At 38.6% G+C, this 57,671-nt stretch carries 57 protein-coding genes, 1 other RNA gene and 1 pseudogene (2 of these 59 running past the window's edge); 24 read left to right on the top strand and 35 right to left on the bottom strand.

The genetic code is table 11. The features are described 5' to 3' along the window. The 3 genes from ABD000_RS00990 to ABD000_RS00980 form a co-directional block, all read right to left on the bottom strand. A protein-coding gene (locus tag ABD000_RS00990; RefSeq protein WP_343762655.1) for a hypothetical protein crosses the window boundary here: on the bottom strand, positions 1-98 show its 5' portion. It extends 472 nt beyond the left edge of the window; the window shows 98 of its 570 coding nt (coding positions 1-98); it begins with the start codon at positions 96-98; its stop codon lies beyond the left edge, outside the window. A gap of 171 nt (positions 99-269) precedes the next feature. Further along, on the bottom strand, positions 270-1,094 hold the full coding sequence (locus ABD000_RS00985; RefSeq protein ID WP_343762653.1) for a helix-turn-helix domain-containing protein: 825 nt from the start codon (positions 1,092-1,094) through the stop codon (positions 270-272). A 72-nt stretch (positions 1,095-1,166) separates the two neighbouring features. Beyond that, positions 1,167-2,309, bottom strand: a complete 1,143-nt coding sequence (locus ABD000_RS00980; RefSeq protein ID WP_343762651.1) for a carcinine hydrolase/isopenicillin-N N-acyltransferase family protein — start codon at positions 2,307-2,309, stop codon at positions 1,167-1,169. A 411-nt stretch (positions 2,310-2,720) separates the two neighbouring features. On the opposite strand from ABD000_RS00980, the gene ABD000_RS00975 reads away from it, so the two are divergent. Next, complete coding sequence (locus tag ABD000_RS00975) at positions 2,721-2,984, top strand: hypothetical protein (protein WP_343762649.1); 264 nt, start codon at positions 2,721-2,723, stop codon at positions 2,982-2,984. A gap of 23 nt (positions 2,985-3,007) precedes the next feature. Here ABD000_RS00975 and ABD000_RS00970 read toward each other — a convergent pair whose 3' ends face one another. The 6 genes from ABD000_RS00970 to ychF form a co-directional block, all read right to left on the bottom strand. Then, positions 3,008-3,373 (bottom strand): hypothetical protein, encoded by a 366-nt coding sequence (locus ABD000_RS00970; RefSeq protein ID WP_343762647.1) that lies wholly within the window; start codon positions 3,371-3,373, stop codon positions 3,008-3,010. Between the two features lie 116 nt (positions 3,374-3,489). Further along, positions 3,490-4,515, bottom strand: coding sequence for an ATP-binding protein (locus ABD000_RS00965; protein ID WP_343762644.1), 1,026 nt, complete (start codon positions 4,513-4,515; stop codon positions 3,490-3,492). Then, positions 4,512-5,111, bottom strand: coding sequence for a response regulator (locus ABD000_RS00960; RefSeq protein ID WP_343762640.1), 600 nt, complete (start codon positions 5,109-5,111; stop codon positions 4,512-4,514). The genes ABD000_RS00965 and ABD000_RS00960 overlap by 4 nt, the downstream gene beginning before the upstream one ends. 80 nt (positions 5,112-5,191) lie before the next feature. Beyond that, a complete protein-coding gene (locus tag ABD000_RS00955; RefSeq protein WP_343762637.1) occupies positions 5,192-7,834 on the bottom strand; it encodes a DNA gyrase/topoisomerase IV subunit A in 2,643 nt (880 codons plus the stop codon). Positions 7,835-8,193: 359 nt separating this feature from the next. Further along, positions 8,194-10,044, bottom strand: coding sequence for a DNA topoisomerase IV subunit B (locus tag ABD000_RS00950; protein WP_343762634.1), 1,851 nt, complete (start codon positions 10,042-10,044; stop codon positions 8,194-8,196). 621 nt (positions 10,045-10,665) lie between these two features. After that, on the bottom strand, positions 10,666-11,760 hold the full coding sequence (gene ychF, locus ABD000_RS00945) for a redox-regulated ATPase YchF (RefSeq protein WP_343762632.1): 1,095 nt from the start codon (positions 11,758-11,760) through the stop codon (positions 10,666-10,668). A 124-nt stretch (positions 11,761-11,884) separates the two neighbouring features. Between ychF and ABD000_RS00940 the strand changes: the two genes are divergently transcribed. Both ABD000_RS00940 and ABD000_RS00935 read left to right on the top strand, forming a co-directional pair. Then, positions 11,885-12,349, top strand: a complete 465-nt coding sequence (locus ABD000_RS00940) for an RNA methyltransferase (RefSeq protein ID WP_343762630.1) — start codon at positions 11,885-11,887, stop codon at positions 12,347-12,349. Positions 12,350-12,465: 116 nt separating this feature from the next. Further along, complete coding sequence (locus ABD000_RS00935) at positions 12,466-12,960, top strand: hypothetical protein (RefSeq protein WP_343762628.1); 495 nt, start codon at positions 12,466-12,468, stop codon at positions 12,958-12,960. A gap of 56 nt (positions 12,961-13,016) precedes the next feature. Here ABD000_RS00935 and ABD000_RS00930 read toward each other — a convergent pair whose 3' ends face one another. Beyond that, complete coding sequence (locus ABD000_RS00930; RefSeq protein WP_343762625.1) at positions 13,017-14,516, bottom strand: TPM domain-containing protein; 1,500 nt, start codon at positions 14,514-14,516, stop codon at positions 13,017-13,019. Positions 14,517-14,617: 101 nt separating this feature from the next. Beyond that, positions 14,618-14,968 (bottom strand): 4Fe-4S dicluster domain-containing protein, encoded by a 351-nt coding sequence (locus tag ABD000_RS00925; RefSeq protein WP_343762623.1) that lies wholly within the window; start codon positions 14,966-14,968, stop codon positions 14,618-14,620. Between the two features lie 64 nt (positions 14,969-15,032). On the opposite strand from ABD000_RS00925, the gene ABD000_RS00920 reads away from it, so the two are divergent. The 12 genes from ABD000_RS00920 (at position 15,033) to ABD000_RS14020 (ending at position 24,237) form a co-directional block, all read left to right on the top strand. Further along, positions 15,033-16,076, top strand: coding sequence for an acyl-CoA reductase (locus ABD000_RS00920; RefSeq protein ID WP_343762619.1), 1,044 nt, complete (start codon positions 15,033-15,035; stop codon positions 16,074-16,076). 69 nt (positions 16,077-16,145) lie between these two features. Then, positions 16,146-17,210, top strand: a complete 1,065-nt coding sequence (gene serC / locus ABD000_RS00915; RefSeq protein WP_343762617.1) for a 3-phosphoserine/phosphohydroxythreonine transaminase — start codon at positions 16,146-16,148, stop codon at positions 17,208-17,210. A gap of 94 nt (positions 17,211-17,304) precedes the next feature. Beyond that, positions 17,305-18,264, top strand: coding sequence for a D-2-hydroxyacid dehydrogenase (locus tag ABD000_RS00910; protein WP_343762615.1), 960 nt, complete (start codon positions 17,305-17,307; stop codon positions 18,262-18,264). 3 nt (positions 18,265-18,267) lie between these two features. Then, positions 18,268-18,990: a septal ring lytic transglycosylase RlpA family protein gene (locus ABD000_RS00905; protein WP_343762613.1), complete on the top strand. Its 723-nt coding sequence runs from the start codon at positions 18,268-18,270 to the stop codon at positions 18,988-18,990. A gap of 51 nt (positions 18,991-19,041) precedes the next feature. Further along, positions 19,042-19,686: a DUF937 domain-containing protein gene (locus tag ABD000_RS00900; RefSeq protein ID WP_343762611.1), complete on the top strand. Its 645-nt coding sequence runs from the start codon at positions 19,042-19,044 to the stop codon at positions 19,684-19,686. A gap of 521 nt (positions 19,687-20,207) precedes the next feature. Next, a complete protein-coding gene (locus tag ABD000_RS00895; protein ID WP_343762609.1) occupies positions 20,208-20,402 on the top strand; it encodes a hypothetical protein in 195 nt (64 codons plus the stop codon). Between the two features lie 357 nt (positions 20,403-20,759). After that, a complete protein-coding gene (locus ABD000_RS00890; protein WP_343762607.1) occupies positions 20,760-21,191 on the top strand; it encodes a DUF6146 family protein in 432 nt (143 codons plus the stop codon). 99 nt (positions 21,192-21,290) lie between these two features. Beyond that, on the top strand, positions 21,291-21,788 hold the full coding sequence (locus ABD000_RS00885; protein WP_343762604.1) for an SRPBCC family protein: 498 nt from the start codon (positions 21,291-21,293) through the stop codon (positions 21,786-21,788). 12 nt (positions 21,789-21,800) lie between these two features. After that, positions 21,801-22,499 carry an SDR family NAD(P)-dependent oxidoreductase gene (locus tag ABD000_RS00880; protein WP_343762602.1) on the top strand — a complete coding sequence of 233 codons (699 nt, stop codon included), beginning with the start codon at positions 21,801-21,803 and terminating at the stop codon, positions 22,497-22,499. Between the two features lies 1 nt (position 22,500). Next, entirely contained in the window at positions 22,501-23,811 is a 1,311-nt protein-coding gene (locus ABD000_RS00875; RefSeq protein WP_343762600.1) for a cryptochrome/photolyase family protein, read from the top strand. A 63-nt stretch (positions 23,812-23,874) separates the two neighbouring features. Continuing rightward, complete coding sequence (locus tag ABD000_RS00870; protein ID WP_343762598.1) at positions 23,875-24,045, top strand: hypothetical protein; 171 nt, start codon at positions 23,875-23,877, stop codon at positions 24,043-24,045. 9 nt (positions 24,046-24,054) lie between these two features. Beyond that, the gene (locus tag ABD000_RS14020; RefSeq protein WP_425545338.1) at positions 24,055-24,237 is read left to right on the top strand and encodes a SnoaL-like domain-containing protein; all 183 of its coding nucleotides are present in this window, start codon (positions 24,055-24,057) and stop codon (positions 24,235-24,237) included. A 477-nt stretch (positions 24,238-24,714) separates the two neighbouring features. Here the strand turns inward: ABD000_RS14020 and ABD000_RS00865 are convergent, their stop codons facing one another. The 3 genes and pseudogenes from ABD000_RS00865 to ABD000_RS00855 form a co-directional block, all read right to left on the bottom strand. Further along, the gene (locus tag ABD000_RS00865) at positions 24,715-25,770 is read right to left on the bottom strand and encodes an iron-containing alcohol dehydrogenase family protein (protein WP_425545337.1); all 1,056 of its coding nucleotides are present in this window, start codon (positions 25,768-25,770) and stop codon (positions 24,715-24,717) included. A gap of 87 nt (positions 25,771-25,857) precedes the next feature. Then, positions 25,858-26,562 (bottom strand): annotated as a pseudogene (gene kdsB / locus ABD000_RS00860) (3-deoxy-manno-octulosonate cytidylyltransferase); the annotation flags it as partial. 98 nt (positions 26,563-26,660) lie between these two features. Then, the gene (locus ABD000_RS00855) at positions 26,661-28,088 is read right to left on the bottom strand and encodes an ATP-dependent DNA helicase (protein ID WP_343762596.1); all 1,428 of its coding nucleotides are present in this window, start codon (positions 28,086-28,088) and stop codon (positions 26,661-26,663) included. Between the two features lie 119 nt (positions 28,089-28,207). Here ABD000_RS00855 and ABD000_RS00850 point away from each other — a divergent pair, with 119 nt between their 5' ends. The 4 genes from ABD000_RS00850 to ABD000_RS00835 all read left to right on the top strand — a co-directional run bounded on the left by ABD000_RS00850 (position 28,208) and on the right by ABD000_RS00835 (position 30,702). Further along, on the top strand, positions 28,208-28,855 hold the full coding sequence (locus ABD000_RS00850; protein ID WP_343762594.1) for a hypothetical protein: 648 nt from the start codon (positions 28,208-28,210) through the stop codon (positions 28,853-28,855). Further along, positions 28,839-29,660, top strand: a complete 822-nt coding sequence (locus ABD000_RS00845; protein WP_343762591.1) for a DUF3822 family protein — start codon at positions 28,839-28,841, stop codon at positions 29,658-29,660. The genes ABD000_RS00850 and ABD000_RS00845 overlap by 17 nt, the downstream gene beginning before the upstream one ends. Before the next feature lie 4 nt (positions 29,661-29,664). Continuing rightward, positions 29,665-30,222, top strand: coding sequence for a 16S rRNA (guanine(966)-N(2))-methyltransferase RsmD (rsmD, locus tag ABD000_RS00840; RefSeq protein ID WP_343762587.1), 558 nt, complete (start codon positions 29,665-29,667; stop codon positions 30,220-30,222). A 108-nt stretch (positions 30,223-30,330) separates the two neighbouring features. Continuing rightward, positions 30,331-30,702 (top strand): hypothetical protein, encoded by a 372-nt coding sequence (locus ABD000_RS00835; protein WP_343762585.1) that lies wholly within the window; start codon positions 30,331-30,333, stop codon positions 30,700-30,702. Positions 30,703-30,733: 31 nt separating this feature from the next. Here the strand turns inward: ABD000_RS00835 and rnpB are convergent. Then, positions 30,734-31,061, bottom strand: an RNA gene (gene rnpB, locus ABD000_RS00830) — RNase P RNA component class A. A 99-nt stretch (positions 31,062-31,160) separates the two neighbouring features. Here rnpB and ABD000_RS00825 point away from each other — a divergent pair. From ABD000_RS00825 to ABD000_RS00810, 4 genes are all read left to right on the top strand, one after another. Further along, positions 31,161-32,933 (top strand): DNA polymerase III subunit gamma/tau, encoded by a 1,773-nt coding sequence (locus ABD000_RS00825; RefSeq protein ID WP_343762582.1) that lies wholly within the window; start codon positions 31,161-31,163, stop codon positions 32,931-32,933. A gap of 52 nt (positions 32,934-32,985) precedes the next feature. Beyond that, a complete protein-coding gene (locus tag ABD000_RS00820; protein ID WP_343762910.1) occupies positions 32,986-33,567 on the top strand; it encodes a MiaE family protein in 582 nt (193 codons plus the stop codon). Then, the gene (locus ABD000_RS00815) at positions 33,560-35,077 is read left to right on the top strand and encodes a serine hydrolase domain-containing protein (protein WP_343762580.1); all 1,518 of its coding nucleotides are present in this window, start codon (positions 33,560-33,562) and stop codon (positions 35,075-35,077) included. The genes ABD000_RS00820 and ABD000_RS00815 overlap by 8 nt, the downstream gene beginning before the upstream one ends. Before the next feature lie 99 nt (positions 35,078-35,176). Then, on the top strand, positions 35,177-35,668 hold the full coding sequence (locus ABD000_RS00810) for a CIA30 family protein (RefSeq protein WP_343762576.1): 492 nt from the start codon (positions 35,177-35,179) through the stop codon (positions 35,666-35,668). Positions 35,669-35,713: 45 nt separating this feature from the next. Here ABD000_RS00810 and ABD000_RS00805 read toward each other — a convergent pair whose 3' ends face one another. The 17 genes from ABD000_RS00805 to aroC form a co-directional block, all read right to left on the bottom strand. Then, a complete protein-coding gene (locus tag ABD000_RS00805) occupies positions 35,714-36,262 on the bottom strand; it encodes a hypothetical protein (protein WP_343762574.1) in 549 nt (182 codons plus the stop codon). A gap of 29 nt (positions 36,263-36,291) precedes the next feature. After that, the gene (locus ABD000_RS00800) at positions 36,292-36,867 is read right to left on the bottom strand and encodes a porin family protein (RefSeq protein ID WP_343762572.1); all 576 of its coding nucleotides are present in this window, start codon (positions 36,865-36,867) and stop codon (positions 36,292-36,294) included. A gap of 74 nt (positions 36,868-36,941) precedes the next feature. Next, entirely contained in the window at positions 36,942-37,847 is a 906-nt protein-coding gene (locus ABD000_RS00795; RefSeq protein WP_343762570.1) for a Ppx/GppA phosphatase family protein, read from the bottom strand. A 12-nt stretch (positions 37,848-37,859) separates the two neighbouring features. Continuing rightward, positions 37,860-39,950, bottom strand: coding sequence for a polyphosphate kinase 1 (gene ppk1, locus ABD000_RS00790; protein WP_343762568.1), 2,091 nt, complete (start codon positions 39,948-39,950; stop codon positions 37,860-37,862). A gap of 2 nt (positions 39,951-39,952) precedes the next feature. Beyond that, the gene (locus ABD000_RS00785; RefSeq protein ID WP_343762566.1) at positions 39,953-40,438 is read right to left on the bottom strand and encodes a SixA phosphatase family protein; all 486 of its coding nucleotides are present in this window, start codon (positions 40,436-40,438) and stop codon (positions 39,953-39,955) included. A 2-nt stretch (positions 40,439-40,440) separates the two neighbouring features. Then, on the bottom strand, positions 40,441-41,088 hold the full coding sequence (pdxH, locus tag ABD000_RS00780) for a pyridoxamine 5'-phosphate oxidase (protein WP_343762564.1): 648 nt from the start codon (positions 41,086-41,088) through the stop codon (positions 40,441-40,443). Between the two features lie 66 nt (positions 41,089-41,154). Then, on the bottom strand, positions 41,155-42,063 hold the full coding sequence (locus tag ABD000_RS00775; RefSeq protein ID WP_343762562.1) for a ribonuclease Z: 909 nt from the start codon (positions 42,061-42,063) through the stop codon (positions 41,155-41,157). A 64-nt stretch (positions 42,064-42,127) separates the two neighbouring features. Continuing rightward, on the bottom strand, positions 42,128-42,460 hold the full coding sequence (locus ABD000_RS00770; protein ID WP_343762560.1) for a ribonuclease Z: 333 nt from the start codon (positions 42,458-42,460) through the stop codon (positions 42,128-42,130). Next, positions 42,450-43,388, bottom strand: coding sequence for an aspartate carbamoyltransferase catalytic subunit (locus ABD000_RS00765; protein WP_343762552.1), 939 nt, complete (start codon positions 43,386-43,388; stop codon positions 42,450-42,452). Before ABD000_RS00765 ends, ABD000_RS00770 begins: the two co-directional genes overlap by 11 nt. Then, the gene (gene pyrR, locus ABD000_RS00760) at positions 43,381-43,935 is read right to left on the bottom strand and encodes a bifunctional pyr operon transcriptional regulator/uracil phosphoribosyltransferase PyrR (protein ID WP_343762550.1); all 555 of its coding nucleotides are present in this window, start codon (positions 43,933-43,935) and stop codon (positions 43,381-43,383) included. The genes ABD000_RS00765 and pyrR overlap by 8 nt, the downstream gene beginning before the upstream one ends. Before the next feature lie 51 nt (positions 43,936-43,986). Beyond that, entirely contained in the window at positions 43,987-45,171 is a 1,185-nt protein-coding gene (locus ABD000_RS00755; RefSeq protein ID WP_343762548.1) for a peptidase MATCAP family protein, read from the bottom strand. Beyond that, complete coding sequence (locus ABD000_RS00750; protein ID WP_343762545.1) at positions 45,137-45,958, bottom strand: N-formylglutamate amidohydrolase; 822 nt, start codon at positions 45,956-45,958, stop codon at positions 45,137-45,139. The genes ABD000_RS00755 and ABD000_RS00750 overlap by 35 nt, the downstream gene beginning before the upstream one ends. Before the next feature lies 1 nt (position 45,959). Further along, a complete protein-coding gene (gene gshB / locus ABD000_RS00745; RefSeq protein ID WP_343762542.1) occupies positions 45,960-46,991 on the bottom strand; it encodes a glutathione synthase in 1,032 nt (343 codons plus the stop codon). A gap of 64 nt (positions 46,992-47,055) precedes the next feature. Further along, positions 47,056-47,970 (bottom strand): hypothetical protein, encoded by a 915-nt coding sequence (locus ABD000_RS00740; protein ID WP_343762539.1) that lies wholly within the window; start codon positions 47,968-47,970, stop codon positions 47,056-47,058. Between the two features lie 4 nt (positions 47,971-47,974). Continuing rightward, the gene (locus tag ABD000_RS00735; protein ID WP_343762537.1) at positions 47,975-49,183 is read right to left on the bottom strand and encodes a lamin tail domain-containing protein; all 1,209 of its coding nucleotides are present in this window, start codon (positions 49,181-49,183) and stop codon (positions 47,975-47,977) included. An 84-nt stretch (positions 49,184-49,267) separates the two neighbouring features. Further along, positions 49,268-50,569: a dicarboxylate/amino acid:cation symporter gene (locus ABD000_RS00730; RefSeq protein ID WP_343762535.1), complete on the bottom strand. Its 1,302-nt coding sequence runs from the start codon at positions 50,567-50,569 to the stop codon at positions 49,268-49,270. Between the two features lie 47 nt (positions 50,570-50,616). After that, entirely contained in the window at positions 50,617-51,681 is a 1,065-nt protein-coding gene (gene aroC, locus ABD000_RS00725) for a chorismate synthase (protein WP_343762533.1), read from the bottom strand. Positions 51,682-51,823: 142 nt separating this feature from the next. Here aroC and ABD000_RS00720 point away from each other — a divergent pair, with 142 nt between their 5' ends. Then, positions 51,824-52,660 (top strand): hypothetical protein, encoded by an 837-nt coding sequence (locus tag ABD000_RS00720; protein WP_343762531.1) that lies wholly within the window; start codon positions 51,824-51,826, stop codon positions 52,658-52,660. On the opposite strand, the gene ABD000_RS00715 is transcribed toward ABD000_RS00720, so the two are convergent. The 3 genes from ABD000_RS00715 to ABD000_RS00705 form a co-directional block, all read right to left on the bottom strand. Further along, positions 52,657-55,575: an FAD-binding and (Fe-S)-binding domain-containing protein gene (locus tag ABD000_RS00715; protein ID WP_343762528.1), complete on the bottom strand. Its 2,919-nt coding sequence runs from the start codon at positions 55,573-55,575 to the stop codon at positions 52,657-52,659. The two genes, ABD000_RS00720 and ABD000_RS00715, sit on opposite strands and share 4 nt — an antisense overlap. Positions 55,576-55,773: 198 nt before the next feature. Further along, positions 55,774-56,895: an N-acetyl-alpha-D-glucosaminyl L-malate synthase BshA gene (gene bshA, locus ABD000_RS00710; protein ID WP_343762526.1), complete on the bottom strand. Its 1,122-nt coding sequence runs from the start codon at positions 56,893-56,895 to the stop codon at positions 55,774-55,776. Positions 56,896-56,911: 16 nt separating this feature from the next. Further along, positions 56,912-57,671 carry the 3' portion of a serine hydrolase domain-containing protein gene (locus ABD000_RS00705; protein WP_343762524.1) on the bottom strand. The gene runs 2,159 nt beyond the window's last position, so 760 of the gene's 2,919 nt are visible here — the last part of the coding sequence; the start codon falls outside the window, past its right edge; it ends in the stop codon at positions 56,912-56,914.

Here is a 57,671-nt window from a genome sequence, read left to right as displayed (position 1 = left end):
AAACCAATACTAGCCTGTATTGATTTTTCCTTAATGAATTGAGCACTGACAATCTGCGATGTAAATCCAAAACATAGGGCTAGTAAAACTATTCTCATGGGTTATTTTAAAAAGTTGCAAGTTTAAGGAGAATATGAACAATTTAAAACATCTAGTCTCTATTTACGATTAGCTAGATCTTCGGTAATAGGATTACTGGCTTACCCGTACAACCCCGCCTAGCCAATAGGCATACACTGCAGAGCAGGAGCCTTAACTCATCATTTAAACTAAGCGTTCACCTGCTTTTTAATTACCTCAATAGCTTTAAGAATAACTGCCACACTAAATCCTTGTGCGATGATACTGGCCGGACCGGCGACAATACCCAAAAATATGGTGAGCATCATAGCGCCAATGACAATTTGTAACATACCTGTGGCTTTAGGTAAATTGCCTAATCCCATCAGCTTTAACAACGCAATACCAAAGAAGAGAGACATCATTCCCCAGCAAATCAAAAAAATGATTCCGTACGCCTCAACAGGTAAGTACTCAAAATCAAGGTCAATAAGTGCGTATATACAAACCACAGCGTTTATGGCGATAAAAAGAATAGATACATACTTTAACACGTCATTCTTAAAGAGATTCCCTAATAAAATAAAAGAACGCATAAATACCGAAAACACGAGGATGGACGCCACGCCTATGGTTATGGTGAGGGGTTTGGCGTACAGATATTCTTTATTCATAATATAATAGGTATCCTCAATGGCCTCAAAAATGAATAGGATCATACTTAGTACTCCGGCGATCCATCCTATGTGCAATTGCTTGAATAAAAAAGAGACATCTTTACCTTCATCTATGCTAAAAAGCATCGCCTCTTTCACTTTTGTTTCAAAAAGCGAAGCCTGATTCAAATCATCTAAATCTCTATCTAAAGCAGAAAGTATGGTTTTGATCGTATACATTCTTGGCATGGTTTCGCCTGCCTCAATACGCTGAATGGTGCGTACAGAAATGTTGCATTGCTCTACCAGCTCTTCTTGCGTTACTCCTTTGAGTTGTCTTAATTCTAGTATTTTTTGGCCTAATTCGGGTTGTTTCATCATTATCGTATTGATCTTGTATGAAGCGTGAGCAAGATACAAGAAGTTAAACATTTATGTTATGTCTGATTTTTAATTTGCGTTTGATTGTTTCATGGCTGTGAATGACCAAAAATGTTCTTCAAACAACGATAATTGTAGTTGCCCATCAGTATCTCGATGAAAATGAAGACGTATAGGTGCATCCAACGCTACGTAGGCTTGGTCATGATTGACCTCGCATTCAACAGACATGTCATTCTCAAAAGATAAGCGTATACCTTTTTCGGTTTCGTGAATGGTGACATTTCCTGTAGCTTCATTAAAATAGGTGCCCACCAGATCACTCTTATCTACAGCTTCCAAATTTTTCGTATCGCCTAATTGATCGTCTGGCATATAGAAATCTTCATTGATAGCCGCTAAATCCTGAAAAGAGTAGAATTTTTGACCTTTTTCGAGTAGTTTCTGTAATGACGTATGTATGGTTGCTCCCTGTGAATCTTTTGAAGAAAACCATAGTTCACCAGTGGTTAAATTCTGTATATTCGAGTACATGGTTCTGCCATTTTTTTGTTCCGTAGCTTTACACAAGGAGAGCATGGTATTCAAACCTTGATGTTCTTTCTGAACAATCGAAGTTGCCGCCTTATACCTCCAGCAATCTTGATCTGATTTTCCCGCAGCAAGGTCGAAATTGGTAGAGATTAAATACGGCTTCTGAGAAATCAGTACGCCTGACGCACTAATGATCACCATTTTTCCTGAACGATCTGTGACGTGCATTTGCGCATTGGTAAACCCATTGCTAAACCAATATTCCTCAAAAAATGCGATTACCTGATCTACGGAACGCATGGTGCTTAAAAGATGCGTGAGAATAGCTTCATCACCACCTTCAAACGATTTTTTATGAGAAAGATCAACATTCTCCACTGCCGGAATCGCATTAAAATCAAAGGTAAGACCGGCTTCATTCATTCCGCCTTGAAGCTGACTGGTCTGACCGAACATTGGAGACAAATAAGACAAGGTATAATATCCATACGCCCCATGATGGGATTTAGGATAAACATTGATAAACGTAGCCGTCGCGTACGGACCGTCTTCATTATTCGCATTCCATACGTTACCGTATTTATCGATATAGCTTACGGTGGTACAAGCTAAAGCAGAGCATACATGTAGTATACTCAATACTAAAAGAGTTAGTTTTAAAAAAAATGAAGTTTTCATAGGTTCTAGGTTTTTAAGTGAAAAGAAATTGATCGATTGTTTGATGGTACAAACCTAGGATGAAGCAGGCTCAACTCGAAATAATTTGCGGGTCATTCACCTGACATTCACCTGACAAAGCCCTGTTCACGGGACTTGAAGATATGGTGTGGTAATTTTTAAAAAAGTATAAATCTTTTGAAATGGACTTATTTATCGTTCCTTGAAGGAAGTATATAATAGAAGTTATAGCAGTATATCTCTGCGTTGTTGGCAAATTTGTGATATTAAGAGAATCCAGTACGGGTCATTTCGATCCGCCGGCTGGCGGAGAGAAATCTTACTGTCGATAGCACAGATGCTTTTAATTAAGGCTTTGCAATGTATAGCAAGATATTTCTTCTATGGCACTACTATTGTTCACTGATAGGCATGAATAAGAATACTTTTTTGTTCTTTCTGCTTTACTGCTTTGTAATTACATCGTGCGATAGCGATGATGATACATATTGCGTGCGTTGTGAATTTAACTTTATTGAAGATGAGCTGGTAAGACGCTATTGTGATAATGGCGATGGTACCGTTACGGTATTTGATCAATTCATGGGTTCAGAAGCTATAATAGATCTAAATGGGGAATCTTTTGACAGTTTTATCGAAGGAGTTGATGATGAAGGATTTCTTTGTTTTGATTGATTAATTATGCAGTAGTGGGAGAATTACTTTGAAGAATCTGGAGTTTTTACTCCAGAAAGATCCCAATATATTTCAAACTCATTCTTCTCTATCAATTCATAATCATCAAAATCTTTAAACTGCATATGTGTATCAAGCCAAAACCCATAATTATTTTTACTCGGTCCAGCAAAAATTGGGTTTCCATCTAACCCTAAAGCGATTTCTCTCCATGGTAGAAATTTTCCATCTTCTTCTTTAAATTCAATAAGCCATATCTTAACAAGATGCATCTTCGATTCATAGCCTAAATTCGCTCTTGGCACCCAAAATGAGAATAAATCTAATAAATAATCCTTCAAGCCCCTTTTTGGACAATTAGTTGCTTTAGTTGTACTTATGTATTTCATATGGTATACCACATTTATTAGAATAATCTCTATAGAGATTAGTATTATTATAGTTATAAAGCTACTACACAGCAGAAGTGTAACTAATGCATAGTGTTAAGAACTTCTTTTGACGTTTAAGATTTTGCGAATTTTAAAATGAATACATTTTCGCTAAACTCGAATCCCATTCTCTCTTCTTTTATAGGTCCAAATATTGCTTCAAAACTTCCTTCATTTATTTCAAGCATTTGATTTATTCTCCACATACCAATTCCATCTCCGTGGCGATTCATTTTTTTAGCCATTTCTCCAGAAAAACCTTCTTTTATTACATATTCCCGTTCCTCCTCTTTTACGTGAGCACTAATCATTTCAAACTTTAAATCGACGGTTTCTAAATTCTCCGAAGCTGAAATCGAGATTTTTGTTTCGGCTAGCGTATATTTCGTTGCATTTTCTATTAAGTGATATAGTGCAACTTGGACAGTTTCATAATCAAACTTGACTTGAAAATAAAATTCAGCCACATCAACGTAAATATTTCTTCTCGAGAAATCGGAAAAAAATGTATGCAAGGTATTTAAAAGTACATTTCTTAATTTGTGATTTTTCTTATCAAGTTCTATGTTATCATCTCTTTCAATTTTTCTATAAATTGAAAATTCTGATCGCATATGAGTATTGTGCTTTGCTATCCTTAAGAATGTCAATGCAGCTTTATCTAAATCCTTGGAAATCTCTTCTTTTATGAAAACTAATTGTTTACGCCAATTTTGAGCTAAAACCTCTTGCGGTACTAAATCATAAATTTCTTGAATATTATGTGCGTTTATTGATGTTAAGTTGTGTACTAAACGATTGACTTTTTTTTGCTCTTCACTTCTTATTTCACTTATTGGGATTTTTAAGTCAGGCACGGTATACGATAGAGCTTCTATTTTCTGCCGGAAAAGCTTGGTAGTTTTAGTTTTATCACAACATAAAAAACAGCTTGATTTGTTAGTTATTCTTAATCCATGACGTCTTTTATCACCATATTCAGGGCAAACATTTATTTGTCTAGCCTGAAAATCACATTTTGCAAGACATACTTTACAGTTATCTGTAAGATTATCTGCAAGAGTATTTTTTTTATGATCAATAATTTGAAAATGCTTCAATTATGGCTGTATTGCTCAATTAAACTTATAAATTCATATGGTTCGGCATTTTTTGGAAGACTCTCGTCTACTTTTCTGAGTTTTTTATTAAATCTATTACCTGTTGGTTCTGCCGAATATAATATGATTGTTTTCTGTGGGTACTTATCTTTTAATGCGGCTGCAAGTCCTAATCCTTGATCTTCAAACATATTAGTACCAACTCCATTTATATCCACAAAAATAATGGAAGCCTCAACAGCTTTATGGTCATCCAGATCTGTCAAATCTTTAATAGCTTTTGTATTGTTCCAACCAGCTTTTTTTAGGATTGAAACCATCTTAAAATCATTATGTTGATCATCAATAAACAGGATATGACAATCATTTTTCCTATTCTTCCCCTTAGATTTTTCTAATTTTTTACTTACCAAAGTGTTGGAATCAGTAAGGTTATTATTTATGGTTATGTTACTGCCAGTACGCAAAATTTCCAAATCAGAATTTTCTTTATAGGAGGAAGATTTTTTGTTATAAAAAAACGTAATAATCCATCCAAAAATCAAAACGCCTATACCACTAAATATCCATTCGTAATTATTTGTAATTATATCCATACTTATTTACGGTAATTTGAAACACACACAATTATTAATCCTTTTTTATCTATATTATTTAAACATTCATAAGTCAATTCTTAAAACAAACTCCCCTGCTCCCCGTCGCCTTTCAATTTATCATCCAGTTCTTCGGGATCGGTTTTAACGGTAGTGTCATCAATGGTGATTTCTACTTCTTCATTTACATCAATGTCGGTAGTGGGTTTTTCCTCCGGCGCTTCGTACGGGAGGGGTTCCAGTGCATTGATCTGCTTGACTTTTTCAGCGGTAAGCTGGTTTCCTAATGCAGTGATGCCTTTTATGGCAATAAAGTCTTCTACATTGACCTGATCTGGTTCTTTGGCATCTTTTCCGCGGGGTTTGGGGTAGGTCAGTTCCACCACAGGCTTCCAGTCGGTTGCCACCAGTTCTAATTGGGTTTTAGGATGGTCATTGATAAAGGACTCTTCTTTTAATTCATTTTCAATCACAAAACGTTTGACATAATAGCGCTCCTTATTGCCATCCCAATAAATGGCAGAGATCGGCTTTTTAGGAATCCATTTTTCCAATACAATCATGTCTTCATCAAAGCGTGCCGTAATTTCAGGCTTAATGGTTTTTACAATGCCTTTTTGGGTAATGATGAGTAAGCGATCTTCGCCTCTAAATTCTCCCAGCAGTTCTCCTCTACCGTCTACGTTTAGACGCTGTACAGTGTCATCAAACCAGATCTTACGGGGTTTAAGGGTAGAGACCCCTTCTTCTTTCAACTCTACTTTTTTGATGCTGTATTTGGTGACAAGATTTCCTTTTACGGCTCTGCCCTTGATCGCTAGCTCAGAAAAGTCAATGTCGAACTTTAACTTTTTTATGCTGCCCGCTTGACGCAAATACACGGTCACTACCTCTGCCTCCCCATTGGGATTCGCCGAAAAGTAATGTACGGTGGATCCTGCCGTTCCCTGGGTCATATCGTATTCGCGATCGCGGGTCATAGCCGTTACTGCAAAACGTTTCATGTAGGCATTGCCGCGTTTTCCATCGCGGTAAATCAAATTATAGATCGTACGCTTATCTTTTTTCTTAAAGACCGCTACGTGGATGATGTTCTTGCCAATAAAGGTTTTGGCATCGACTTTAGTGACCATCATCTTCCCTTCGGCTGTAAAGCAAATGATATCATCAATATCACTACAGTCGGTCACATATTCATCGCGTCGAAGTGAAGTTCCTATAAAGCCTTCGGCTCTGTTGACGTAGAGTTTAGTGTTGCGCATCACCACTTTAGTGGCTTCAATATCCTCAAACAGGCGGAGTTCTGTTTTACGCCCTTTTCCTTCGCCGTATTCCTTTTTAAGTCGTTTAAAGTAAGCAATGGCAAAATCTGTAAGATGCTCCAGGTCGTGCTTTACCTGAGCGATTTCATCTTCCAGCGCTTCAATCTTTTGCTGAGCTTTGTCTAAGTCAAACTTAGAGATGCGCTTGATGCGTATTTCGGTCAGCCGAGTAATATCCTCAACCGTAACTGCACGTTTAAGGTGTTGGATATGCGGTTTTAGGCCTTCATCAATGGCTTGAATTACACCATCCCAGGTTTCCTGCTCTTCTATATCGTGGTACACGCGTTCTTCAATAAAGATGCGTTCTAACGAAGCAAAGTGCCACTGCTCTTGGAGTTCATTAAGCTTTATCTCAAGCTCTGCTTTAAGTAGCTCTACCGTGTGATCTGTGCTCTGCTTAAGCATTTCACTCACCCCAATAAATATAGGTTTGTTGTCTTCAATGATACACGCAAGCGGAGAAATAGACATTTCGCAATTGGTAAAGGCATACAATGCATCAATGGTTTTATCTGGTGAGACTCCGCCGGGCAAATGAATTAAGATCTCTACCTCTGCCGCCGTATTGTCTTCGATCTTTTTGATCTTGATCTTGCCTTTATCGTTCGCCTTTAAGATGGATTCGATTAAAGAAGAAGTGGTTGTTCCAAACGGAATCTCTGTAATGACCAGAGAATTTTTGTCTTTTTGGGCAATTTTAGCGCGTACCCGTACTTTTCCGCCCCGCAGGCCATCATTGTAGTTGCTCATGTCTGCAATACCTGCCGTGGGGAAATCTGGTACAATAGAAAAGCGCTTGCCTTGCAAATGCTTCACCGAAGCATCAATAAGCTCAATAAAGTTATGCGGCAGAATTTTGGTGCTAAGCCCAACTGCAATCCCTTCTGCTCCCTGCGCGAGTAGCATGGGAAATTTAACCGGTAGGTTTACAGGTTCTTTTCGCCGGCCATCGTAGGATGCCTGCCATTCCGTTACCTTAGGACTATAGACTACGTCCAGCGCAAATTTTGAGAGTCGGGCTTCAATATACCGCGAAGCAGCCGCGCGATCCCCGGTAAGGATGTTTCCCCAGTTTCCCTGCATATCAATCAGCAGATCTTTTTGACCAATTTGCACCATAGCATCGGCAATACTGGCATCCCCATGCGGATGGTATTGCATGGTGTGACCCACGATGTTTGCAACTTTGTTGTAGCGGCCATCATCCAGTTCCCGCATCGAATGCAGGATACGGCGCTGTACCGGCTTAAAGCCATCTTCAATGGCAGGTACGGCACGTTCAAGAATCACGTACGAAGCGTAGTCTAAAAACCAGTCCTTGTACATTCCGGTTACTTTGGTAATGACTTCCTGGGTATTTTCTTCTGCTATAAAATCGTCGTTTTGGTCGTTATTCATGGTTTATTTCAACTTCTGACATCTAATTTGTAATTATTCATTTTTTCCATTGATGAAAAAACGAATCAAAAAAATCTAGGCTTACGAAAGCATCTCTGAATTTATCATTCTATTCCTAAATTTTATGAACTCGTCCGATTTTCAATCGGACTCAAACAGCACAAAATTTTACGAAATATTCATTTCAAATTCTACGACATACTTTCGTAGGCCGTTTTCCAAATCTTCAAAATTTGTAATAGTAGTTAATGCAATTTCTTCTATTTCTATTCTAGATTCCTGCCTCCGCAGGAATGACAATGCGTTTTATTATACCAAGTAGTAATACTCCCTTCCTTTGGGAGGATTGGGGTGGGAAATTACTCCTCAATCAAATCCAGCTCCACCTTTAGATTTTCAATGATAAAACCTTGACGCTGGGGAGTATTTTTACCCATGTAAAAGGTTAATAATTCTTCAATGCTCATTTCTTTATCCAGCATCACCGGGTCTAACCGAATATCCTCCCCGATAAAATACTTAAACTCATCTGGCGAGATTTCACCCAGTCCCTTAAAGCGGGTGATCTCTGGCTTACCGGTAAGTTTTTCGATGGCTTCACGTTTTTCAGTTTCAGAGTAGCAGTAAAAAGTCTCTTTCTTATTTCGCACTCTAAACAAGGGCGTTTGCAGGATATACAAGTGTCCTTCTTTAATTAACTCCGGAAAAAACTGAAGAAAAAACGTGATTAGCAGTAATCTAATGTGCATTCCGTCTACATCAGCATCCGTAGCAATCACAATATTGTTGTACCGAAGATCATCCATGTCATCTTCAATATTCAGCGCTGCCTGAAGCAGGTTAAACTCCTCATTTTCATATACAATCTTCTTGGACATCCCAAAGCTGTTCAAGGGCTTTCCGCGAAGCGAAAATACCGCCTGTGTATTGACATCACGGCTTTTTGTAATGGAACCACTTGCCGAATCTCCCTCTGTGATGAACAGTGTGCTCTCCAGACAACGATCGTTTTTACTATCGGTCAAGTGAATACGGCAGTCCCTGAGCTTTTTGTTGTGCAGGCTTGCCTTTTTGGCGCGATCACGGGCAAGTTTTCTAATGCCGCTGAGTTCCTTGCGCTCTTTTTCGGCTTGCATGATTTTTTTCTGAATCTTTTCGGCGACATCAGGATGCTTATGCAAGAAGTTATCCAGGTTAGTTTTGACAAAGTCATTGATGTAGGTACGCACCGTGGGAAGGTCTCCGCCCATATCGGTAGATCCCAATTTAGTCTTGGTCTGACTTTCAAAAACAGGTTCAATCACCTTAATGCTTATTGCAGAAACGACTGATTTACGTACATCGCTGGCATCGTAGTTCTTCCCAAAATACTCCCGAATCGTTTTTACCAAAGCTTCTCTAAAGGCCGCCTGATGTGTACCTCCCTGGGTGGTGTGCTGCCCATTAACAAAGGAGTGGTACTCTTCAGAATATTGGGTTTTACTGTGGGTCAATGCGACTTCAATATCATCGCCCTTTAAATGAATGATCGGATAAAGCCGATCATCTTCGTTGATATTTTCTGCCAATAAATCTTTCAACCCATTTTCAGAATAGAACTTTTCCCCATTAAATAAAATCGTCAATCCCGGATTGAGATAGACGTAGTTTTTTAGGAGTTTTTCAATGTATTCATTGCGGTACTTAAAGTTTTTAAAGATGGCCTCATCAGGAATAAAGGTGACCTTAGTTCCTTTTCGTCGGCTGGTTTCGCTCAGTTCTTCTTTGTTGGTGAGTTCCCCTTGAGAGAATTCTGCTGCTACTGATTGTCCGTCGCGGGTGGACTCTACCCTAAAATAATCTGAAAGTGCATTTACCGCCTTAGTCCCGACACCGTTAAGCCCGACAGATTTTTTAAATGCCCGGCTGTCGTATTTACCCCCGGTATTCATTTTGGAGACTACATCCACCACTTTTCCCAGCGGAATCCCACGCCCGTAATCACGCACAATGACTTTTGTTCCTTGTACAGAGACTTCTATGGTTTTACCGGCGCCCATGACGTACTCGTCAATAGAGTTGTCCAGCACTTCTTTTAGCAGAATGTAAATGCCGTCATCACCGCTGGATCCATCGCCTAATTTCCCAATATACATCCCAGGTCGCATGCGGATGTGTTCTTTCCAGTCCAGCGAACGTATATTATCTTCGGTATAAGCAGTAGTTGACATAAAATTTGAGGATATGGGCTAATATAAAAGGATGTATAAGATAAAGAAACCCGGTAGACAGAAAGTAATTAACAAAAGGATGTTGATTTCCCCACTGTCTGTTGTCCCTGTGTCGGTAAACCGACATCGCCCCCAAAGGGAAGGGTGAAGTTGAAGTTGAACTCGAACTCGAACTTGAACTTGAAGATGAAGTTAAAGTGCTCCTTCGCTAAGGCTGCGGAGTATGAATATGAAAAACCCTCGCCCCTAACCCTCTCCCGCTGAGAGGTGAAAATCTCAAACCTTCTCAGAATAGCCTCTCTCCCTTGACCGCGTGCCGCCTTAGCTTCTCGGCCTTCGTAGCTGTGTTACTATGGCGAAGGAGGCTAGCGGTGGCGCAGGGAGAGACGGGAGAGTGGGTATTTTTAAATATGAAGTTGAACTCGAACTCGAACTCGAAACTTAAAATGAAGACGAAGATGAAGATTTTTCTACCCCCCTTTGAAAGGATAATACAATATCCACTAAATTAATACATAAAATATAAGAGCTAATGGCTAAGAGCTAAATGCTCACCACTCAAAAACTCACAGATTCACGACAGGCAGATTCCTTCTTCGCCGACTGGCAGATCGAAATTCACTACACGTTGAACAAGAAATGCATTACATCCCCATCCTTCACCACATAATTTTTTCCTTCTACGCGTAGTTTACCGGCTTCGCGTACTTTTGCTTCACTACCGTACGATACAAAATCTTCAAAGGCGATGACTTCTGCTCTAATAAATCCTTTTTCAAAATCAGTGTGAATGACTCCGGCAGCTTGCGGCGCGGTGTCACCAATATCAATGGTCCAGGCACGGACTTCCTTTTTTCCCGCAGTGAAATAGGTTTGTTGGTTGAGCAGATTATACGCCGCACGGATCAGCTTAGCTGATCCGGGTTCCTCAAGACCTATGTCTTGAAGGAACAGCTGCCGCTCCTCATAATCGTCTAATTCGTTGATATCAGCTTCGGTGCCTACCGCGAGCACTAAAACTTCAGCTTTTTCGTCCTTGACCAATTCGCGGACTTTTTCCACATAGGTGTTTCCGGTGGTTGCGGCTCCTTCGTCAACGTTACATACATACATCACGGGCTTATCGGTGATCAATTGAAATTGATTGATAAAATCTTCGCGATCTTCATCGCTAAAGTCCAGTGTACGCACATTTTTACCCGCTTCTAACGCCGTTTTAATTTTAGTGAGCAGATCAACCTCTTTTTGAGCTTCTTTATTGCCGGTACGTGCAGCACGGTTGACTTTCTCCATACGCTTTTCAACCGTTTCAAGATCCTTAAGCTGAAGTTCCATATCAATAGTTTCCTTATCTCGTATAGGATCAATACTTCCATCTACGTGCACGATATTATCGTTATCAAAACAGCGGAGTACATGTAAAATTGCATCAGTTTCACGAATATTGCTTAAGAATTGGTTTCCCAATCCTTCGCCTTTACTGGCTCCTTTTACAAGGCCGGCGATATCTACAATCTCTACTGTTGCAGGGATCACTTTTTCAGGATCTACTAATTCTTCCAGCTTTGAGAGTCGGTGATCGGGTACATTGACCACTCCAATATTTGGTTCAATGGTACAAAACGGAAAGTTTGCACTTTGGGCTTTGGCATTAGACAGGCAGTTAAATAGCGTTGATTTTCCTACGTTGGGTAATCCTACAATTCCGGCTTTCATGAGTGATCGATTTTCAGCGGGCAAAGATACTATTTTCTGCGTGGCATTGTCCTGAAAATTGTGATGAAAATATGATGAACTAAATTTCTTTTCGTATTCAAAAAGTTTGTCTCAATTTTGTGTCATGAAGATTGATACCCTGGAACAAGGCTTTTTTGGCATCGGCATTCAAAACGGAAAAACACCCGAAAATCTCGGTGTACTGTGGCGCTCTGCCCAAAACATGGGAGCCAGCTTTATCTTCACCATTGGTAATCGATACGCCAAACAAGCCAGTGACACACATAAAGCTGTTGGTGCCATGCCCTACTTTCATTACGATAACTTCGAGGATTTCTACGCACATTTGCCAAAAGGTGCGCTCCTTATTGGTGTGGAGCTTACCGATAAAGCCCAACCCTTGGAAAGCTTTCAACATCCACGCAGGTGTGTCTATTTATTAGGTGCCGAAGATCACGGACTCACCAAAGAAGCGATTGAGAAATCTCACCGGCTGGTGAAATTCAATTCTACTTTATCCTTAAATGTTTCGGTTGCCGGAAGCATCGTGATGTACGATCGCGGATTAAAAGGAACCGTGATTTTATAGGTGTTTACGTATCCATTTGTGTTAATAAAAAATCGAATACTGATAATTTTATTGTTTTTATAACAACATGATTGCCTAATACGTTTTACTCTTGTACCATCTAAATATTTTAACACATGAAAAAAACAATGATCACAGCACTTTTTGTACTCGGTGCTATAGGAATAACTTCTGCGCAAGAAATTTCGAAAAATGCCATCGGACTCCGTTTAGGTGATAGTGACGGTTTTGGAACAGAACTATCCTATCAACGTGGCATAGGCGATAACAATCGTCTTGAATTTGGTTTAGGGTGGCGTAGTAATAATAACTTTGATGCTTATCGCATCGTAGGCTTATACCAGTGGGTATTTAATCTGGACAAAGGATTTAACTGGTATGTAGGTGCTGGTGGCGGATTTGGACAAGTAGACTTTGACGACGATTTTGATTTCCCGGGTCGTGACGATGACAGCGATACCTTTGCGTTTGTTGCCGGAGATATTGGACTGGAATACAACTTTGATTTTCCACTTCTGCTCTCACTAGATTTTAGACCAGAGCTGGGTTTTAATGATTACAATGATGATTTAGATCTGGATATCGCGCTGGGTATTCGATACCAGTTTTAACTATAACCTACTGGAAACAAAAAAAAAAGCTGTTGAAATTTCAACAGCTTTTTCTTTTACCAACTAACTCCGGCTCCACCCCCACCAGAGCTACCTCCTCCAAAACTGGAAGAACTGCTTGAGGATGATGAAAAAGAGCTTCTGCTGCCAGAAGAAGATGAGCTTGATTTCACTTTTTGAGGTATCGTAAAGCGTTTCTTATCAGCAAAGTGACAGTTTTTACATTGATAGTGATCAAAGCCATAACCCGATCTATGATAGGTGGCCGTACGAACAACGACAGACTTTTTTCTGCCGTAGGTTTTGTATCCGCAAGAGGTACACTTACTGTATTTTCGGCTGTTGCTTCCGTCATATTTTAAGATCAATACATCACTCTCGTCATCTGTTATCCATACATCATAAAGTATAGATTTAATCTTTTCTTCAACGATTTCAGCTTGATCCAAAAACTTATTTTCTGACCACTGATTTAAAATTCTCATCTTTTGTCCGTTTTTTCTGCTGAATCGTGGGGCGTAGCGATAGCGTTTCAATCTATCCTTAACCAAACGATTAAAGAATATAAACGGTAGAGGGAAAAGAATGATGAAACCCAAAAACTTTAATCCATCCAATCGTTTGTACTTGTCATAAAAGTCATCTTTTGACCGCTCTATATCATACGAAATGGCATAATACACTCCTGCAATCACAAGACTAAGAATCCCATAAATCCACAAAAAATAATACCAAAATCCGTGAGAATGCTCCGTTTGACCTTGTTGGTCTATACCAATAGAATAAATTTCTTCTATAGCCTGTGGATCGGTAAGATAGGTTTCTATCAGATTAACTGACGCAATCAAACCTTCTCCATAATCGCTTCTTTTAAAATTTGGAACGATAGCATTTGACCCTATATTAAAACAGACTAAATCGGTTAAAATAGGTTCCAACCCATACCCTACTTCAAACTCTGTTCTGCGTTGATCCATTACGGTAAGGATCAATAATCCATTATCTGTATCAGCTTGGCCGATTCCCCACTTTTCAAAAAGTTTAACTGCGAAATTTTTAGGAACCTCTTTCCCTATACTTGGTAACACAACAACCGCTATTTGTGCCGAAGTCTTTTGCTCAACAGAATATACCAATTGATTCAATCGATTTACTTCGTCTGCTTGAATATATCCGGCGGGATCACTCACATATCCATTAGCTCCATTTTTCTTAGGATTAGGCACCGTCGCTACGGTATATTTTTTTACGTTTTGATCGTATGTTGGCGTAACAAACGTTTGAGCCTTTGAGCTACTATTTGCTCTCCCTATAGTATCTGCAGCTGTGAGAATTCCATGATTAAAAGGATAAATGCGCAACGCTGAATCTGAAAGCGAAGAATCGGCTAATACAGTTTTTAAAGAATCCAATTGACGATTTCGTTCTTCTGAACTATAATCCTGCGCGGCTGTAGATTCCACGACTGGTATTATCTCAAGACTATCTTGTGCACGACTTGTATATATGGATAAGGTTAGGAGAAGAAGTACATCTATTCTAAGGGTAGCGCGCATGTTTAGTTTATTTGGCGTGCAAAATAGACAAGTTATCAAAGAACCGAAAATAAAAAAACAGTCCCTAAAGACTGTTTGTATAGATCATTTGTTGTGCACTTCTAGTCCTGATGCATAAACGCCTGCTTAGCCAGTAACTCTTCTTCGGTCTCCACAATATCTTCATCGGGAACACAGCAATCTACCGGGCAAACGGCGGCACATTGAGGTTCTTCGTGAAAGCCTTTACACTCAGTACACTTATCTGGTGCGATGTAGTAATACTCATCGCTTATAGGTTCTTGTGTTTCTTCAGCATCTACTTCTTTTCCGCTAGGTAAAACAACTTTACCGCTCAAGTCTGTACCATCTGCATAGCGCCAATCATCTGCACCCTCATAAATGGCCGTGTTAGGACATTCTGGTTCGCATGCGCCGCAGTTAATACATTCATCAGTGATTATAATTGCCATAGCTGTTTCTTTTTTACCTTTGTGACGCAAAAATAAGCCCCGGCTACTTCATATCCAATATTTCATGACGTTACAACAAAGAATTAACGCTTTTGCCCATGTAGGTGATGTGTTTCGTGCTATCGTTCAACAAAAAGAACATCCTGCAAAAGAGGTACTTTTAGCGCAAATAGATCGTGCTACTGCAGCAAATGCCTGGTTTACAAAAGAGAATATCTATTTTTGCTTAGAACAATGGAGTCAGGCACTTACCGCGGATAACTTAACGCAATGGGTAAAGTCGTATTCCTTAAACAATGATTCGCCTCAAAAGGTAGGAATCATCATGGCGGGAAACATTCCGCTAGTGGGTTTTCATGATCTGTTGGCCGTAGTCCTTTCCGGCAATATCGCTCTTGCAAAATTATCCAGCAATGATCAGCGGCTTATCCCTGCTGTGCGTGAAATTTTGATTGGTTTTGATCCCGCTTCCGCGGAAGCGATCCAGATCGTACAACATAAACTTACCGACTTTGATGCAGTCATCGCGACCGGAAGCAACAACACCGCACGCTATTTTGAATACTATTTTAAGGATAAACCCAGCATCATTCGTAAAAACCGAAACGCTGTTGCCGTGCTCACAGGAGAAGAAACAAACGCCGACTTAAAAGCGCTGGGCGAAGATATTTTTAGATACTACGGGCTGGGATGTAGAAATGTCTCTAAAGTCTACGTGCCAACCGGCTATAATTTTAACTCCCTTTTTGAATCCCTCTACGAGTGGAATTCCATCATCAACCATCATAAATACGCAAACAATTACGATTATAACAAAGCGGTGTATCTCATGAGTCAGGCAAAACTACTGGATAATAACTTCTTCTTAATCAAGCAGGATACGGCGCTCTCCTCACCCATTGGTGTATTGTTTTATGAAGAATATGGAGACTTGAATGACGTAAATGAGATTATCACTGCACGACAAGAAGAAATACAATGCGTAGTGAGTAAAGCAGAACTACCCAATGCACTCGCATTTGGAGAAGCCCAGCAGCCTAGGCTTTGGGATTATGCGGACGGTGTAGATACGCTTGCATTTTTATCAACACTGCCCGTGAATAATTAATGATTTCACAACATAAATTGCGCACTAATTTTTACATCTTTGCACAACTAATAATTCTAGCTACGTACCATGGAAAAACATAATTTTAGTGCCGGTCCCTGTATATTGCCTCATGAGGTATTTCTTGAAGCCTCACAATCCATTCTTAACTTTAATGATTCTGGATTATCTATCTTAGAAATATCACACCGAAGCAAGGATTTTGTAGACGTGATGGAAGAAGCGCGAAATCTGGCGCTAGAACTTTTAGGGCTAGAAGGAAAAGGTTACAAAGCACTATTTCTACAGGGCGGAGCGAGTATGGAGTTTTTGATGGTTGCTTACAACTTACTTGAAAAGAAAGCTGCCTACCTCAATACCGGTACGTGGAGTGATAAAGCCATCAAAGAAGCTAAACTATTTGGTGATGTGATAGAAGTCGCTTCTTCAAAAGAAGCGAATTTCTCGTACATCCCTAAGGGATATACTGTACCAGAGGATGTGGATTATTTTCACTGCACCTCAAATAATACCATCTTTGGAACTCAAATGAAGTCGTTCCCGGCTACAGATGTTCCTGTGGTGTGTGATATGAGTAGCGATATTTTTTCACGTCAGATGGATTTCTCTACATTTGATTTGATCTATGCAGGCGCTCAAAAAAATATGGGACCTGCGGGAACTACGCTTGTCGTGGTAAAAGAAGATATTCTGGGCAAAGTAAGCCGAAAAATACCTTCTATGATGGACTACAAGATACACATTGGTAAAGGAAGTATGTTCAATACCCCGGCTGTATTCCCGGTATATGTTTCTATGCTTACCTTAAGATGGCTCAAGGAAAAAGGCGGAATCGAAGCCATTGAGAAAGAAAATGAGAAAAAAGCTACATTGGTATATTCTGAAGTAGATCTTAACCCACTATTCAAAGGATTCGCCGCCAATGAGGATCGTTCTATGATGAATGCAACCTTTACCTTAGAGAACGGTGATTTAAAGGAAACCTTTGATGAGATGTGGAAGGAAGCCGGAATCGTAGGACTCAATGGCCACCGAAGTGTTGGCGGTTACCGTGCCTCTATGTATAACGCACTCTCTATGGAAAGCGTTGGAACCTTGGTGGACGTAATGAGTGAACTGGAGCGAAAAGCCTAGAGGTTTAAGGTTTACCCTTTGACTGCGCTCAGAATAAAGATTTTAAGTATAAAATAAGCCATACAGAATTAAGGTTAAAAAGTAAATTGAAAGGATGAAAGTATTAGCAAACGACGGAGTATCAAAAGCGGGTATTGAAACCCTTGAAAAAGCAGGTTTTGAAGTATTAACCACAACGGTAGCGCAAGAACAACTCGCCGATTACATCAACAAAAAAAATATCGATGTACTTTTAGTGCGTAGTGCGACTAAAGTGCGTAAGGACTTGATCGATCAATGCCCGGATCTTAAAGTAATCGGTCGTGGCGGTGTAGGTATGGATAATATTGATGTGGAATATGCTAAAGAAAAAGGCATTCATGTGATAAATACTCCGGCTGCCTCCTCTTCTTCAGTAGCCGAATTGGTTTTCGCGCATTTGTATGGAGGCGTTCGGTTCTTATACGATGCCAATCGCAACATGCCCTTAGATGGTGAATCAAAGTTTAAGCAGCTCAAAAAAGCCTATGCCGGCGGAGTTGAACTACGGGGTAAAACGTTGGGGATCATAGGTTTTGGACGTATTGGCCGCGAAGTAGCTAAGATTGCCTTAGGCGTTGGGATGAAAGTAATAGCCAGTGACAAGTTTATTGGTGAAGCAAATATTGAACTGGAGTTTTATAATAATCAAAAAGTGGTTGTTCCCATCAAAACAGAACCGGTCGAAGATTTGATTCAGCATGCAGATTTCATCACGCTCCATGTACCCGCCCAAAAAGAATATGTTATTGGTAAAGCTGAATTAGATAAAATGAAACATGGAGCAGCGATCGTGAATGCTGCGCGCGGCGGAGTCATTGATGAAGTCGCTTTAGTGGAAGCGCTGGATAAAGGAAAAATCTCTTTTGCAGCCTTAGATGTATTCGAAAATGAACCTAAACCAGAAGTTCAGCTTCTCATGCATCCAAAAATCTCCTTAACTCCGCACATCGGCGCTGCAACAAATGAAGCTCAGGATCGCATAGGCGTTGAGCTTGCTGATCAAATCATCGCTATTTTACAACCTCAAGCTTAATCCATGCAAAAAACTATTTTGTCTATTATTCTTCTGTTTATAGTGAGCACTACTTTTGCTCAAGTACAAACAGGAAAAACTTCTTTTTACGCCAATAAATTTGAAGGTCGAAAGACCGCTAGCGGCGTAAAATACTACCATAATAAAATGACGGCAGCGCATCGTACCTTGGATTTTGGGACCATGGTTAAAGTCACGAACCTCGCCAACAATAAATCTGTTATCGTTGAAGTAAATGATCGCGGCCCCTTTGTACGAGGCAGAATTATTGATTTATCTAAATCTGCGGCACAAAAGTTAGATTTTATAGGTCAGGGAGTCACAGATGTTGTCGTAGAAGTATTAGATGAAAAAGAAGCAAATACAGTAGCCACGAAACCGGCTATTGTATCCTCGCCTACTGTCGTCACAACAAATTCTACCACCACCGCGGCTGTCGTAGAAGAAAAAGAGTTTTATGAACTTGATGTGGAACGAGTAAACCCCGAAGGCTTCGGAGTTCAAATAGGAAGTTTTCAAGAGTCGGCTAATTTAGTGCGATTGGCCAATAACCTTAATAAAAGCTACAGTAAAAAGGTTCACACGCAAGTAAAGATCATTCAAGGGGTAAAGGTGTATACCTTAGTGGTGGGCGAATTTAAGGACCGCGAAAAGGCAGAAAAGTTTAGAAAGAAATTAGCTAAACGTTATCCGGGCTGTTTTATTATTGATTTTTACAATCTTTAGAATTCGTCAAGAAAAAGCTATATTTATCCTAAATCACTAAACTATACAACAATGTCTTCAATTTTAGATTTACTAAATAGCGACTTGGGGAAGCAAGTAATCAGCGGCGTTAGCGCCCAAACTGGTCAGCCCACAGATAAAACCAACAATGTACTCAATATGGCAATGCCCGTGCTTTTAGGCGCGATGAAACGCAATGCCTCTAGCCCGCAAGGCGCACAAGGATTGATGAATGCGCTTTCTAACAAACACGATGGTAGTATTCTAAACAATTTAGGCGGTTTATTTGCCGGTGGTGTAGATGATGACGTGCAAAAAGACGGCGATAATATTCTGGGACATATTTTAGGCCCTAAGCGACCCGTTATGGAAAATGCTATTGGACAACAAGCTGGTGTAGATTCATCTACAGTGTCACAAATTCTTAAAGTTGCTGCTCCTATTTTAATGGGTATGCTGGGGAAACAAACCAGAGAAGCCGGTGTAAACAATCCTAATGCAATAACAGGCGTTTTAGAGAATTTTTTAGGCGGAAGCAATCCACAAACCGGAAACTCTTCTCTACTCGAATCTATTCTGGATGCAGATGGTGACGGCAGTGTAATTGACGATGTCGCCGGAATGTTATTAGGCGGAAGCAAAAAGAAAAGCGGCGGACTCGGCGGAATGTTGGGTGGAATGCTAGGCGGAAAATAATACCTACATTATCCAAACACCTGTAGAAACATTAGTGGATTTCAAAATTATTTACTTAAAAGCCGTTATCCACGAGTCTATCTTGAACATAGCCAAAGACTCTGATTTACACTCAGAAAATAAAACACTAATAGTAACTTGATGTCATCCTGAGCTTGTCGAAGGATAACCTTAGAAACGTTTTTTTTTAAGAGAGATTTTAGTTTCAAGCTAACAGCGACAGGTACATGCTGGGCATAGCTGAAGTACTCTTACTGACACTTATCCACATTTGTAGCGAAACTAATCGCCAGTCATAGTTTTAGTGTCTCAATACGTACAACGCTTGTGTTTTTTTTATGCTGTTGTACCTAATAGCGGAACGCGCTCAAAACGAATAAAAACAAACGTCAAAACAAACAAAAATATACTATGAAAGGAAAAAAGCCACATTCAAAGAATTATTAAACAAGGAAAAATGTATTACTTTTTTTATTCGTTATGGTTACTTTATTCACACTGAAGACGGCCAAAGTGTAGTAATGAGAAAAGCAGGTACAGAATTTTCAACCGCTGGAGAAAAGTTCCCAAAGGAAATGTCTATTGCTTTTAAGAACAATGAAACCGAAATTGAATTGAAATACGATACGCTTGTCTTATTTGATACTGGCGATTTACAAGATGAGCTTGATTTGATTTCTAATCGAATCAAAACTAATATGAAAGATCTCGTTTAATTTTTAAATAATTTACTCAAACGTGTGAATTCACTTAAACTCGGAATTTAAAAATTTTAGGAAATCCTGAATTGCGAAACTCTCACTCAAATCAGGTGATTTTGAAAACTTGAAGACAAACGATTCGAAATTATTAACTAAAAAAAACTACTACTTACAACACCGTTGTAATTTATTGCTGGGTTCTTGCCTACTTACAAATCCCGAAATGTCGGGACTCGCGTACTTTATTGGTCGGTAAATATTTGCTAAGTTAGTTGCTGAAACACGCAACTAACCATATATAAGTACGATGTTAATTGTGACATTTATCTTAAAGTAAATATAATTCAGGGCAACCTTTTGTATCTTCAAGTTATGGTAAAGAACATTCTTGTAATTCTACTCATCGCACTGGGCATTTATGCGTGTGCGACGCCTAAATCTAATGGCACTACTACTCCTTCTCAGGCCGATATTGAAAATGATACGGTTCGCATTGCAAACGATAGTTTAGAATACGAAATTATCATCATTGAACCCGGTTTTAATCTTTTTCTTAATTCTATTGCCAGACCAGAAGGATATTACTCCCAACAATTTCTAGAAAATCGTAATCGTTTTTTAGTAACAGAATACAATCAGCGCGTTCTTAATCCGCAGCGCTGGAATCCTAACCTATATATGATGCAGATTGACTATGATCCCAGCATAGATTATGGGTATGAGGTAAACTACAAGCTCTATAACTATTTTGTGTTCTTCACCAGGCAGTTTAATCAACGGTTTTCGGTTCCTACCCGTATTTAAACGGAATTAGAATTCCGATTTAAATTTACCTTTTGTTTAACGCTTGTAATTTTTCATTAAACAAGCTTAGCGTTACTTTTCTGCTAGATTTAATTTTACATGAAAATATACCGCTTAAACAAACAACAACGCGTCCCAATTTCGCTTAAAACAGCATGGGAGTTTCTTACCGACCCTGCTAACCTTCAAAAATTGACTCCGCCAGATATGGCGATGACCATCGTTTCTGGAAATGATAAAGCCCTGCATGAAGGTCAGTTGCTTACCTACAAGGTGAAACCTTTGCCCGGTTTCAATACGACCTGGGTTTCTAAAATAACTCAAGTTGATCCATTGGTGTCTTTTACAGATGAACAGGTCAAAGGTCCGTATGCCTTATGGAATCATCAACACTTTATCACTGAAATTGATGGGGGTACGCTCATGCAAGATGTGATCGACTATGCTGTACCACTGGGGTTTTTAGGGCAACTAGCTCATCCACTCGTGGTAAAGCCAAAATTAGAAAAGATATTTGCCTACAGAAAAGAACAGCTCACAAGCCTATTCGGTGAGTACCAACCTGAGGCAATCACGAAACACGATATTTTAAATTAAACGTATCAAACAATGAAAAAGAATATACTCCTTATTGGCGGTAGCTATGGAATTGGTTTTGAAATCGCCCTAGACCTGCACGAACAGCATAATGTATACATTGCCTCAAGAAGCAAAGAAAACTTGGGCAACCTTGATGTAAATCATATTGAATATGATGTCGAAAAGGACGAACTGGACGTAAGTCAGCTGCCAGATCGTATTGATGGATTTGTCTACTGTCCTGGCACAATCAACTTAAAGCCGTTTAAAATGATGAGCCTGGAAACCATAGAACAAGATATGCAGCTCAATTTTTTTAGCATGGTTAAAACAGTAAAGGCCGTATTAGGCCATTTAAAAAATTCTGACCAGGCGAGTTTGGTGTTTTTTAGTACAGTCGCTGTAAAAGTGGGGATGCCATTTCATACCAGTGTAGCCGCTGCAAAGGGAGCAATTGAAGGTTTTGCTAAGGCACTGGCAGCAGAGTATGCGCCCAGCTTCAGGGTCAATGTGATTGCCCCTTCTCTAACGAACACTCCGTTAGCTGACAAGCTTTTAGGTAATGAGCGCAAAAAAGAAAAAATGGATGAGCGCCATCCGTTAAAACGTGTTGGTGAAGCCAATGATATTGCTAACATTGCTTCTTTTTTATTGAGTGACCAAAGCTCTTGGATCACAGGACAGGTATTTGGGGTAGATGGCGGAATGTCCTCGTTAAACGTAAGTTAAGATGAGTAAAGAAGTTTCGGTATTTTGGTTTAGGCGCGATCTTAGGTTAGACGATAATATAGGCTTTCTTGAAGCCCTCAAAAGTGATTATCCGGTGCTACCGATATTTATTTTTGATAAAAATATCTTAGATGAACTTCCGAAAGATGACGCCAGGGTAAGCTTTATTTTTGAAACGCTACAATCCATGCGCGGGGAGCTTCAGGCAGAACACGGGAGTTCTCTAGCCATGTATTACGGTAAGCCAGTAGATATTTTTAAAGAGCTTCGGCAGGACTACGACATCAAAAATGTCTTTACCAATCGTGATTATGAGCCTTATGCCAAAGAGCGAGATACGCAATTAGCTGAATATTTTTCCGAAGAAAACATCACTTTCACCACCTTTAAAGATCAGGTGATCTTTGAAAAAGATGAGATTATAAAGGGAGATGGCTATCCCTACGTAGTGTATACGCCCTACAAAAATAAGTGGAAAGAGCATTTTGACGAAGATAAACTTTCCATTCATTATACTAGCCAGTACATGGATAATCTGTATCTAAACTCTAGGTTACCCAATCTTACCCTGAGCGATATGGGGTTTACCAAATCTGCTATTGAAGTACCTAAATATAAAGTCACTCCTACCCTAATCCAGAACTACGAAGATACCCGAAACTTCCCTGCCAAAGATTATGGTACGTCGCGTTTGGGCCCACATTTACGATTCGGAACGGTAAGCGTTCGAAAAATGGTTAAAAAGGCTATTGCCGAAAAGAATGAGGTTTTTTGGAGCGAACTCATCTGGCGTGAATTCTTTATGCAGATCCTGTATCATTATCCCAAAACAGTTGATAATGCGTTTAAATCGAAGTATGATCGTATTGAATGGCGTAATAATGAAGCAGAGTTTGAGAAGTGGAAAGAAGGAAAAACAGGATATCCCTTGGTAGATGCCGGAATGCGACAATTAAACCAAACGGGCTACATGCACAATCGGGTGCGTATGTTGGTCGCCAGTTTTTTATGCAAGCACCTACTCATCGACTGGCGCTGGGGTGAAGCTTATTTTGCCGAGAAACTCTTGGACTACGAGCAGTCCAGTAATGTGGGGAATTGGCAGTGGGCAGCCGGGAGCGGTGTGGATGCAGCGCCTTATTTCAGGATTTTTAATCCCACTACCCAAATAGACAAGTTTGACAAAGACCGTGAATACATCAAAGAATGGGTAGAAGAGTACGATACTGATGATTATCCGGATAAGATGGTAGATCACAAAGAAGCCAGAGAACGTTGTCTATCTACCTACAAAGAGGCGGTAAGCAATTAACGGTTTTGTAACTCGATCTGATCGCTTTTTTGTATTTTTAGATAAACTTTAAAATCAACCAATATGAACACAAAACAAGTTGCCGACAAGTTAGTACAGTGGTGCCGAGAGGGTGATTACAAAAAATGCTACAATGAACTGTATCATGAAAACGCCGTAAGCAAAGAAGCCAGCTGGGTTCCGAATAATGAAACTCAGGGTAGGGACAGCATTATTAAAGAATACGAAGAATGACAAAATAGTATTGAAGAATATCACGATGGTCACATCAGTGACCCAATGGTTTCTGATGGGTATTTTTCGGTTAATATGAAAATGGATGCAACCTTTAAAGACAAGGGACGCCAAAAAATGGATGAGCTTTGCCTCTATAAAGTAGAAAATGGTAAAATTACCGAGACAAATTATTTTTACAATCAAGAATAATCTCTCCTTGATGAGTGTGGCTTAAGCGCGACTTACGGCTACAGAATCATGAACCCATCCATAAAGCAATAGCAAACGGGCAACCTTCGCTATTGCTTTATTTTTTAATCTTCTCTCATTTGATCCTTAATTATAAAAAGCAGGGACCACCGGAATTAATACCATTCGAAGTTACAGTCCGGTGAAAAACAGCTAAGAAGTAGACCCAGAAGGCATCTTTATCAAAGAATGGTCCCGGATGTACGAGAAATTTCGAAAGGATTTATCCATGAACCTTGGCTCATGATGCCAATTGAATAAAAGATGCACAACATTACACTGAGAGTAAACTACCCCGCTCCTATCCTGGACGCCGATCAAGCAGGAAAAAGAGCAGGCGAATTATTATATGCGATTAAAAAGAATCCTGACGTCAAAAAATAAGGGAAGCGAATTTTACAGAAACATACGTTGCCTGATCGAGAGAATATGGAGTGATCACATCTTCCGATACATCCGCTCCAAGACCTCTGCATTAATTTGATTCCGCCAGTTTTTTCCTAAGGCATTTTCCCAAAGCGGATCTAAACTCATGGCTACCTGGATCATAGTATTAATATCTTTATCTGATAAGCCTTTGCATAATCCCTGGGGTAAAACAATGTTGTGCTTCTCTTTCATTTCTTTAAAGAGTTTAACCCCTGTAGGATAGTATTCTTCTAAATGATCAAATACGATACAATTCCCAATCCCATGTTTGGTGCCTAACACATAAGATAATCCATAACTCATTGCGTGAGCAATACCCACTTGTGAATAGGCAATACTCATTCCACCATGCCAAGAGGCCATCATAAGCATTTCGCGCTTTTTAGAGTCAGACAGATTATTTAAAAATACCTCATGACACAACTCCAGGGCTTTTTCACCATAGCTTTGACTAAATGCATTGAGAAAATGGCCGTTTAAGGATTCAATGCAGTGGATATAACAATCCATAGCCGTATAAAACCACTGATGCTTAGGCACACCTTGGGTTAAATCTGGATCCAGGATCACCTGATCAAAGGGAGTAAAATCTGAATTAATCCCAAGCTTTCTGGTTGGGCCGGTCAATACTGTAGTTCGTGAAATTTCTGATCCAGTACCTGATATCGTTGGAATTCCAACGTGGTATACTGATGGTATTTTAACTAAATCCCATCCTTGATAGTCTTCGGCTTTACCGGGATTCTTCAGCATGATGGACACGGCCTTGGTAAGGTCTAAAATGGTTCCGCCTCCTATGCCAATAATCCCTCCAGGCATTAAGGTGTAGGACGATTTAAGTCGTTGGACAATCTCATCCACCTGGCTTGTCTTTGGTTCTTCTTTAGCAGAAACAAAAATAATTTCGTCATTCCCCTTTAGTTTTATTCTGCAAGTAAGATCTGTACTGTTTTCAAACACATCATCTATCAGGTAGATAAATGCTGCCCCTGTAATACGCTTTTGTTCAACAATTTCTGAAAGTTGATTGAAGGATCCTTTACCATAAACAACGCGAGGAACCATTGGGAAGTTTTTGTATTTTTCCTGCTTATCATATTCTGAAACCGTGGGATCTTCATCTACGGTACCTGAAGGCTTTTTATTAAGTAGTATCGCATTAGCTTCAGCCAGATCATCAGGAGTATCAATCTCGACTCCTTCTACATTAGAAACGACCATCTTGATATTTTTACCATACTCCAGGTAGCGAATACACTCTATTTTTTCTGAAGCTTCAATGCTTCTCATAGGTAAGCGATAAAAATCCATTAAGGCTTCTTTCCTAAAGGCGTAAATTCCTTTATGTTTAAAATAGGTGGCATCTGTTTTTTGATCACGCGGGTACGGAATGGGAGACCTAGAAAAATATAAGGCAAAATCGTCTCTATCTGTAATCACTTTTACCGTGTTGGCATTAGTGATCTCTTCAAAGTTTGTAATGGGTGTCATAAGAGATGCCAGATCGATCCTTTCGGCATCTTCGGCGTAGAATACCGAAAGTACTTTTTCTAGACTTTCTTTATCTGTAAAAGGCTCATCTCCCTGAACATTTACGACGATATCTACATCCATACCCTCAACAGCTTCTGCTATTCGATCGCTTCCGCAGTCATGCTCCTTCTCACTCATGATGGCTTTACCACCGGCATTTGTGATTTCAGTAAAGATGATGTCGCTATCGGTTACTACGTAGACTTCATCAAATAATTGTGTGGCAATAGTAGCTTCATACGTTCGTAAGATGACGGTTTTACCTCCTAAATCCTGCATGAGTTTGCCCGGAAATCGAGTAGCCGCATATCGCGCAGGGATCATCGCGATCACGTTCAGCTTTTGGTCAGTCAAGTGAATGGCTTTTTGAGTTCAATTTCAAAAATACTGTTTTTTACCCTACTATTAAAAAAAAGTTAAACTTAAACTTCTTCAAACATGTCGTCTTTAAAACCAATGAGATAGAGTTTATCCTTGGCTCTGGTGATTGCTGTGTATAACCAGCGAAGATAATCTTTGTCCATCCCATTAGGTAGATAGGGCTGCTCTACAAACACCTTACTCCACTGCCCTCCCTGCGATTTATGACAGGTAACAGCATAGCTAAACTTAACTTGCAGTGCATTGAAATAAGGGCTTTTTTTAACGCCCATGTATTTTTTGTAGTTAGACTTCTCATCAGCGTAGTCTTTTTGGACCTCTAGGTATAACGCATTTGACTCCTCATAGGTTAAGGATGGCGAATTGGAGGTGAGTGTATCCAAAAGTATAGTTGTATCAAATGACGCCATCTTGGGATAATCCACCATCCTAACACTCACCTTTGCGAACCTAAATCCGTAAAGTTCTTTAAATGAATAGATTTGCAAGATTTCAATAAGGTCACCATTAGCAATAAAACCTGCGTCTGAGGTTGGCTTAACCCAAAAATAATTATTTTTCACCACCATCAAATAATCACCTACAGCGACCTCTTCTTCTTTGAATAATATTCTGGATCGTATTTGAACATTGTATTGATTGGCCCGTTTGTTAGAACGCACGATGAATGTGGTCTCTTCGTGACCTTCGGTTCGATAGGCATCTTCAATAGCATCCATAATATCCTGCCCCGTGCTTAATCGTTCCAGATCCTTTTTTCCGGTTAAGGAAAAATGAAATGCATCGTATAATTCATCTTCAATGTATTCTCTAATTCTGGTCGCATTTCTCAAAATATCACTTTGCAAGCTTTGGCGCACCACCTCATTTAATTCTACGTGAACTATCTCTTTATGATATTGAAGTCTAAGAAGTTTTTCATCCAATGCTGGGCTCAACTGCATTTTTACAGGCGGCAATTGCGCGGTGTCACCTATTAAAATGAGTTTGCAGCCTTTACCACTGTAGACGTATTGCACAAGATCGTCTAATAAGGAACCATTTTCAAATAGCTTGCTGTCTCCGCCTACATCTGAAATCATAGAGGCTTCATCAACTAAAAAAATAGTATCCCGCTGTTTGTTCTGCTTCAATGAAAAAGTAACTCCGGTTCCCCTTTCATTTTTGGGTAAATAGATCTTTCTATGAATGGTTGAAGCTTCTTGATTTGAGTAGTTAGTTATCACCTTAGCGGCTCTTCCCGTTGGAGCTGTAAGGCTAAATTTTTTCTTTGCTTTCCACAAACTATTTACCAACGTTCCAATCAAGGTTGTTTTTCCGGTACCTGCATATCCTTTGAGTAAAAAAATCTCTTCGGCTGCATCGTCAAGCACAAAAGCGGCCAGCTTTTGAAGAGTAATATCTTGAGAAGTGGTGGGCTCAAACGGAAATTTTTCTTTTAAAGCTTTGTAGAAATCAGAAACAGTCAAGGGTAAATTTTTACAAGAATATGGCTAAAGATACCACCCTCAAATTTATTGGTGTAAACTTTTACGATTAAAAAAAAATTGTAGATTTGCGTATAATCAATTGTTTTAAGCAAACTAACATGAAAATAGCCGTTCAACTTGTTCTTTGGATAATTATTGGAGCTCTAGCCTATCTTATCTTTAATTCTATCTATGAGCCTATCAAATTTAATAAGGTTAAAGAGAAACGATATGCCGCAGTTATTGAAAAGCTAAATGATATAAGAAAATCAGAATTGGCTTACCGACAGGTTACCGGAAAGTTTGCAGGAGATTTTAATAGTTTAGTTCGTTTTATTGATACTGCTGAGTTTACTTTACTACAGCGCAAGGATACTGTTGTGGTTGATGAGGAACAAACAAAATTACTTGGTGTTGATATCACTAAAGAAATCGTAAAAATTGATACCTTGGGATATAAGTCTGTGAAAGATTCACTTTTTGGGACTAGTGATTCTTATAAAACAATGATGAATGTTCCTAATACAGATAAGAAGTTTGAATTGCAGGCAGGGTTTATTGAAAAGAACGAGTCTAAGATCCCTGTATTTGAAGCCCGGGTTGCAAAAGCGGTCATTTTAGATGATCAGGATAGAGATTTGGTCCTACAGGAGAATGACGTAGTCTCTGTAGATGGTGTAAATGGAAAGTACATCAAAGTAGGATCTATGGAAGAAATAAAAACAGCCGGAAACTGGCCTAAATCTTACGGTGACAACGACCAGTAATAAATATACAACACAAATAGAATTGTCCATTTTGGTTCACCAGAATGGACTTTCTTTTTGTACGCTTGATAAAGAAAAAAAAGAGGTTACTCAGCTTGAACATACCTCTTTTAAGGCTCAAAAAAATCCCATTGAATTACTTGATCAAATCAACTTTTTTTTTGAGAAATATTCGATTGAGAAATATAGTTATGACAAAGTAAACATTGTATATGCAAATGATCTTTATGCAATTGTTCCTCATGAAGTATTTGACGAAAATCATGTCGCAGATTACCTTAAGTACAGCATCAAGATCTTGAAAACAGATTTTATCGTGCATGACCAACTAGCGTCAATTAATGCACATACTGTTTTTATACCATTAACCAATATAAATAATTATATTTTCGAACGGTTCGGTAGTTTTGAGTATAGACATAGTACGTCCATATTAATTGATAACTTAAGTTCGCTTTCGCGGAAGACAGAGCAACCTTACCTCTACCTACATGTTATGTCAACCAATGTAGATGTATTATTTTTCAAAGATCAAAATCTTTTATTGTGCAATACATTCTCGTATCACACGCCTGAAGATTTCATATATTACGTATTGTTTTGTTTTGAACAATTAAAATTTGATACAAATCTGGTGGAAACAATTTTATTTGGAAATATTTCAAAAGAAAGTACTACCTATAATCTGCTCTACAAATACATTAAGCATATTTCTTTTCTTGACGTTTCTAAAATAGTTCAACAGACCGCTTCAATAGACAAAAAAGAGACTGACGCAAGTGCACTCCTTTTATTATCTCTTTAACTATATGAGAATCATTTCTGGAAAGCATAAAGGAAGACGATTAATTGCTCCAAAGAAGCTTCCTGTTCGTCCTACGACAGATATGGCAAAAGAAGCCTTATTTAATATAGTGGGAAATCTGTATGACCTAGAAGAGGTTTCTGTACTTGATTTATTTTCGGGCACAGGTAATATTGCCTATGAATTTGCCTCAAGGGGTACTTTACAGCTTACCGCTGTAGATCAAAATGTACATTGCATACGTTTTATTCAGCAAAACAGTAAAGCACTAAGCTTAGATATAAAGACGATTAAAGCGGACGTGTTCAAATTTTTAACCCAAATTAGAACATCCCACGACCTTATTTTTGCTGATCCTCCTTATGACCTTTCGCAAGCCGATTTCCAAAAAATTATCGATTTGGTATTTGAGTATAATCTTTTAAAGGAAGGCGGTATTTTAGTTATTGAACACTCAAAGCATATGGTTTTATCTGAAAATCAAAACTTTGAATCTTCACGTACGTATGGCAGTTCTACGTTCTCTTTTTTTGAACAAGCGAGTGCGATTACACCAAATTAAATTGAATTAATAATTTGGCCTAACTTGCTTGCAAACCTGCGTAAATACACGTAATATTGAATACAATAATGCTTTTACTAATAATAGGAAGAGCTCTAGTTTATTAGAATGCAATCAACGAAAACGCTTGATTTGGGTTTTGCTCAGTTTGAAATTTATGATAATGTCATTGTTTCAATTATAGCAGAGGGAACTGAATTCAAAAAGGAACATCTGGACATTTTTCACGCTACATTTAAAAATGTTTTTGGGGATAATAAGTTCGTATACATATCCAACCGTAAGAACTCCTATTCTGTTAATCCTACATTTTACGTACAATATGAAGAGCTACAAAATATGATTGGTTATGCAGTCGTATGTGATACAAAATCCAAATATAATGCAGCATTATTTGAAAAACATTTTTATAAACGCCCGTTTGAAGTATTTCTACAGCTAAATAACGCTTTGAGCTGGGCAAATAAACTTTTAGAATAAAAACCCGGTCACATAGAATGCGCCGGGTTGATAAGTTTGCAGGTCAATAAGCCGGATTCTGTAACTCAAATTTACATTCAAGCTCTTATCATTTATCTGGTGTAATTATTGCTAATCACATCTAACCGCCTACCCTTTAGCATTGAGCGTGCAACTCTTAACTGCTAATATACTTGGCGTTGCACCATGTAGAGTTTACCTGATTTCACTACAGCCTAACTGTACATTCTTTCTGTTGCACTGGTCCTATCCGCCAACTGGCAGATGACGGGCGTTACCCGCTACATTGCACTATGGTGTCCGGACTTTCCTCTCTGTACTAAAAAAATTAAGCACACAGCGATAAGATAACCTGCTGCACAAAATTACTATAATTTTTAATGCGCTTTGTTGATAACTAGGCATAAAATAGTATCCTTGAATTAGAGGATTCTAAGGTCTTTTTTAAATTTGTATTCATGGAGCATTTTGTCGTTTCTGCACGTAAGTATCGCCCGCAAACATTTAAAGATGTGGTGGGACAACAAGCTATTACGAATACATTACTTAATGCTATAGACAACAACCATCTAGCGCAAGCCCTGTTATTCACGGGACCGCGTGGTGTTGGTAAAACGACATGCGCCCGTATTCTTGCGAAAAAAATCAATCTGGAAACGCATAACAATCCTGATGAAGATTTTGCCTTTAATATTTTTGAGTTAGATGCCGCTTCCAATAATTCTGTTGATGATATCAGAGCCCTTACCGATCAAGTAAGGATTCCACCACAAGTTGGTGATTATAAAGTATATATTATTGATGAAGTGCATATGCTTTCTTCAAGCGCATTTAATGCGTTTCTAAAAACTCTGGAAGAACCACCAAAACATGCTATCTTTATTCTTGCAACGACCGAGAAACACAAAATAATTCCTACCATATTGTCACGCTGTCAAATTTTTGATTTTAAGCGTATTACGGTAACCGATATTAAAGAATATTTAAAAGAGATTTCGCAAAAAGAAGGTGTCGAAGCCGAAGATGATGCACTGCATATTATCGCTCAAAAAGCAGATGGAGCTATGCGCGATGCCCTCTCTATTTACGATCGGGTGGTTAGTTTTAGCGGAAAAACTTTAACCAGAGTTGCGGTTGCCGAAAATTTGAACGTACTCGATTATGATGTCTTTTTTACGACCACAGATTTAATTCTTAACAACGATATCCCGGGATTATTAGTACATTTTAATGAAATTCTAGCGAAAGGGTTTGATGCTCATCACTACATTACAGGGCTTGGATCGCATTTTAGAGATCTATTAGTCTGTCAAGATGAACAAACTATCCCATTATTAGAAGTTGGTGAACAAACTAAGCTAAGGTATCTGGAGCAGGCAAAAAATGCTACGAGGGTTACGCTACTTACCCTGTTGGATTTAGCAAATCAATGCGATTTATCGTATAAATCCAGTAAGAATCAGCGGCTACTTATTGAGCTTTGTTTAATGAAACTTGCCTCTGTCACTTTTGACGGAGAAAAAAAAAATGACATCCCTTTCATAATACCCTCTAAACAGTTTTTAGTCAAAGGCATTAAAGTCAATCTTCCAAAAAGAAATAGTCAAACTCAATTAGAAGAAGAAGGTAAGCACGAACCGGAACATAAAGTATCCATTCAAGGAGCTACAGAAACTGTTGTGTCATCTAAACCTTTAGAAATAGCTTCAGCTTTAGCTAATGATGTAAAAACCACTCAAGCTACTCCGATGAAACTCAATGTGGGCGTAAAGAAACCCCTTTCTGGCTTATCCCTAAAGAGCATTCAGCAAAAAAAGCAATTAGAAGCAGCAAAAAAAGCCAATCAAAAAATTGATGTTCAGCTCAATGAAACCTTTACCGAAGAACAACTACTCTCTTCATGGAGAGAATTTGTAGACCTTACCAAACGTAAAGGAGAGAAGATTTTGGCATCTATTTTAGAAACTGATACACCTATCTTAAAAAACACTACCGAAGTACATTTAGCACTACCCAATCATACGATGAGGCTGGAACTTGAAAAATCTCAAGGAGATTTGATGCAATATATTCGGCAAAAGCTTCAAAACACTTCTTTATCATTACATATTCACGTTAATGAAGAAGTAGCCACAAAATATGCCTTTACCCCACGAGAAAAATACGACAAGTTGGTAGAGAAGAATCCATTAGTGGATGAATTACGCAAAACCTTCGATTTGGATATCTAAATTTATACCGTAATTTAGAATTATGAAAAACAGCCAGAAAGAAGATATCAAAATGCTTGGGCTAAAACTTCCTACTGACCCGCGATGGGTCAATATCGTAGAAAAAAACATTAAGGAGATTTTGATCGATCATGCGTTTTGCGAACAAAAAGCAGCCTCCTCTGCGATATCGTTTATTGTGCTCTTTCCTGAGTATACAGAGCTGGTTCAGGCTATGGTTGAGTTAGTTGAAGAAGAGATGAGTCATTTTAAAATGGTTCATGATAAAATTATTGAACGAGGCTGGACACTAGGACTTCCCCAAAAAGATGAATACGTATTGTCCTTGCGCAGGTTTTTTCCAAAAGGCGGACCTATAAAAGATAAACTCATTCATAATTTGTTGTACGCTGCACTAATTGAGGCGCGGAGCTGTGAACGATTTAGATTACTCTCTGAAGAGTTAAAAGAAAAAGAATTAGCACGTTTTTATCATAAACTCATGATTAGTGAGGCGCACCACTACACTATGTTTTTAAATTTTGCCCGTAAATATGAAGACAGAAACATCGTGGATCGAAAATGGCAGAATTTACTTGCGTATGAAGCAGAGATAATGAAGGAATTAAGTAAAACTGAAACTATGCATGGATAACCTTAAGTATATTTTTGCACTTCTTTGTATTGGTATTTCTACGCTCATAAGAGGACAAGATTTATCGTCGTCTGTTCAGAATATTGCACAATCCAATGATCTTCTTGGTGGGAGTGTTGTCGTTTTTTGTTCTGAGGGCATCATTGATGAAGTTCATTTTGGAACAGCAGACGTCACCAGAAACCTATCTGTGAATACAAATACTAAATTTAGAATTGCCAGCGTATCTAAATCCATCACAGCAATAGCAGTTATGCAGCTAGAAGAAGAAGGGATCATTTCCATCACACAGGATATTTCAGATTTGCTGGGCTTCACTGTTAGAAATCCCAGTTTCCCAGATACTGCAATCACATTGGGCATGCTACTTTCGCATACCTCAAGCATAATCGATGGTTCAACCTACGGGGCATTTCTTTCAGCAACCGTCAATGACGATCCAATCCCAAACCTAAGTGAGTTACTTTCGCCAGCGGGTTTATATTATACGTCAGATCAATTTAATGCAATCGAACCGGGAACCTATTTTAATTATTCAAATATCAATTTTGGTATAATCGCTACTATTATTGAGCGTGTAACAGACACAAGATTTGATGTGTACTGTAAAGAAGAAATATTCGATCCATTAGGTATTGATGCCAGTTTTAACGTTACCGATTTAAATGATATTGATGATCTGGCCGTTATTTATCGTAAAATTAATGGTGATTGGGAGCCGCAAGTAGACAATTTTCAGGGAACTCCGCCCACATTTACGAACCTCAACAACTATATTCCCGGGAATAATGGATTGCGATTTTCGCCTCAGGGAGGTTTGCGTATTTCCACTACAGATCTGGCTACGATTTACAGTAGTTTTTTAAAAAATGGTCTAGTAGGAGATTATGAACTGTTGTCATCAGATACTATTGATGAGATGTTTTTTGATCACTGGACATTTAATGGCTCTAATGGTAATAACTATTTTGGCTTGTTTAGGAGTTGGGGGCTGGGAATACATCGCATTACCAATACACCAAACAATGATGTTGTTCTACCTCTAAGTAATAGCGCATTTGGTCATCCCGGTGAGGCGTATGGATTGGTGAGCGATGCTTATGTTGACACAGAACAAGATTTGGGTTTAATTTTCTTAACTAACGGTAACGGTAGCGGCTATCAGATCGATGATAATTCTGCATTTTATACGGTAGAAAAAGAAATATTTGATGCGATAGAGGACTATGTTGATCAATCATCTTGTAGTACTCTTTCTACAGCTGAAAATACAACACCGGAAACATTAATACCAAATCCTGTTGAAAATGTATTAGATGTATCAAGATTTCCAAAAAAGTGGGATGGCATTTCATTGTCAATTTATTCGCTGGATGGAAAACAATTATTATCTGAAGAAATTAATTCTGCCAAACCACTAATTGACGTCTCAACACTTGCCAATGGTATTTATATCCTTCAAATCCAGAATGTAAAGCTGGGTAGTATCCTACTCATCAAATCAAATTAGATTTATAACGAATCTTTAACGCAGTATTAGGTTGTAAACATTCAACTTTATCCCGTGAAAGTTTTTTATTCATATATTACATTCTTATTTCTCATCTTTATGGAACCTACAACGATATTTGATTTTTCAAAAGACTCAAATTTGTCTCAATGGTTTATAGAAGACGATGTAGTTATGGGTGGAAGGTCCAGTAGTTCAATTCTACTTACTAAAGATGGTTACGGAAAATTTAGCGGACAGATCTCTCTGGAAAACAATGGTGGATTTGCCTCTATACGTTACAGACCAGGTGATATAAATATTTCAGGTTGTGAACAAATCGTACTTAACGTTAAAGGTGACGGTAAACGTTATCAACTTAGACTTTCAAGAACTCAGCAAGATCGTCATTCGTACATTCACTATTTTGAGACCTCTGGAGAATGGCAGAAGATTCATTTAAAACTAAAAGATTTTTACCCAACATTTAGAGGCAGAACACTCGACCTGGAAAACTTTAATAAGGATGTAATCAATGAAATCGGTTTTTTGATCGGTAATAAGAAACCTCAAGAATTTGAGCTTCTGATCGATAAAATCTGGTTAAAATAAAAAAGGTCACCACTAGGATGACCTTTTAATAAAGTAATTAGAATATTACAGGTCCTTTAGGATTTGTTTTTTCTTTTCTTTAATTCCCATTCTCCCAAATTCATTAGATACATAATCAATCTGAATTAAAACTCTATCGGTAGTTTTAAGAGAAATCAATGAAATTTCTGCACGATCTGTTTCCCAACGCGTCTCAAGATTTAGTGAGCCCTCTACCAACTTTGGTCCCCAATTATCTTTATCAATACCATTTGTTCTTGGATAAGATACAGGCTGACCGTATTTTTGAGTAAGCAAATCTTGAAATAGCTCATAGTCACGTATATAAAACGTACTATTCACATAATCTGGCGTTAAAAAATATTTACCAGACATCAGCTTATTTGAAGATGTAAATTGATACATCATCGTACCATTGATATCTCCTAGAGACACCTCATAGATTAACTTATTTTCTTCATTTGAAATCAGATTATTATCTTCTTGAGATAATACCATCTGTGTAGTAGCACCCCAGGATACTCCTCTAAAATCAGTTTGTGCGATACTATTCACTGTAATAAGGGCAATGATAAATAAACATAGATCTTTCATAAATTGTATTTGTTTTAGGTTAAGTTATATTAAAGTTTATATCCAATAACGAATTGAACATATTGATTGTTTACGGTGGTATTTAATTGATCAGAGTCTCTCAAAATATCTGCAAATCCGTATGTATATCGTAAATCGGCAAAATAGCGCTCTTTATAGGTATAACCCAGCCCGATTACAGCGGCGTAGTCCATGTACCTAAAGATATCACGCTCTTCTGACTCCCAGCTTTTAACTCCAACTTGAGGACCAAATTGCAAATCAAGATTTTTTACAAAACGATATTTTCCTAGGATAGGAACCTGCAGATAGTTGATACGTGAAGTTTCGTCTTTGCTTCCCTGCGATGAAAACATTAATTCTGGTTGAAGAAAAAATGAATTGCTCAATTGAATTTCTGCAATACCTCCAAAAACAAATCCTATGCGATAAGTGTCATCAAACGTAGGTAGCTCTACTTCTTCTTCTAACATGCCATCGATGGAAGGTTGATCATCAAATACCAAAGAGGAATAATTGAATCCCACTTTCAAGCCATATTTGACATTTTGAGCATTTGCACCAAAGAGACCGAGAAATAAAAGAAGCGTAAAGACTTTTTTCATATATCCAACGTTGAACAGGCACAAAAATGCATAAATTTTATGTGATCTCTTTAAAAATAAGCCAGAAATCTGAATCACGTGCTTAAAGCTGCTTTATCCTGGTTATACAATGTTTTAATAATTCCATCAGATAAACCGATTTTTGGAACGTATATTTTTCTTGCTTTGCTCCATTTCATGGCAGAGAGATAAATTTTTGCCGCCGGAACGATAACATCTGCCCTATCCTGGTTTAGGTTAAGCTGTACGATACGCTCTTCGTACGTTAATGATGTGAGTAATTGATAATAAGAACTCAAATAAAAGTACGATAAAGGTTTACCCATCGCTTTACCACTTGATTTAAAAATATTATTGATGTTTCCCCCTGACCCTATTAAATCTATACCCTCAAGCGACTTTGTATTAGCCTTTATCCACTGCTCCAGTTCTATCCATGTTTCGGGGGACACCAGGTCATTTAGTAAACGTACAGTTCCTAATTTAAAGCTTCGGGAGGTGATCGTTTCGCCATGAGAATAGATAGTGAATTCTGTACTCCCTCCCCCAACATCTACGTATAAATAGGACTTTTTGCTATCTATTAAATCGTTTAGATCTGTTGCGGCAATGATGGCAGCTTCAGAATCACCATCTATAATTTCAATACTAATTCCCGTTTCTTCTTTAATTCTTTCGGCGACAGCCAAACCATTATCAGCTTCACGCATAGCAGAAGTTGCGCACGCCTTGTAAGCTTTTACTTGATGTGTATCCATGAGTAATTGATAGGCCTTCATAGAATCAATCATACGCTGGATATTTCGTTCTGATATCGCATTATTTACAAAAACATCTGATCCTAGTCGTATGGGAACACGCACTAGAGAAGTCTTTTTAAAGACCGGCGGTCTGCCTTCAACATCGGTAACCGTTGAAATGAGTAAACGTATCGCGTTAGACCCTATATCTATCGCAGCATATTTTTTTATGTCTAGCATAGGTTGACCAAATTATGAGTCTACATTAGATTGCGCTAATTTTTCCAAATAGTAATCGTAGGTCGCAAACTGGCTTCGTAGTTTGATTTTATCGGTGGATCTTCTATATCCTATTTGTCCTTTAGAACCAAGGTCCCGTGCTTTGACGGTGTCATTCCAACAAATTAAAAATGTATCAATCAACTCATTTTTTATGTCTTCATCATAAACTGGGCAAGCAATTTCTACCCTACGATCTAAATTACGTGTCATGAAGTCTGCTGAAGAAATATACACTTTTGCATTTCCCCAGTTTTCAAAAATATACAACCGCGGATGCTCCAAGTACTTATCTACAATGCTAATCGCCTCTATATTTTCGCTCATTCCCGCTACCCCGGGGATTAAACTACAAATACCACGTACGATCAATTTAATTCTAACCCCGGCAGAACTAGCTTCATAGAGTTTATCGATCATTTTATAATCAGAAAGACTATTAAGTTTAAGTGATATTCCTGATTTTTTACCTGCCTTAGCAGCATTAATTTCATTGTTAATGAGTTCATTAAGCATATCCCGCGTATAATGCGGAGATACGATTAAGTGCTTGAATTTTCGAACACGGTAATTAATCTCAAAAAACGAAAAGACTTTATCAATGTCCCTGCATATCGATTTATTAGCGGTGAATAAGGTATAATCTGTATAAAAACGCGCCGTATTTTCATTAAAGTTTCCTGTACTAATAAAGCCATATCGTCTAAGCTTTCCTCCTTCTCTACGCTCAATTACGCATGCTTTAGCATGGACTTTTAGTCCAGGCACACCAAAGATAACTTTCACCCCTTCTTTTTGCAGGCGCTCTGCATGCATGATATTGTTGGCTTCATCAAATCTTGCTTGTAATTCAATAGAAACAGTAACCTCTTTACCATTTTTTGCTGCGTTGCTCAGTGAACTGGCAATGTGGGAAATGGTCGCTATGCGGTAAAGCGTAATTTTAATTGAAGTAACCTTAGGGTCCAAAGCTGCTTCCCGCAAAAATTTCACGGTGTATCTAAAGGTTTGATAAGGTACATATTGCAAAAAATCCTTCTTTTTAATTTGACTAAAGAGGCTAGTCTGTATGATGAGATTAGGGATCTCAAGCGGTTGATATTTTTTATAGAGAAGTTCTTGTTTTCCTAAGCTGGGAAAGCTCATGTAATCCCGCTTATTATGATAACGTCCACCAGGAATAATACTGTCTTTATCATCAATTCCCATTTTACTCATTAGAAAATTGAGGGTATCAGTATCAATCGTTTGATCATACACAAAACGCACTGGATCACCATCTGACCTGTCCTTTACTCCTTTAGTGAGCTTCTCCAGATAGCTTTGGCTAAAATCTTCAGACATTTCAATTTCGGCATCTCTGGTGATTTTGATCATATGTGCCGATATACTTTCATACTCAAAAATGTTGAAAATAGTTTTGAAATTATACCGAATAAGATCATCAAGCATCATGATATAGATATGACCATTTTCTTCAGGAAGTACCACAAAACGTTGAATACCCTTTGGTATTTCTATCAAAAGATATCGTTTTTCAAGCTTTTGATTTTCCTTGCTTTCTTCAGTCTTAAGCACCAGTTTAATCGCTAAATAAGCAGCACTATCTTTTAAACGCGGAAGCTCTTCAAGGTCATTCAACATAATGTTAACTAAAGCCGGACTAACCTTTTCTAAAAAGTAATTTTTGAGAAAAACACCTTGGTCTTCAGTAGTCTGATCCTCATTAATCATGTATACGTTATGAGCTTCAAGCTTTTTTTCTATTTCTGAAAGTATAGCAATACTCTCTGCCTGTTGATCAATAACAACTTTTGTGATTTGCCCCAAAAGCTCATTCGCTGTAAATCCTCCTAACACTTTTCTACCCTTCTTACCCGCCATCTCAATGCGCTTTATCGAAGCATAACGCACCCTGAAGAATTCATCCAAATTATTAGAGAATATCCCTAAAAACCTAAGGCGTTCAATAAGTGGAACATCAGCATCTGTAGCCTCTTGTAGCACACGTGCGTTAAACTGAAGCCAGCTAAGATCACGATTTATATATCTTTTTTCTGCCATAGTTAGCGAAGGAACTTAGGGTAAAGTGTTAGTAGTGTTTTGCCGTTAGAAACTTCTTTCCAACGATTGGTATCAAATTCAATAACGGTCAAACCGGTTGTGGGAACATTAGGTGTGAATTCATCACCCAATTGATTAACAATACTAGTCATCGCTGGATTATGTCCAAAAACCATAAGTGTATCTATTTGATCCGGCTGAGCTTTAATTGTCTTAAGCAAACTCCCGCCATCAAAAGTGTAAAGATCATCTATCACATGAAAGTCATCTTCGCCTACGCTTAAGTTTTTTTGAAAGATTCTGGCTGTTGTCAACGCCCTATTGGCATAACTAGAAATTATTGTTACAGGCTGATCAAGATATTCTTTAAATGCCGAGGATACCAGCTCCCCATCATCAAATCCCCGCTTTTTCAGTGGACGTTCATGATCTGCCAATGGTTCATCCCAGGCAGATTTACCATGCCGTATTAAAATTAGTTTTTTCATTATTAAGGAGCTAAACGTTCTTTAATCCACTCTCCCTGATCATTTACTACATATCGAATACGATCATGAAGACGGTTTGGTCTTCCTTGCCAAAATTCCATTTCATGAGAGGTTACCGTAAATCCTCCCCAGTGCGGGGGACGCGGGACTTCCTTATTCGCATATTTCTCTTCTAAAGCTTTTAAGCTTTTTTCTAGGACCTCGCGTGAAGTAATCCTTAAACTTTGATCTGATGCCCAGGCACCTAATTGACTGCCCTTAGGTCTGCTGGCAAAATATGCATCTGCAGTTTGAGGATCTGTTTTTTTAGCGATGCCTTTAATGATGACTTGGCGTTCTAGTCCCGGCCAAAAGAAAGATAGGCAAATGTGGTTATTATGCGCTATTGCCTGACCTTTTTCTGAGGTGTAGTTGGTATAAAATGTAAAGGTATTCTTGTCGGTAGCTTTTAGGAGAACAATGCGCGTTTTAGGAAATCCATCTTCGCCAATAGTTGAGACAGCTACCGCATTGGGCTCTTCTACTTCACCAGACTGCTCTGCCTCTTCAAACCATTGTTGAAACAACATCCACGGGTATTCGCCTAAATTTTCTTCAAGGAGTTCTCCCTTTTCGTAACTTTTTCGGTAGTCGTGCAGTTCTTTTGCCATGCCTGCAATTTACAAGAAATGCCGCGCTAAAAAAATACGCTTCGGCAAAGTTTAATTAAGAAAATGTTAATCAAATTCAAAGACTTTACCATCTTCAGCTAATGCGACATGATCAAAAACCTCTTCGGCTTCAGCCTTAAATAGAGAAAGGGATTTATATCGACCGGAATAATGACCTAAAATCAATAATCCAACCTCTGCAGCCTTTGCAATTTTAGCAGCTTGCTTTGCGGTCGCATGCTTTGTTTTTTCACATAAATGAACATGGCTTTCTAAAAAGGTACTCTCATGATACAATCCCGTTACCCCTTTTATTAGCGGAATAATATCTGGTTTATACTTAGTGTCACTGCAAAATGCATAACTACGCGGCGGTAAGGGATCTAGTGTAAGTTCCTTATTTGCAATAATACTACCGTCATCCAGCACCACATCTTTACCTTTTTTGAGGTTGTTGTATTGTGAAACTTCGATGGGGTATTTTTCTACCTGAGCCATGTTTAATTTACGATCACCGGGTTTTTCTTTATATAAATAGCCATTAGTGTACACGCGATGCTCTAGCGGAATGGTGTGTACTTCAATTTTATGATCCTCAAACACAAGCTCAGATTCGGCGGAGGTCAACTCATGAAAATATAGCTCAAATGTGGTGTAGGCATTGCCATACTTAAGCTGTAGGAGAATAATTTCTTTAATTCCTTTAGGTCCATAAACATGAAGATCTGTTTTTCTATTCAGGAGGCTAAAAGTTGAAATTAGGCCAATTAATCCGTAAAAGTGGTCTCCATGCAAATGAGAGATAAAAATCTGCTTAATTCTAGAAAATTTGATTTTCTGTCTACGCAGTTCAACCTGCGTATTTTCACCACAATCGATTAATATTACGTGGTTGGCAATCTCTAATACTTGGGATGTAGGTTTTGCATTAGAACTGGGCGAAGCCGAAAAACATCCAAGTATAGTTAGTTTCATACATCTATTTTATACTAAAGTACACCGTGGTGTCTAAAACGACTGCTAAGAAAGTGTTATTTGATTAAAATCCAAGATCGCGTTCAATCTCTTCCATCGCTATAATATCCTCTGCTTCCTGAAGGGTAGGTACGATCAATAACTCATTAGGAATTTCTGAAGTGGATAAGGAAATATTGAGCATGACAAATGACCTCTTCTTTCTTCGATGGATCACAGACACCTCTAAAAAATTAAGCAAATCAGTAAGTTCTGCTTCATCGTATTTCAATAGATCAATGACAAGATTTTGATCTTTAAATTCCTCAATTCTGCCGGTAAGATATCCTGCAAAATTGGCAAGGTTATCTTTCTCATCCTTAATTAAAGTATATTTTTCTTTCTTTTCAATTTTCATTACGTTCAATTTTTGAAGCAAGCAGGTATAAGACTGCCATTCTAACTGCAACTCCATTTTGTACTTGATCTAAGATAATGGCGTGGTGCGAATCGGCTACATCACTGGTTAATTCGACTCCGCGATTTATTGGTCCTGGGTGCATGATCACAATCTCTTTATCCAATTGATCTAAGCGTTTTTTAGTGACTCCAAACTGCTGTGCATACTCTCTGGTACTAGGGAAATAGCTTACATCCATACGTTCATGTTGTACGCGTAACATATTTGCCACATCACACCATGCTAGGGCTTTATCTAAATTAAGCTCAACTTCTACTCCAAGTGAGTCAATGTGTTTTGGCAATAAAGATTTTGGTCCACAAACCTTTACATTAGCACCTTGTAATTTTAAGGCGTAAATATTACTTAGTGCAACTCTGCTATGTAAAATATCTCCAACGATCACTACATTTTTACCTCTCACTTCTCCCAAACGTTCACGAATTGAAAATGAATCCAGCAACGCTTGGGTAGGATGTTCATGAGCTCCATCACCCGCATTTATGATACTGGCATTGATATGTTTAGAGAGAAATATTCCTGCTCCCGGATTAGGATGTCTCATGACGACCATATCCACTTTCATAGAAAGGATATTATTTACCGTATCAATAAGGGTTTCTCCCTTTTTAACAGATGATGCGGCTGCCGAAAAATTAATCACATCTGCGCTTAAGCGTTTTTCTGCCAATTCAAACGATAGTTTGGTTCGAGTGCTGTTTTCAAAAAAAAGATTGGCAACCGTGATGTCACGCAAAGAAGGAACTTTTTTGATGGGGCGATTAATGACCTCTTTAAATTGATCAGCCGTTTTAAAGATAAGCTCAATATCTGCCTCGTTTAGATATTTTATTCCCAATAAGTGAGGTACACTCAATTCACTCATAGCTATCTTCTTTTTCAATTAAATATACGGTATCCTCGCCCTCATTTTCTTTCCAGCATACCTTAACCTTTTGATCATTAATAGCATCTACCTGCCTGCCGTTATAATCCGGCTGAATGGGTAAATGCCGGCTAAACCTTCGGTCAATGAATGTGAGTAATTCGATTTGTTTGGGTCGGCCAAAAGATTGAATGGCAGTAAGTGCTGCTCTTATGCTTCGGCCCGTATAAAGCACATCATCTATAAAGACTACGCTCTTATTTTCTACAATAAAATCAATTTGAGTTTTATTAGCAGATAAAGGTTTCCCGCTACGTCTAAAATCATCTCTAAAGAAGGTAGTGTCCAAATACCCTAATGATAAATTATGGATTTGATAGTCCTTTTTTAAAATCGTTGCGATACGGTTGACTAGAAAAGTTCCTCTGGGTTGAAGTCCGATAAGTACGGTCTGTGAAAAATCACCATGGTTTTCAATGAGCTGACACGCTAATCGATGTAGAATTACATTAATCTCTTTGGCGTTAAGTAAGATTTTTTGACTCATGTAATTTTTGGTGTTCTGCGGTGCAAAGGTAATATTTTAGTACTAGTGTTACTACTTCAAATTATGCAGAATGAAATCTACCGTTTTATTGGTATTAAGATTGGTATGATAACTATCTGTGTAATGCTGATTTTTATGCGCTAATCCTAAACCTTGAAGTTTTTTAATCACGGGTAATGCCGTGAGATGAACTTTACCTGTCAACAAATCGCCTAAATCATTACCTTCCTGATAGAAATTATAAATTTTCTTGAGCCCCGTGAGGTACATATAATCCTTGGTGAAACCTCCACCGCGATGCACCCTTAATGTGATTTGCCAGGCCTCATCCCGATCTAGTTTGTACTGACTAAATAATAAATCAAACGTATCTGAAAAAGAATATCCTTTGATCAAACTATCAGCAGCTATCACGCGATATGAAAGCTCTTTTAATCGCTTTAAGTTCAAGCAACCAGACATATATTCACTAAAGACTGCCAGTCCTTCTTGGGTTTCAGTATTTCGTACAAAACCGTTGGAGAAAATTTGCAAGGGCTGTGATTTACCGTTAAAGGTGGTGACCAGATGAACGCCAATTTCGTGATTAGCCAAGACCTTTAATTGGTGTTGGCTATACTTATGATTCTTTTTGAGTACTAGTGCTTCAGCCGAATTTAGTACCATCGCTGCCGCGGAAATATTTGTCGATTTTTGAATGGAAAAGTTAAACGAATAGCGCTGTGAGAAGTGTTCAAAGTAATCTATTGCAGCATCTACATCGAGTAATTTTTCTTCTTCTGGTTCATCTTCCTCATCCTGAAAATGTAGAATGAATCTCGCATTTTGTACATCACGCTCCTTTGGTGTACCAAATACCTTAAGTGAATTGAAATAAAAGGGTCTTCCTTTACCTATACTTTCTATGCACTGCACTAATCCTGCATACTCATAAATAATATCCTGATACAGCTTGCGCACATCATCATCTTCTATACGCTCTAGGCGTTGATTAAATATTTGACGCTGAAGTTTAAAGGGATTGAACTTTAACTTACGGTAATGAAACTCTGGTTCAAGCGAATATTTAGAAGCGAAAAAACGTTTTTTCTCCTGCTCAATATTCAGCGGATTCAAATAATTGAGCAACTCAATATCTTTCACCAAGCGATCTATTTCGCGGTCTATTTTAAACAAAGCCTCGTATTGCTGGGTATCTACGCTAATCATGTGGTCGTTGCTTAAATGCTTCGGCATGTGCCGGAATTTTCTTTTTCAATGCTTCTTTTATGGCAAAAACTACTTCAGGATAAATCACATAGTTTTCTTCATCACAGTATATCTTGCTAAATTCTGTCGCCAGGACTAATACTTTTTCAAAATGAGTGGTAATGTATTTTAGAAAATACCCATTTCCCTGAAAAGTATCGTTTATCCCAGCCGTAGTTGCTATATTATGTGGTAAATCAATGTTAACTAATGTATCCCGCCAACTCAATATATCTGCCTGATATTTAGTTTCATCTACGTTAACCGTTCCTAAATTGATCACTGGAACCGGTCTATCCCAACGTTTCCAATTATAACTATGCATGTCGTACACAATCACCTTATCGTGCAGTTCGTTTAATTTTGCAATAAGTGCATTGACAATCTTATAGAATGAAGCGTGCTTTTGCAGGCTTCTATTTTTTACTGCTTCGGGTAAAGGTGATTTCCATAATTTCTTCCCCCACGCGTCTTCGTAAATTGCATTTTCAGGTGCTCGATTTAAGTCATATTCAAATCTGCTATCACACCCGGCGATGACAATAGGCATTGCCTCTACCATTTGTTTAGTGCAGGGATCTTCTTCGTACCAACGTTCATATTCAGTATGAATACAATTATCCCACAGTTCTTTTCTAAATTGATGTCCATCATGCACTGCACCGCAAACGTAGTGGGTATATTTCTCAATTTTTAAGGTGAAGGAGTAATCTTCCGCGACAGCGTGAAAACACTTTTCTTGATGGATATGCTCAATCATTTGAGCAACAGACATGCTATGCATCACTCAATGAATTCTTTAGCTGGGCACGACGCTTAAATGCTTTTTGCTGATTTACAACTTTATCTTCCAAAAAGTCAATAATCTTCTCTTGGATCTTAGTTTTATTGACTTTATTGATATAATTAATTCCGCCGGGTGACATCACATTAACCTCAACCAACATTCCATTAATCACGTCTATACCTACAAAATGAAGTCCGTCACTTACCAGCTTATCCCCTATTTTTTTACAGAGTTCTTTTTCTGCTTTCGTAAGTACGTGCTTGGCAAATGATCCACCGGCTGAAATATTGGAACGATGATCATCTGACCCCGGTATTCTTCGTACTGCACCAATAGGTTTCCCTCCTAACAGTAAAATACGTACATCACCTTGATCTGCACCCTCAATATAGTCTTGAAGAATCACATAATTGGACGAACCATCTTTGTTGTCAATATAAAAATCCAGTAAGGAACTGATGTTTGATAAGGCTGATTTCTCTAATAAAATTACTCCGCTACCCCCAAAACCATTGAGCGGTTTCATGATCATTTTATCACGCTCATTTTCTTTAATTACCTGTTTGAGATAGGATTTGTTTTTTGAAACGTGTGTCTTTGGAATAATCTCATTGTTGGGATCATCTAGTGCTGCCGTATATAATTTGTTATTTGCCTCACGTAAACCTTGTAAGTCATTTACGATAAACACATCATCTTTAACAGAATCCAAAAAGTTAAGCACAATAGGATCTAATGGTGGATTAGCCCGCATAAAAATAACATCAAAGCCGGCTAGAGGAAGCATTTTCTCCTTAAAATTAGTATGCTTATAAAATGATTTTAACGACACAGAAACCTTTTCAGGTTTTTGAATCATTTTACAGAAACCGTATGTTATGCTATCTCTTATTGTAAGATTAGCAGGAGTTGCTAAAGCAACCTTATGGCCACGTTTTACACATTCATGAATTAACAACAAAGAAGAATCCATCTCTGGTGAGATATCTTCCCAGGGGTACATGATAAAGCAAATATTCATGGGGTCAATTTTGGAGGTTATCCAGTAAATGTAAAAAAAGATTACAAAAAGACAAGAATATTGGCTAGTTTCCTCCTTCTACCCTAAAATTATCGTAAAAGAAAAACTCATCTGCTGCCCAGATTTGAGATGTAACTCGTACAATAAGTGAGCTACCAGAGAGTCCTTCAATAGATACTGTACTGTTTGGAAACGACCCCTGACCCGGACCTGGAGGTGTCGCAATAAGTGTATGGTTATCGTTACCTCCATTTTCATAGTTTGTAATTAAAGTGAATGTAGCCCCTCCATCTGTTGAGTATTCTACATTGACGTAATCATTTGAGTTATTTGAATCATCAGTGTTGTGCAGTGCTTCATTGTATTCTAAGTCACCCTCTCCCCTAATTTCAATCGAAAAGCATACCGTTGAAAATCCTGAAATGTCTACCGGATCAAACGTCAGTACAATTGGACCATCTGTATTTCCTAACTCAAATTCGCTGGAGCCATTGGTATACGCGTAGTCATTATTTTGTGCAGTCCCGTTAACCGGAAAATTAGCAAGACTATCATCAATGGTCCAGGGGGTGCCGGTAGGATAATCCCCAGAATCTACTCCATTAATGCGACCAGATTGAGGCGTATACTCAGAAAAGTCTTCTTCATATAAAAGCGTATCACATTGTGGATCATTGCAATAAACACTGCGCCAGACCAAACTTTGACCATCCCAAATATCAAGACAGTGTTTTCCTGATGTAAAATCACTTACGTAGACTAACATTCCATCATCTGCAGGTTGAGAAGGGATGAGTGCCTGTTGATCTTCTGTTACGATTGGGATGAGAAGTCCTCCATACTGTAAACTTCTTGAATTAAGACTTTCTAAGTAAAGCATAGCTGCCCGGCTTGGCTGTGATGTATTAATAGCGACACCTTGAGCTACATTTATTATAGGATAAACTGTAAACGCTAAAGCAACGAGAATTTTTTTCATTCGATTAGTTTGGATGCGTTCCTGGGGTAAAGTCTCCGGTAATTGGATCGCCGGGTGCTGTGGCAGCGGGAGCATTTTGAGGATCATTCGCATGATTCGTACATCCTTGCGAGGCTGGTATAGTACTATCTGCTCTCACAATCCATTGACCCTCATTCCAGGTTGTAACTCCATTGATGATCCCCGCAGCACGAAGTGCTCTCCCATCTTCAAATTCGGCACAGGTACCGGTGGGGTTGGTTCCAACCACGCCGTAAATATCAATTCGCTCACCTAATGAATTAAGAATTTCAATTGGATCGTTACCATTTGAGCCAAACACTCCATTTACATTGGTATTTGAAAAATTAGGAGCAAAACCATACACCGCCAAAAACTCCGCTTCATTATTTGAAAAAACAAAACTCTGTCCTTCATTGATAACAGTACCATCAGGAATCGTAAAGGATTGAGTGTTTGTGACTGATCCGTTCACATATTTTCGTATCACCCAATTTCCTATATTTATTGCAGTAGTACTTCTGTTTGTCAATTCCAGGAACCGGGCATTTGAATTATTATTTGGATCTGCAATCTCAGAGATGATGACTCCCCCAGAACCGTCTGCTGCAATTGGACCTTGATACGGACTAAAACTCTCGTCTCCTGTTGTGGTACCGGCAGTAGCTACCGGAATGACTGAAAAGCTAATATATCTATCTAAGTCTGCAGCCTGTAAGGTGTAGGTTATCGAAGTAGCACCCGGGATTGCCGTTAGATTCGTTCCCAAAAAATCGTCTGCGCGATACCATTGATATTGAGAAATACCTTCCGGATTATTTTCATTATCAGTATAGGTATATGATCCCTCTAAGGTGTTACCAACTTGTAGCGTACCTTGAAAAGTGACGTCTAATGCCTCCGGTGCTTGATTAATGGGCATGCAATATACATTCCTCCACACCGCCGGAGTGGCAGATGCATCGTATAATTGTAAGCAGCGTGTTGTTCCGTCAATAAGGTAAATCATTAATCCATCATCTTCCACAGTGACAGGAATTAAATTTCGCTCACTCAAAGATACCCTGGGAAGAATTAAACCGCCCACTTCACCGCCGCTATTTATGGCCTCAATATCGAGTACAGATGCATTGCTGGGATTTGTAGTGTTTATTCCAACTTGTGCGAATAAAATTTGAACAGCAAAAAATAAGAGTAATAATATTTTTTTCATATCATTTTGAAAGGTGCAAAAGTAATGTCCAAAATAATATAAATCAGCGCGGTACTGTCTTCTAAATGTTAAATTTAGATTCGTCTATTTCTTATAATGATCATCCCAATTCTTGACCTCTGGATCTCTAAGCTTGCCTACAGATTTTGCCACAATCATACTTACCGCAGCATCACCCGTAACGTTAACTGTAGTTCTACACATATCCAGCGGACGATCAACTGCGAAGATAAGCGCCAGACCAGCTTCAGGAATACCCGCTTGCCCTAATACAATCACTAACATGACCATTCCCGCTCCCGGTACAGCAGCAGATCCAATAGAAGCTAACGTAGCCGTTGCGATGATCCCCAACTGCGCTCCTAACGACAAATCCATGCCAAATGCCTGAGCAATAAATACGGCAGCCACCGCCTGATACAAACTCGTCCCGTCCATATTTATGGTTGCACCAATGGGAAGCACAAAGCTAGTTACTTCTTTTTCTACGCCTAAATGCTCTTCTACCCGCTCCATGGTAACCGGTAAAGTAGCTGCACTTGAACTGGTAGAGAACGCCAACAACTGTGCGGGTGAAATTCCATTAAGGAAAAATGCCGGACTACGTTTAGTGACCACCCATACAATTAGAATATAAACCACTATCATCAAACCTAAACCAATAAGAACACTTAATCCATACATAGCTAAAGCGGCAAATAAATCTGCGCTGGGTGACTCAACCACCAGCGCTGCTAGTAAGGCAAAAACACCAAAAGGCGCTGCCAACATAATCAAATCAATGAGTTTGAGAATAACTTCATTAAAACCATCAAAAAAGTCTTTGACGGGTTTTGCGGTAGCTTCCGGTATCAGAATAAGGCCTATTCCAAAGAAAATTGCAAAGAAAATAACCTGAAGCATATTACGGTTATCAGTCGTTGCAGAAAATATATTACTTGGTACCAAATCCACTAAAGCCTGTAAAGGGCCAGACTCTTTTTGTTTTTTAGCATCTGCAATTTTACTGTCCGCATCGCCTTTATAGCTCTCAAGTAATTCAGTTTGGGTTTCTTTAGTAATCGTGGAACCGGGTTTTATGATATTTACAACTCCCAGTCCAATCGTAACTGCAACAACAGTCGTCAATATATAGGTGAGAATTGTTCTTCCGCCCATTTGACTCAATTTAGAGATATCTTTAAGATCAGAAACGCCTTTGATCAGAGAAGCTAGGATCAAGGGTACAGCAATAAGTTTAAGGGCATTGATAAAAATAGTGCCAAAAGGTTTGATCCAATCACCTATAAATTCTGCTCCCCAACTAGTCGCGGATAAGGCAAATGCGAATCCTACTCCAAGAACCATTCCCAGTAAAATCTGCCAGTGTAATGCTAATTTTTTCATTGAACTTTTTTAGTTAATCGCTTGTTCGTTTTCTTCCCCGTAAGGGACTATATTTTTGAGGTTTTATTCAGCAATACAAAATCTGCAAGTACTAAGGCTGTCATCGCTTCAACAATAGGTACTGCTCTTGGTACCACACAGGGATCATGTCTACCTTTGCCCTGCATTTCAACTTTATTCCCCTGATTATCTATAGTTTCCTGCTTTTGCATCACAGTAGCCACTGGTTTAAATGCAACATTAAAATAGATATCCATACCGTTGCTGATTCCTCCCTGTATACCTCCACTCAAATTTGTTTGCGTTGAACCATCTGCATTGAACTTATCATTGTGTTCGCTTCCTTTCATCCTGGATCCCTCAAAACCACTCCCGTATTCAAATCCTTTAACAGCATTGATTGAAAGCATAGCTTTTCCTAATTCTGCATGTAATTTATCAAAAACCGGTTCACCTAATCCTACCGGGACGTTTTGAGCAACACAGGTGATCGTACCTCCAATGGTATCTCCCTCTTTTCTAATTTCCTTAATTCTATGTATCATTTTATCTGCAGTGGCAGGATCTGGGCAACGAACGTCATTAGTTTCGGTCAAGCCAAAGTCAAGTTCTTTATACTTCTTACTTAATTTAATATCTCCCACACTTGACGTAAAGGCGTTTATTTGAACTGAAGAAATCAATTGCTTGGCGATGGCGCCGGCTACAACGCGTACTGCAGTTTCACGTGCACTGCTACGACCCCCACCACGATAATCACGTATCCCGTATTTTTGATCATAGGTATAGTCTGCGTGAGATGGCCTGTACGTGTCTTTAATATGACCGTAATCTCTTGTTTTTTGATTCGTATTTTTGATGATAAAGCCAATAGGAGTTCCGGTGGTTTTTCCCTCAAAGAGACCCGAAAGAAATTTGACTTCATCCGGCTCTTTTCGCTGAGTAACGATAGAAGACTGTCCCGGTTTTCTTCGGTCCATATCACGCTGGATAGCTTCTAAATCTAATTCAAGTCCCGCTGGACAACCGTCAATAGTTCCTCCTATGGCTTCTCCATGTGATTCGCCAAACGTAGTGAGTTTAAATAGTTTTCCGAAGGTATTACCCGCCATAATTTCCTTATTTCGCAAACGAAAATAAGTCTTATTTATGGTTTAAGTAAATCCTAGCTTTAAAATAGCGTAATTTTCTCAGTGACCTGTTTAAAATGCATTATAAGCCAAAAACATTACCTTTGTAACAAAGCAATATATTATGAACACTATAAAAAGTATACTTTTTTTTACAGTAGGTCTATTTCTCATCACAGGATGCTCTGATGATGATGATAACAAAGATCCTCAAGGCACAGATAATACCAATAATTATTTTCCTCTTGCGGTAGATAATACCTGGGAGTATGAAAATACACTGGTGATTAATGATCAAGATCCAGATAGCTATGAAGATTTACTTACTGTAGAATCTGAAAATCAAGGCAATTACCAGCTTAGCTCAAGTGTAGGTGATCCATTATTTGGTTTTACTACTGGACTGTTATCCAGCGGAACAATTACTAAAGAGGAAAACATTGTTCGGTATAATGGGGCACTTGAAGTCTCTTTACCAAATTTAGATGATATCAGCATTACCATCACCAACGCTACAATATTGAATCCTAGTGCCGGAAATGACGCTGAGCTATACGTTCAGGGAGGTTCGCAACCGGTTAGTATTCCAATTGATAATAATAATTCACTTAACGCAACCTTAAATTTTACAATTACAACTGAACAAACGGGATCGCAAGAAAATATTACGGTTAATCAGCAAACCTTTGAAGATATTGTGATTTCAACCCTATTTATCAATATTGAAGTTTCCCTTGATGATTTTGGTGATTTTGTAATTCTCACTGCAGCAGATGTGATCGTATCAAGCAATTATTTTGCAAAAGATATAGGTCTTGTTTTTAGCAATACCGAAACAAACTACAGATTAAATGACTTTGGAATTATTGATCTGCCGTTTGATACAACCTACGATTCTACGCTAACACAAGAGTTAGAAAGCTATACAGCTGAAGAAGATCAGGATAACGAAGAAGACTAAACCAATGCTTCTTTGAGAATTGAGATGGGATGTCTTGCAATGCGTGATGTCCCGTCTTTTATTTGATGCCTGCAGCTAGTCCCGGTAGCTGCGATTAACACGTCGTTTTTTGATTTTCGAATTGCCGGAAACAAAGATAATTCTCCCATTTTCATACTAATCTCATAATGTTCTTTTTCATATCCAAAAGAACCCGCCATCCCACAGCAACCTGAATTAATAATGGTGACTGAAAAATTCTGCGGAAGATTAAGATATGTAAATGTAGCTGATAGTTTAGACAACACTTTTTGATGACAGTGGCCATGAAGTTTTATCTCTTTTCTTGCCGAAGAGAACTGGGAAGCTCTAATATGTCCTGTTTCAATTTCTTGCGCTAAAAATTCATCAATCAAAAATGTATGGTCAGATAAAGCTTTCGCCGAAGCTAAATCGTCTGCCAGTCTTAGGTATTCATCTCGTAATGTAAGGATAGCCGAAGGTTCAATCCCAACTATTATTTTATCTGAAGTAACAACTGAAGCTAATTGCTGTATATTCCTGTTTGCTATCTGTTTAGCTTCTTTTAAAAACCCCTTTGAGATAAATGTTCTTCCGCTTTCATGATGATCTATTACCTCGATATTATAGTTGAGTTTAGTAAGCAGTTCTATGGCATCCAAACCTATGGTGACGTCTAAGTAATTTGTGAATTCATCCACAAATAACACTACAGTTTTAATCGGATTTAAATTGGGCGTCAGGGCTATTTTCTTTGTTTTAATGTAGTTTTTGAGTGATAGCCTATGCGGTAATGGTAAGCTTCGCTTTGCCGCTATTCCTACTATTTTTTTGGCAAAACTTGACATATATTTATTTTTGAATACAAAGTTAGACACTACCGGCAGCTGTGAGGCAAATCGATTAAGCCTTGTATTGTAAGCGAATGCCTTAGCGCGTAACGAATATCCATTTGTTTCCTGATACTGGAAATCAAATTCAGCTTTCATAGCAGCCATATCCACTGTACTGGGACATTCGCTTTTGCATCCTTTACAGCTAATACATAAATCCAACACCTCCTTAAGCCCTTTATGATCAAAAGGGTTAGTCTTTTGAGAAGTAGTCAAAAATTCACGCAGTGCATTTGCCCTGGCACGTGTCGTATCCTTTTCATTCTTGGTAACTCTATAGCTTGGACACATTATTCCGCCGGCATGAACTCCTTTTCGGCAATCTCCACTCCCATTACATTTTTCAACAGATCGTAAAAAACCCTCATCTTCACTAAAATCCAACAAGGTTTCTATAACAGGTTCTATACGATCTTTTTGATAGCGCAACTCCTCTGTTATGCCTTTTACATCGACTATTTTTCCGGGATTGAGAATGTTCTTAGGATCAAAAGCCTGTTTTATAGCTTTGAACACGTCGTAAATCTGATCTCCTACTAGAAATGGAATCAACCACCCGCGAACACGCCCATCGCCATGCTCACCGCTCATCGCACCACCGTATTTCTTCACCAGCTGTGCAACAGCAGTGGTTATTTTTTTAAACAGAATGACATCCTCACTTTTTTTAAGATTGAGGATAGGTCTCAAATGAAGCTCTCCCGCCCCTGCATGTGCATAATACACAGCTTGCTGACCAAATGACTTCATGATCGCAGAAAATTCTTTAATATAAGTTGAAAGATCTTCCAGGTCTACTGCCGTGTCTTCAATACAGGCCACCGCTTTTTGATCTCCAATCATATTTCCTAACAAACCAAGTCCTGCCTTGCGTAATTCTAAAGCAAGATTAATTTCATGACCCGATAAAATGGGGTAATGGTAACTCTTAGTATTTTTTTCTAAGCTGGTTACAATAGCACTGATCTGATCTGATAATTCATCTTTAGTATTAGCTCTTAGTTCCAGCATCAAAATAGCCTTAGGGTCATTTTTTAAGAAGAACCTGTGCTGCTCATACATCAATTGACCTTTTGTACAATCTAAAATGGTTTTATCCATCATTTCGCAGGTATACAAATCATGCTTCATCAATGGAAAAACAGCATCACAACAGTCCTGTACAGAATCAAAGTGGGCAGCTATTAAAACAGCATTAGATGGAGGAAGCGGGTCAACTTTAAGCGTAATTTTAGTAGTAATCGCCAGAGTTCCCTCGCTACCGGCAAGTAATTCGCATACATTTATTTGACGTGTAGAATCGTCAAAGACTTCACTATTCAATAAGGAATCAATGGCATATCCTGTATTTCTTCGATGTATTGATGGCTTTGGAAACTGCTTAAATACTTCTTCTTTTATTTCGCAAGAAGACAATTGGTTGTATAGTACTTTGTAAATATTTCCTTCAAACGTGGGAAGTGTTGTTTTTTGCATAAACTCTTCCGCAGTAAGCGGTTTAAAAACAACTTCGCTTCCATCTGTTAAAATGGTTTCAAGCTCAACTATTTTATCCCTTGTCACCCCATATTTGATGGATGTGGTCCCGCTACTGTTATTACCCACCATTCCGCCAATCATGCATCTATTTGAGGTAGATGTGTTGGGGCCAAAGAAAACATGGTGCGGCCTTAGATACTCATTTAATTCATCCCGAATAACACCAGGCTCTATAGTAACTGTTTGTGCTTTGGCATCAAATCCTTCAATTTTAGTAAAATACTTTGACACATCGACTACGATTCCTTCTCCCACACATTGTCCTGCTAATGAAGTTCCTGCAGTGCGAAGGATTAGCGATGTATCATTTTTGCGTGCAAATTCAAGGAGCAGTTTAAGATCTTCTTTATTCTTAGGATAGGCTACAGCTAATGGTAATACGCGATACACCGATGCATCTGTGGCATAAATCGACCGCAATAAACTATTATGGTACAGATTTCCACTTAGTTGACGGTCGAGATGGAGCAGCTTTTCATTCATAAAAACTAAAAGTAACCCAAAAATGTAAAATAATTTCTACCTAGTGTGTTAACCTATTTCTTTAAAATGTCATTAAAGGGTGAGTAATGTTTTTAGTAATGTGTTTAAAAATCCTACGACATCTAACGAAGTGTTGGGGTGGTACACTATAAAACGTGTATCTGCAAGGGTCCCGCTGTAACCAGCGGGATTTTTTGTTTAGGATCTCGCGTTATGATAAAGCGCCTCGTAAACAGGAACTACTTCGTTAATATCGAATTTCTTAGCTTCTTCTACCGCCTGCTTTTTAAATTTTTCCAGAGTTTGGTCATCCTTCAAAATCTTGAGTGCATTAATAGTCATATCTTCTACGTCCCCTACATTGCTGGTAAAGCCTGAAACCCCGTGAATATTCACTTCAGGCAATCCGCCGGTATTTGTTGAAATTACCGGAGTACCATTTACCATTGCTTCAAGTGCCGCTAAGCCAAAGCTTTCACGCTTTGAAGGCAATAAAAACAAATCTGAGAAGCATAAAATATCATGAATTTCATTGCTCTGTCCTAAGAACCTAACTTTATTCTCAATACCCAGTTGCATCACCTGGTCTTCTGCTGAGGCTTTTTCAGGACCCTCTCCTACTAAAATGAGTTTTGCCTTGATTTGCTTTTGGATATTATAAAATACATTGATCACATCTGGGATTCGTTTTACATCCCTAAAATTACTGATGTGAGTAACAATTTTTTCTTCCGGCGCGGCCATGAGCCCGCGTTGACATTCTTTATCTGTATGTATGTGCTTACTTATATCAATAAAGTTAGAGACGACTTGAATGTCCTTTTTGACTTCAAAAAGGCGCAATGTATCCTCCTTTAAACTCTGGGAGACCGAGGTTACGACGTCACTTTCATTAATGCTAAACGTAACTGCCGGTTTGTAATTAGGGTGATTCCCCACCAGTGTAATATCTGTACCATGTAAGGTTGTTACCATGGGGATTGAGATATCTTCGGCCTGTAGCATTTTCTTTGCCATATATCCTGCGTAAGCATGCGGAATGGCGTAATGTACGTGTAAAATTTCGAGGTGATAATGTTTGATCACATCCACCAGTTTACTGGAAAGTGCTAATTCATAAGGTGGATACTGAAATAAGGGATAATCTGGCACATGTACTTCATGAAAAAACACATTATAAGAAAGTTGCTCTAACCTAACCGGTTGTTTATAGGTGATAAAGTGTATTTCATGTCCTCGCTTAGCCAATGCTAATCCAAGTTCTGTGGCTACGACACCACTCCCGCCAAAAGTAGGGTAACATACAATGGCTATTTTCATGTGTTTATTAATTGGTTTACCACTCAATGGCTTCGTAGATCATTCCCTGAATTTTACTGCGAATATCGTTTTTGATCAGAGCTCTGTTCTCCATCGTGGGATAGGTTCTATTGGATAAAAATACGTAGATTAAATCTTCTTCGGGATCTGCCCACGCGAATGTTCCAGTAAATCCACTGTGACCAAAGCTAGTCATTGAAACACAGCCGCATGTTGGCCCCTCTTCACTTAGTTGAGGTTTATCAAACCCTACTCCTCTGCGTACCTTATCTTCACAGTAATAACAGGTATTGAAAGCTTGCATGGTCTCTTTAGAAAAAAACTGCTCATCGCCATAAATACCATCATTGAGGTATAATTGCATCATTTTAGCCACACCATGTGCATCGCTAAACAATCCCGCATGACCACCTACATTATTCTGCATGGCTGCGCCCATATCGTGAACATATCCTTGAACTTTAGCATATCTAAAATACGTATCGCGTTCAGAAGGCACGATTTCTACCTTTTTAAATTGCTTCAGAGGTTTAAAGGTTGTTCGATAAGCGCCCAGTTTTTCATAATAGGTTCTTGCAGCAACTTTTGCTAAGGAAGCATCGTAAAAATCTTCAATGTACTTTTTGAAAATATAGTAGGGTAAATCGCTGTAGCGATAATTTGATTTTTTTCTTAAATCACTCTCAACCACTTGATGATATAGACTATCGCTATAATCACTGCGCAAAAAGAGCTTTTCACTCACTTGCACGCCAAATTCTTTGGAGTACTTAGAA

The sequence above is a fragment of the Gangjinia marincola genome, assembly GCF_039523415.1.
Lineage (GTDB): Bacteria > Bacteroidota > Bacteroidia > Flavobacteriales > Flavobacteriaceae > Gangjinia > Gangjinia marincola.
Note: the sequence above shows the minus strand (reverse complement) of the source record. Positions and strands in the feature narration are given on the sequence as shown.

Excerpts from the sequence above, each read along its gene's own strand:
- ABD000_RS00985 (WP_343762653.1), bottom strand. The coding sequence starts at position 1,094 with ATGAAACAACCCGAATTAGGCCAAAAAATACTAGAATTAAGACAACTC.
- ABD000_RS00980 (WP_343762651.1), bottom strand. The coding sequence starts at position 2,309 with ATGAAAACTTCATTTTTTTTAAAACTAACTCTTTTAGTATTGAGTATA.
- ABD000_RS00975 (WP_343762649.1), top strand. The coding sequence starts at position 2,721 with ATGAATAAGAATACTTTTTTGTTCTTTCTGCTTTACTGCTTTGTAATT.
- ABD000_RS00970 (WP_343762647.1), bottom strand. The coding sequence starts at position 3,373 with ATGAAATACATAAGTACAACTAAAGCAACTAATTGTCCAAAAAGGGGC.
- ABD000_RS00960 (WP_343762640.1), bottom strand. The coding sequence starts at position 5,111 with ATGGATATAATTACAAATAATTACGAATGGATATTTAGTGGTATAGGC.
- ABD000_RS00955 (WP_343762637.1), bottom strand. The coding sequence starts at position 7,834 with ATGAATAACGACCAAAACGACGATTTTATAGCAGAAGAAAATACCCAG.
- ABD000_RS00950 (WP_343762634.1), bottom strand. The coding sequence starts at position 10,044 with ATGTCAACTACTGCTTATACCGAAGATAATATACGTTCGCTGGACTGG.
- ychF (WP_343762632.1), bottom strand. The coding sequence starts at position 11,760 with ATGAAAGCCGGAATTGTAGGATTACCCAACGTAGGAAAATCAACGCTA.
- ABD000_RS00940 (WP_343762630.1), top strand. The coding sequence starts at position 11,885 with ATGAAGATTGATACCCTGGAACAAGGCTTTTTTGGCATCGGCATTCAA.
- ABD000_RS00935 (WP_343762628.1), top strand. The coding sequence starts at position 12,466 with ATGAAAAAAACAATGATCACAGCACTTTTTGTACTCGGTGCTATAGGA.
- ABD000_RS00930 (WP_343762625.1), bottom strand. The coding sequence starts at position 14,516 with ATGCGCGCTACCCTTAGAATAGATGTACTTCTTCTCCTAACCTTATCC.
- ABD000_RS00925 (WP_343762623.1), bottom strand. The coding sequence starts at position 14,968 with ATGGCAATTATAATCACTGATGAATGTATTAACTGCGGCGCATGCGAA.
- ABD000_RS00920 (WP_343762619.1), top strand. The coding sequence starts at position 15,033 with ATGACGTTACAACAAAGAATTAACGCTTTTGCCCATGTAGGTGATGTG.
- serC (WP_343762617.1), top strand. The coding sequence starts at position 16,146 with ATGGAAAAACATAATTTTAGTGCCGGTCCCTGTATATTGCCTCATGAG.
- ABD000_RS00910 (WP_343762615.1), top strand. The coding sequence starts at position 17,305 with ATGAAAGTATTAGCAAACGACGGAGTATCAAAAGCGGGTATTGAAACC.
- ABD000_RS00905 (WP_343762613.1), top strand. The coding sequence starts at position 18,268 with ATGCAAAAAACTATTTTGTCTATTATTCTTCTGTTTATAGTGAGCACT.
- ABD000_RS00900 (WP_343762611.1), top strand. The coding sequence starts at position 19,042 with ATGTCTTCAATTTTAGATTTACTAAATAGCGACTTGGGGAAGCAAGTA.
- ABD000_RS00895 (WP_343762609.1), top strand. The coding sequence starts at position 20,208 with ATGAGAAAAGCAGGTACAGAATTTTCAACCGCTGGAGAAAAGTTCCCA.
- ABD000_RS00890 (WP_343762607.1), top strand. The coding sequence starts at position 20,760 with ATGGTAAAGAACATTCTTGTAATTCTACTCATCGCACTGGGCATTTAT.
- ABD000_RS00885 (WP_343762604.1), top strand. The coding sequence starts at position 21,291 with ATGAAAATATACCGCTTAAACAAACAACAACGCGTCCCAATTTCGCTT.
- ABD000_RS00880 (WP_343762602.1), top strand. The coding sequence starts at position 21,801 with ATGAAAAAGAATATACTCCTTATTGGCGGTAGCTATGGAATTGGTTTT.
- ABD000_RS00875 (WP_343762600.1), top strand. The coding sequence starts at position 22,501 with ATGAGTAAAGAAGTTTCGGTATTTTGGTTTAGGCGCGATCTTAGGTTA.
- ABD000_RS00870 (WP_343762598.1), top strand. The coding sequence starts at position 23,875 with ATGAACACAAAACAAGTTGCCGACAAGTTAGTACAGTGGTGCCGAGAG.
- ABD000_RS00865 (WP_425545337.1), bottom strand. The coding sequence starts at position 25,770 with ATGGTTCCTCGCGTTGTTTATGGTAAAGGATCCTTCAATCAACTTTCA.
- ABD000_RS00850 (WP_343762594.1), top strand. The coding sequence starts at position 28,208 with ATGAAAATAGCCGTTCAACTTGTTCTTTGGATAATTATTGGAGCTCTA.
- rsmD (WP_343762587.1), top strand. The coding sequence starts at position 29,665 with ATGAGAATCATTTCTGGAAAGCATAAAGGAAGACGATTAATTGCTCCA.
- ABD000_RS00835 (WP_343762585.1), top strand. The coding sequence starts at position 30,331 with ATGCAATCAACGAAAACGCTTGATTTGGGTTTTGCTCAGTTTGAAATT.
- ABD000_RS00825 (WP_343762582.1), top strand. The coding sequence starts at position 31,161 with ATGGAGCATTTTGTCGTTTCTGCACGTAAGTATCGCCCGCAAACATTT.
- ABD000_RS00820 (WP_343762910.1), top strand. The coding sequence starts at position 32,986 with ATGCTTGGGCTAAAACTTCCTACTGACCCGCGATGGGTCAATATCGTA.
- ABD000_RS00815 (WP_343762580.1), top strand. The coding sequence starts at position 33,560 with ATGGATAACCTTAAGTATATTTTTGCACTTCTTTGTATTGGTATTTCT.
- ABD000_RS00810 (WP_343762576.1), top strand. The coding sequence starts at position 35,177 with ATGGAACCTACAACGATATTTGATTTTTCAAAAGACTCAAATTTGTCT.
- ABD000_RS00805 (WP_343762574.1), bottom strand. The coding sequence starts at position 36,262 with ATGAAAGATCTATGTTTATTTATCATTGCCCTTATTACAGTGAATAGT.
- ABD000_RS00800 (WP_343762572.1), bottom strand. The coding sequence starts at position 36,867 with ATGAAAAAAGTCTTTACGCTTCTTTTATTTCTCGGTCTCTTTGGTGCA.
- ABD000_RS00795 (WP_343762570.1), bottom strand. The coding sequence starts at position 37,847 with ATGCTAGACATAAAAAAATATGCTGCGATAGATATAGGGTCTAACGCG.
- ppk1 (WP_343762568.1), bottom strand. The coding sequence starts at position 39,950 with ATGGCAGAAAAAAGATATATAAATCGTGATCTTAGCTGGCTTCAGTTT.
- ABD000_RS00785 (WP_343762566.1), bottom strand. The coding sequence starts at position 40,438 with ATGAAAAAACTAATTTTAATACGGCATGGTAAATCTGCCTGGGATGAA.
- pdxH (WP_343762564.1), bottom strand. The coding sequence starts at position 41,088 with ATGGCAAAAGAACTGCACGACTACCGAAAAAGTTACGAAAAGGGAGAA.
- ABD000_RS00775 (WP_343762562.1), bottom strand. The coding sequence starts at position 42,063 with ATGAAACTAACTATACTTGGATGTTTTTCGGCTTCGCCCAGTTCTAAT.
- ABD000_RS00770 (WP_343762560.1), bottom strand. The coding sequence starts at position 42,460 with ATGAAAATTGAAAAGAAAGAAAAATATACTTTAATTAAGGATGAGAAA.
- ABD000_RS00765 (WP_343762552.1), bottom strand. The coding sequence starts at position 43,388 with ATGAGTGAATTGAGTGTACCTCACTTATTGGGAATAAAATATCTAAAC.
- pyrR (WP_343762550.1), bottom strand. The coding sequence starts at position 43,935 with ATGAGTCAAAAAATCTTACTTAACGCCAAAGAGATTAATGTAATTCTA.
- ABD000_RS00755 (WP_343762548.1), bottom strand. The coding sequence starts at position 45,171 with ATGCCGAAGCATTTAAGCAACGACCACATGATTAGCGTAGATACCCAG.
- ABD000_RS00750 (WP_343762545.1), bottom strand. The coding sequence starts at position 45,958 with ATGTCTGTTGCTCAAATGATTGAGCATATCCATCAAGAAAAGTGTTTT.
- gshB (WP_343762542.1), bottom strand. The coding sequence starts at position 46,991 with ATGAATATTTGCTTTATCATGTACCCCTGGGAAGATATCTCACCAGAG.
- ABD000_RS00740 (WP_343762539.1), bottom strand. The coding sequence starts at position 47,970 with ATGAAAAAAATTCTCGTTGCTTTAGCGTTTACAGTTTATCCTATAATA.
- ABD000_RS00735 (WP_343762537.1), bottom strand. The coding sequence starts at position 49,183 with ATGAAAAAAATATTATTACTCTTATTTTTTGCTGTTCAAATTTTATTC.
- ABD000_RS00730 (WP_343762535.1), bottom strand. The coding sequence starts at position 50,569 with ATGAAAAAATTAGCATTACACTGGCAGATTTTACTGGGAATGGTTCTT.
- aroC (WP_343762533.1), bottom strand. The coding sequence starts at position 51,681 with ATGGCGGGTAATACCTTCGGAAAACTATTTAAACTCACTACGTTTGGC.
- ABD000_RS00720 (WP_343762531.1), top strand. The coding sequence starts at position 51,824 with ATGAACACTATAAAAAGTATACTTTTTTTTACAGTAGGTCTATTTCTC.
- ABD000_RS00715 (WP_343762528.1), bottom strand. The coding sequence starts at position 55,575 with ATGAATGAAAAGCTGCTCCATCTCGACCGTCAACTAAGTGGAAATCTG.
- bshA (WP_343762526.1), bottom strand. The coding sequence starts at position 56,895 with ATGAAAATAGCCATTGTATGTTACCCTACTTTTGGCGGGAGTGGTGTC.